At 58.9% G+C, this 42,711-nt stretch carries 41 protein-coding genes and 2 pseudogenes; 21 read left to right on the forward strand and 22 right to left on the reverse strand.

Annotation, left to right across the window (positions count from 1 at the left end; all coding sequences use genetic code 11):
• From ACXMDM_RS14115 to ACXMDM_RS14130, 4 genes are all read left to right on the forward strand, one after another.
• Nucleotides 1-281, forward strand: a 281-nt coding sequence (locus tag ACXMDM_RS14115; RefSeq protein ID WP_499570486.1) for a galactose oxidase, incomplete at its 5' end; no start/stop codon positions are given.
• On the forward strand, nucleotides 278-535 hold the full coding sequence (locus tag ACXMDM_RS14120) for a DUF1651 domain-containing protein (protein ID WP_499570489.1): 258 nt from the start codon (nucleotides 278-280) through the stop codon (nucleotides 533-535). The genes ACXMDM_RS14115 and ACXMDM_RS14120, both read left to right, overlap by 4 nt.
• Nucleotides 536-587: 52 nt before the next feature.
• A complete protein-coding gene (locus ACXMDM_RS14125; protein ID WP_499570491.1) occupies nucleotides 588-833 on the forward strand; it encodes a hypothetical protein in 246 nt (81 codons plus the stop codon).
• Between the two features lie 11 nt (nucleotides 834-844).
• Nucleotides 845-1,111: a YrrC family ATP-dependent DNA helicase gene (locus tag ACXMDM_RS14130; protein ID WP_499570493.1), complete on the forward strand. Its 267-nt coding sequence runs from the start codon at nucleotides 845-847 to the stop codon at nucleotides 1,109-1,111.
• A 147-nt stretch (nucleotides 1,112-1,258) separates the two neighbouring features.
• Here the strand turns inward: ACXMDM_RS14130 and ACXMDM_RS14135 are convergent, their stop codons facing one another.
• Nucleotides 1,259-1,930 (reverse strand): methyltransferase family protein, encoded by a 672-nt coding sequence (locus ACXMDM_RS14135; RefSeq protein ID WP_499570495.1) that lies wholly within the window; start codon nucleotides 1,928-1,930, stop codon nucleotides 1,259-1,261.
• A 1,084-nt stretch (nucleotides 1,931-3,014) separates the two neighbouring features.
• Between ACXMDM_RS14135 and ACXMDM_RS14140 the strand changes: the two genes are divergently transcribed.
• Nucleotides 3,015-3,425 (forward strand): tellurite resistance TerB family protein, encoded by a 411-nt coding sequence (locus tag ACXMDM_RS14140; RefSeq protein WP_499570497.1) that lies wholly within the window; start codon nucleotides 3,015-3,017, stop codon nucleotides 3,423-3,425.
• Between the two features lie 129 nt (nucleotides 3,426-3,554).
• Here ACXMDM_RS14140 and ACXMDM_RS14145 read toward each other — a convergent pair whose 3' ends face one another.
• The 3 genes from ACXMDM_RS14145 to ACXMDM_RS14155 all read right to left on the reverse strand — a co-directional run bounded on the left by ACXMDM_RS14145 (nucleotide 3,555) and on the right by ACXMDM_RS14155 (nucleotide 7,060).
• On the reverse strand, nucleotides 3,555-3,794 hold the full coding sequence (locus ACXMDM_RS14145) for a hypothetical protein (RefSeq protein ID WP_499570499.1): 240 nt from the start codon (nucleotides 3,792-3,794) through the stop codon (nucleotides 3,555-3,557).
• Nucleotides 3,795-3,914: 120 nt separating this feature from the next.
• Entirely contained in the window at nucleotides 3,915-6,050 is a 2,136-nt protein-coding gene (locus ACXMDM_RS14150) for a PhoX family protein (RefSeq protein ID WP_499570501.1), read from the reverse strand.
• Nucleotides 6,047-7,060 carry an esterase-like activity of phytase family protein gene (locus tag ACXMDM_RS14155; protein WP_499570502.1) on the reverse strand — a complete coding sequence of 338 codons (1,014 nt, stop codon included), beginning with the start codon at nucleotides 7,058-7,060 and terminating at the stop codon, nucleotides 6,047-6,049. Before ACXMDM_RS14155 ends, ACXMDM_RS14150 begins: the two co-directional genes overlap by 4 nt.
• A gap of 288 nt (nucleotides 7,061-7,348) precedes the next feature.
• Between ACXMDM_RS14155 and ACXMDM_RS14160 the strand changes: the two are divergent.
• Both ACXMDM_RS14160 and ACXMDM_RS14165 read left to right on the forward strand, forming a co-directional pair.
• Nucleotides 7,349-7,591 (forward strand): annotated as a pseudogene (locus ACXMDM_RS14160) (hypothetical protein); the annotation flags it as partial.
• Nucleotides 7,586-7,726, forward strand: coding sequence for a DUF1651 domain-containing protein (locus ACXMDM_RS14165; RefSeq protein ID WP_499570561.1), 141 nt, complete (start codon nucleotides 7,586-7,588; stop codon nucleotides 7,724-7,726). The pseudogene ACXMDM_RS14160 and the gene ACXMDM_RS14165, both read left to right, overlap by 6 nt.
• Nucleotides 7,727-8,571: 845 nt before the next feature.
• Here the strand turns inward: ACXMDM_RS14165 and ACXMDM_RS14170 are convergent.
• A complete protein-coding gene (locus ACXMDM_RS14170) occupies nucleotides 8,572-8,772 on the reverse strand; it encodes a hypothetical protein (protein ID WP_499570504.1) in 201 nt (66 codons plus the stop codon).
• Nucleotides 8,773-8,961: 189 nt separating this feature from the next.
• A complete protein-coding gene (locus ACXMDM_RS14175; protein WP_499570506.1) occupies nucleotides 8,962-9,111 on the reverse strand; it encodes a hypothetical protein in 150 nt (49 codons plus the stop codon).
• An 830-nt stretch (nucleotides 9,112-9,941) separates the two neighbouring features.
• On the opposite strand from ACXMDM_RS14175, the gene ACXMDM_RS14180 reads away from it, so the two are divergent.
• The 4 genes and pseudogenes from ACXMDM_RS14180 to ACXMDM_RS14195 all read left to right on the forward strand — a co-directional run.
• Nucleotides 9,942-10,325, forward strand: a complete 384-nt coding sequence (locus ACXMDM_RS14180; protein ID WP_499570508.1) for a sll1863 family stress response protein — start codon at nucleotides 9,942-9,944, stop codon at nucleotides 10,323-10,325.
• Nucleotides 10,326-10,426: 101 nt separating this feature from the next.
• Entirely contained in the window at nucleotides 10,427-10,591 is a 165-nt protein-coding gene (locus ACXMDM_RS14185) for a DUF1328 family protein (protein ID WP_499570510.1), read from the forward strand.
• Nucleotides 10,592-10,659: 68 nt separating this feature from the next.
• Nucleotides 10,660-11,013 carry a CsbD family protein gene (locus ACXMDM_RS14190; RefSeq protein ID WP_499570511.1) on the forward strand — a complete coding sequence of 118 codons (354 nt, stop codon included), beginning with the start codon at nucleotides 10,660-10,662 and terminating at the stop codon, nucleotides 11,011-11,013.
• Nucleotides 11,014-11,320: 307 nt separating this feature from the next.
• Nucleotides 11,321-11,494 (forward strand): annotated as a pseudogene (locus ACXMDM_RS14195) (IS1595 family transposase); the annotation flags it as partial.
• A 28-nt stretch (nucleotides 11,495-11,522) separates the two neighbouring features.
• Here ACXMDM_RS14195 and ACXMDM_RS14200 read toward each other — a convergent pair.
• Nucleotides 11,523-12,554: a CHAD domain-containing protein gene (locus ACXMDM_RS14200; protein ID WP_499570513.1), complete on the reverse strand. Its 1,032-nt coding sequence runs from the start codon at nucleotides 12,552-12,554 to the stop codon at nucleotides 11,523-11,525.
• Between the two features lie 365 nt (nucleotides 12,555-12,919).
• On the opposite strand from ACXMDM_RS14200, the gene ACXMDM_RS14205 reads away from it, so the two are divergent.
• Entirely contained in the window at nucleotides 12,920-13,915 is a 996-nt protein-coding gene (locus ACXMDM_RS14205) for a PstS family phosphate ABC transporter substrate-binding protein (RefSeq protein ID WP_499570562.1), read from the forward strand.
• Here the strand turns inward: ACXMDM_RS14205 and ACXMDM_RS14210 are convergent.
• On the reverse strand, nucleotides 13,912-14,490 hold the full coding sequence (locus ACXMDM_RS14210; RefSeq protein WP_499570515.1) for an MFS transporter: 579 nt from the start codon (nucleotides 14,488-14,490) through the stop codon (nucleotides 13,912-13,914). The two genes, ACXMDM_RS14205 and ACXMDM_RS14210, sit on opposite strands and share 4 nt — an antisense overlap.
• Here ACXMDM_RS14210 and ACXMDM_RS14215 point away from each other — a divergent pair.
• Entirely contained in the window at nucleotides 14,489-14,875 is a 387-nt protein-coding gene (locus ACXMDM_RS14215) for a HEPN domain-containing protein (protein WP_499570517.1), read from the forward strand. The genes ACXMDM_RS14210 and ACXMDM_RS14215 overlap by 2 nt on opposite strands.
• Nucleotides 14,872-15,660: a hypothetical protein gene (locus ACXMDM_RS14220; protein WP_499570519.1), complete on the forward strand. Its 789-nt coding sequence runs from the start codon at nucleotides 14,872-14,874 to the stop codon at nucleotides 15,658-15,660. Before ACXMDM_RS14215 ends, ACXMDM_RS14220 begins: the two co-directional genes overlap by 4 nt.
• A gap of 469 nt (nucleotides 15,661-16,129) precedes the next feature.
• Here the strand turns inward: ACXMDM_RS14220 and ACXMDM_RS14225 are convergent, their stop codons facing one another.
• Nucleotides 16,130-16,801: a hypothetical protein gene (locus ACXMDM_RS14225; RefSeq protein WP_499570521.1), complete on the reverse strand. Its 672-nt coding sequence runs from the start codon at nucleotides 16,799-16,801 to the stop codon at nucleotides 16,130-16,132.
• 190 nt (nucleotides 16,802-16,991) lie between these two features.
• Between ACXMDM_RS14225 and arsB the strand changes: the two genes are divergently transcribed.
• The 5 genes from arsB to ACXMDM_RS14250 all read left to right on the forward strand — a co-directional run bounded on the left by arsB (nucleotide 16,992) and on the right by ACXMDM_RS14250 (nucleotide 20,386).
• Nucleotides 16,992-18,011 (forward strand): ACR3 family arsenite efflux transporter, encoded by a 1,020-nt coding sequence (arsB, locus tag ACXMDM_RS14230; protein ID WP_499570523.1) that lies wholly within the window; start codon nucleotides 16,992-16,994, stop codon nucleotides 18,009-18,011.
• Nucleotides 18,012-18,139: 128 nt separating this feature from the next.
• The gene (locus ACXMDM_RS14235) at nucleotides 18,140-18,376 is read left to right on the forward strand and encodes a hypothetical protein (RefSeq protein ID WP_499570525.1); all 237 of its coding nucleotides are present in this window, start codon (nucleotides 18,140-18,142) and stop codon (nucleotides 18,374-18,376) included.
• A gap of 14 nt (nucleotides 18,377-18,390) precedes the next feature.
• On the forward strand, nucleotides 18,391-18,639 hold the full coding sequence (locus tag ACXMDM_RS14240; RefSeq protein WP_499570527.1) for a thermonuclease family protein: 249 nt from the start codon (nucleotides 18,391-18,393) through the stop codon (nucleotides 18,637-18,639).
• A 623-nt stretch (nucleotides 18,640-19,262) separates the two neighbouring features.
• Nucleotides 19,263-19,634, forward strand: a complete 372-nt coding sequence (locus ACXMDM_RS14245; protein WP_499570529.1) for an AbrB family transcriptional regulator — start codon at nucleotides 19,263-19,265, stop codon at nucleotides 19,632-19,634.
• A gap of 101 nt (nucleotides 19,635-19,735) precedes the next feature.
• Nucleotides 19,736-20,386 carry a hypothetical protein gene (locus tag ACXMDM_RS14250; protein ID WP_499570531.1) on the forward strand — a complete coding sequence of 217 codons (651 nt, stop codon included), beginning with the start codon at nucleotides 19,736-19,738 and terminating at the stop codon, nucleotides 20,384-20,386.
• 38 nt (nucleotides 20,387-20,424) lie between these two features.
• Here the strand turns inward: ACXMDM_RS14250 and ACXMDM_RS14255 are convergent, their stop codons facing one another.
• Nucleotides 20,425-20,700: a hypothetical protein gene (locus ACXMDM_RS14255; protein ID WP_499570532.1), complete on the reverse strand. Its 276-nt coding sequence runs from the start codon at nucleotides 20,698-20,700 to the stop codon at nucleotides 20,425-20,427.
• Nucleotides 20,701-20,848: 148 nt separating this feature from the next.
• Entirely contained in the window at nucleotides 20,849-21,415 is a 567-nt protein-coding gene (locus ACXMDM_RS14260) for a DUF4236 domain-containing protein (RefSeq protein ID WP_499570534.1), read from the reverse strand.
• Between the two features lie 558 nt (nucleotides 21,416-21,973).
• On the opposite strand from ACXMDM_RS14260, the gene ACXMDM_RS14265 reads away from it, so the two are divergent.
• On the forward strand, nucleotides 21,974-22,240 hold the full coding sequence (locus tag ACXMDM_RS14265; protein ID WP_499570536.1) for a hypothetical protein: 267 nt from the start codon (nucleotides 21,974-21,976) through the stop codon (nucleotides 22,238-22,240).
• Nucleotides 22,241-22,280: 40 nt separating this feature from the next.
• Here the strand turns inward: ACXMDM_RS14265 and ACXMDM_RS14270 are convergent, their stop codons facing one another.
• The 6 genes from ACXMDM_RS14270 to ACXMDM_RS14295 all read right to left on the reverse strand — a co-directional run bounded on the left by ACXMDM_RS14270 (nucleotide 22,281) and on the right by ACXMDM_RS14295 (nucleotide 31,564).
• Nucleotides 22,281-23,582, reverse strand: coding sequence for a DNA cytosine methyltransferase (locus tag ACXMDM_RS14270; RefSeq protein ID WP_499570538.1), 1,302 nt, complete (start codon nucleotides 23,580-23,582; stop codon nucleotides 22,281-22,283).
• A gap of 2 nt (nucleotides 23,583-23,584) precedes the next feature.
• On the reverse strand, nucleotides 23,585-24,328 hold the full coding sequence (locus ACXMDM_RS14275) for a DUF6339 family protein (RefSeq protein WP_499570540.1): 744 nt from the start codon (nucleotides 24,326-24,328) through the stop codon (nucleotides 23,585-23,587).
• The gene (locus tag ACXMDM_RS14280; protein WP_499570542.1) at nucleotides 24,292-25,254 is read right to left on the reverse strand and encodes a hypothetical protein; all 963 of its coding nucleotides are present in this window, start codon (nucleotides 25,252-25,254) and stop codon (nucleotides 24,292-24,294) included. Before ACXMDM_RS14280 ends, ACXMDM_RS14275 begins: the two co-directional genes overlap by 37 nt.
• Nucleotides 25,251-27,218 (reverse strand): hypothetical protein, encoded by a 1,968-nt coding sequence (locus tag ACXMDM_RS14285; protein WP_499570544.1) that lies wholly within the window; start codon nucleotides 27,216-27,218, stop codon nucleotides 25,251-25,253. Before ACXMDM_RS14285 ends, ACXMDM_RS14280 begins: the two co-directional genes overlap by 4 nt.
• Before the next feature lie 146 nt (nucleotides 27,219-27,364).
• Nucleotides 27,365-30,655, reverse strand: a complete 3,291-nt coding sequence (locus ACXMDM_RS14290) for a hypothetical protein (protein ID WP_499570546.1) — start codon at nucleotides 30,653-30,655, stop codon at nucleotides 27,365-27,367.
• A 423-nt stretch (nucleotides 30,656-31,078) separates the two neighbouring features.
• Nucleotides 31,079-31,564 carry a hypothetical protein gene (locus tag ACXMDM_RS14295; RefSeq protein ID WP_499570548.1) on the reverse strand — a complete coding sequence of 162 codons (486 nt, stop codon included), beginning with the start codon at nucleotides 31,562-31,564 and terminating at the stop codon, nucleotides 31,079-31,081.
• 130 nt (nucleotides 31,565-31,694) lie between these two features.
• Here ACXMDM_RS14295 and ACXMDM_RS14300 point away from each other — a divergent pair, with 130 nt between their 5' ends.
• Nucleotides 31,695-32,441 carry an HNH endonuclease gene (locus ACXMDM_RS14300; RefSeq protein ID WP_499570550.1) on the forward strand — a complete coding sequence of 249 codons (747 nt, stop codon included), beginning with the start codon at nucleotides 31,695-31,697 and terminating at the stop codon, nucleotides 32,439-32,441.
• 482 nt (nucleotides 32,442-32,923) lie between these two features.
• On the opposite strand, the gene ACXMDM_RS14305 is transcribed toward ACXMDM_RS14300, so the two are convergent.
• The 5 genes from ACXMDM_RS14305 to ACXMDM_RS14325 all read right to left on the reverse strand — a co-directional run bounded on the left by ACXMDM_RS14305 (nucleotide 32,924) and on the right by ACXMDM_RS14325 (nucleotide 42,546).
• Complete coding sequence (locus tag ACXMDM_RS14305) at nucleotides 32,924-34,186, reverse strand: PD-(D/E)XK nuclease family protein (protein ID WP_499570552.1); 1,263 nt, start codon at nucleotides 34,184-34,186, stop codon at nucleotides 32,924-32,926.
• Nucleotides 34,126-40,632 carry a DEAD/DEAH box helicase gene (locus tag ACXMDM_RS14310; RefSeq protein ID WP_499570554.1) on the reverse strand — a complete coding sequence of 2,169 codons (6,507 nt, stop codon included), beginning with the start codon at nucleotides 40,630-40,632 and terminating at the stop codon, nucleotides 34,126-34,128. Before ACXMDM_RS14310 ends, ACXMDM_RS14305 begins: the two co-directional genes overlap by 61 nt.
• 306 nt (nucleotides 40,633-40,938) lie before the next feature.
• A complete protein-coding gene (locus tag ACXMDM_RS14315; protein ID WP_499570556.1) occupies nucleotides 40,939-41,889 on the reverse strand; it encodes an ArdC family protein in 951 nt (316 codons plus the stop codon).
• A 121-nt stretch (nucleotides 41,890-42,010) separates the two neighbouring features.
• Entirely contained in the window at nucleotides 42,011-42,328 is a 318-nt protein-coding gene (locus ACXMDM_RS14320) for a hypothetical protein (RefSeq protein ID WP_499570558.1), read from the reverse strand.
• Nucleotides 42,329-42,345: 17 nt separating this feature from the next.
• Nucleotides 42,346-42,546, reverse strand: a complete 201-nt coding sequence (locus ACXMDM_RS14325; protein ID WP_499570560.1) for a DUF4326 domain-containing protein — start codon at nucleotides 42,544-42,546, stop codon at nucleotides 42,346-42,348.
• Between the last annotated feature and the right edge of the window lie 165 nt (nucleotides 42,547-42,711).

Here is a 42,711-nt window from a genome sequence, read left to right on the forward strand (position 1 = left end):
GCTCCCGCGGTGCCAGGCCGGCGCCTAGCTCAGCCGCAGGCGATGACGGCTGCGAGCACTGGCCCTTTCTTGATGAAGCAGTCCTGCTGCCCACCCGTAGCCGCAAGGTCTGCATGACTTGTCATTGGTTTCGGCACCACGCCGGGGTCAACTGCATCCCCCTGCTCACCTGCCAGCTGCACCAGGGCCTGCTGGGGCAAGGGGAGCACCTCACCCACCGCTGCCATGGTTGGACTGAAGACTTCTCGCGCCAGCGGGGCTGGGCGCCGGAAGGGTCGTGACAGCTGCGGCCAGCAGGCCAATACCGCTCTCCCCCAAGGATGGCTGGCTGAGTGATGGCCGCCAGGTGCTGCGTTTTCGCCCGACCCGCTGGGAGCGTGATTACCACCGGCTGGAGATCACCACCGGCGAGTTGCTCCCCGATCAGGAGATCCCCTTGCTGAAATCACGCCGGGAGCTGGGCCGTGCAGAGGCCCTGACGCTCTGGGAGGAGAAACGCAAGGCGGGCTGGACGCCCTGCACCCCTCAGTGGTGATCACCACCACAGCACAAACCGATCGACCCCCACCAAGCTGAGCTCAGAACCGATGGCCACTTCATTGCCGATCAGCAGCAGCCACCAGCCACGGCGTTATCGCCTGGTGGATCACCACGGCCAACCCCACCTTGAGCTTGATGAGCACTTCGAGTCGATCGAGGAGGCCTGGGCCTTCGCCACCCACTGGTGGCAGCAGCGACAGCCCACCGGCGAACCGGCTGCTCAAGTTGGCCTTGGCCTGGAGGTGAGCACCGAGAGCGGCAGCTGGCGCGCCCTCCGCCCCCCGCAAGGCTGAACCCTGCAAAGGTGAACACACAGGTCACTCCCGCCCTGGCACGCCAGTCCCCGTCCGATCAGGCCAAGGCCAGCCCGCAGCCAACCGAGGAGTTGGCAGGCTCAATCGAGCGCGTCACCTTCCATAACGCCGACAACGGCTTCTGCTTGCTGCGGATCAAAGCCCGCGGCCACCGCGACCTGGTGACGGTGGTGGGCTATGCGCCGGTTGCATGGTCGGTGAATGGCTTTGTGGCCCAGGTATTTGATGGCATCACTTGCTGCAGCGCTGCACCTTGACGGGGAGCAACGAATTCCTTTTCATGGTTATGGATTGATCCATCAATTCTCGAGAAGGAGCGAATCTTGACAACGCTCCGCTGCTTGTTGCGAAATTGTCGTGGAATAACGCACCTGAAGTGACGGCTGAGTACGGCTGCGTGGGCCTCACCAGAGGCCTGGCAGAACCCGCGCGCTGCGCCGCTGCCAGGCGCTGAACTCCGGGTACTTCGCCGCCATCTGCACTTCCTTCTGGCCAATGCGCTGTAGGTAGATCAGCAGTACTAGCCCCGGCACCAGGTAGGCCCAGCCGTTGCCCGCCACCACCGCGAAGCTCAAGTAGCGCAGCAGATCGCCGAGATAGTTCACATGGCGCACGCGCCTCCAGATGCCGTCGCTCACCAAGCCAGCACCCATCGCCTTGGCAGTGGTCTTCTGTGCATCGGCGCTGGCGTTGATCAGGCTGCCGAAGCTGAACAGCCCCAGCGCCACGGCCACGGCGGCCTGGGAGATCGGCACGGGATTCAGAAAGGCCAGCAGCCCCGGCAGGCTGTAGAGAACCCCGATGAACAGCAAGGCGAAGCCAAACCCCACCACCCCCACACGCTCGCTGAACAGCTGGCGAGCTCGCTCGGGAAATAGCCACTGCTCCAGTAGCCACCAGAGGCAGTAGCTGATGTGCAAGCTGAGATAGACCACCTGGCGCATGTCCTGCACCCCGACCACGGCCGCCAGCACGAGCAGCAGCACGATTGTGATCCCCTTGGCGGTGTTGATCGCCGTGAGCTGTCGCCAGCCCGCCAGTGCAGCTTGGCCCTCGTCCCGCGCTGATTCAGCCATCTGAGCCCCTCGCTAGCGGCACCATATCGACCCTGGCAGGCGTTGCGATCGTGCTCAACAGCTATTTGATCCCCTGGGCCGGGGTTGGGGTTGTGGATCGACCATGTTGATCAGCACCTGCAACCCTTGATGTCTTTCATCCTGGTGCCTAAGCTTGATGTAAATACCGCAGAGCCATGGCCGTCGTTGATCGTGAATCAACGGGCTTGGTATGATTAATTTGAGCAAATTCACAAGCGTCTGGCAGCCACCGCCACGTTGCCGCCATGTTGAAGAGTGGGGGTAGGGCATTGATCATTGCGTTGCTTCAGGATTCCCTGCTCAATGGAGAGCTAACAACCGGGTTGCTCTTTGAGCCCCAATCCCTGTGATTGCTGAGGGAAACGGGAGTTGACAGGCTTAAAGTGCGCCCTGATGCCGATGCCCCCTGTGACTGCGTAAGGGCTCCATCGCCAAAGAACATCCAATCCTCGGCGAGGAAGGTTGCATAGGGAGAGGAAACAGGGGTCACAACAGTACGGCAAGTACGCCCGTACTAGTGCTTTTGCTTGCTGGTGTCAACAGGCGTGAAGCAGGAGGCCTGGGAGAAGGATGACCTGGATCAGACCTGTTGACAGTGTCTGCGTAGGCGCGACTGCCACATCTGGTGTTTCTGGCAATGCCCAAGAGCAGTAACCGCTATCTGTAGTTCATGGCAGGTGTAGCCCGTTTCCTGCCGAGATATCAAAGAGATGTTTGCGATCCCATCAAGGAGTCGACATGACCAACGGTGGAAGCATGGAGCCAATGGACTCAACGACACCCCAGGGCTTGGCAATGCTTAAGTATTTGTACTTACCGCGTTTAGAGCGTCTCGCTTGTTACTCCCATTCACTGGGCTGGGTTTCTAGAGATGAAAATGTTGGTCTGTCGGGAGCCTCTTTGCCGCAGGAAGGGCAAGGCCAACGGTTCTAAGTCGGGAGATGCCTTCCGCAATGAGCTTCTGCGGTCCCTCCGGAATCAAGTTCACCTAGTTCTTACCCCCATTCGCCTCATGACGCCCACGCTTCCTCCTGATGAAGATCCTGCGACTCCGCCTTCTCCGATGGATCCAACACGGGCCTTTATCGCCGTGGCGATTGCCGCTGTCTCCTGGGACGGAGTGCTTACACCCGCTGGATCACGCGCTCTGCGTCACGCCCTGGATTACAGAGCCCCTTTCTCCGACCTCACTGAAGTGGAGATGGTGCAATTGGTGGACTCCGTTCTCGCCGATCTTCGCACCGAAGGGCCGCAGCACCTGATGCTTGAGGCAGCCGGAGCACTTAGTCCGCGGCAATGCCATACCGCCTATGCGGTGGCTACTGAAATTATGCGATCGGATGGGCCTCTGGAGCCAGATGAACGCAACATCCTCACCAGCCTGGCCTACACATTCAAGCTGGAGGAGTTGGAGACGGCCATTGTTCACACAGCAATGGACGTGCTCCACGCGTCCCTGCTGGAGACGGAATAGTCAATGACTTTGGAAGCCTCCAGGTTGCTCCGGTTGTGAAAAGGAGCATGAGCGAAACGAGGTTTTGTTATGAACTAGAAGCCGACCGTTATCTGAGAGAATCCGAACCGGCAGCAGATGATCCCCTGCTCAGTAAACCAGCCGATCGCACGAGCCAAAAATCCAACGGTCGTCGCCTTTTGCTCGTCCGCGAGGACCTCGACGAATTGGCTTCAACGCACCTATCGGTGCGACGGCCAGGCGTGTGGCGTCATCGATTACGACATTCACCTTCTCCTTGCCAACGTTTCGGCAGGGGCTATGACGCTTGTCGCCGGTGATCTGATGGCCGACGCGCTCAAAGCGGGCCAGCTGTTTGGTGAACAACAACTAGTCAAGGTAAGAGGAAAGCTTCAGCGGCAGCGGCAGAGATCTCAAAGACTCTGACCCGGCCAACCCCATACCACCGATAGCGTCCCCAGTTTTCGGCACAGACTTGATGCCTTGTCCTCAGGCCAGCAAGGAACCTCCGGCCAGTCGTCGTATCGCCACGATGGATGGGCGGGGATGGGCCCCCGGTACACCGGAGGGCCAATTGGAGCCCAGCGGCACCCAGCGCAGCTGATCGAAGGAAGCACCATCCCGGTCCAAAAGCCTGTGGACCTGAGCTTCCTTTTCCCATCCCCTGCGAGTGCCGTTGCCCTCCCCTGGATGCTGCACGGAGAGAAACAGGGTTGTTTCACCATTGTCAAAGCAGGGCCCGGTGAGTTCGCACTCCATGGGCCCTGTGGCAAAGCAGAGTGCCTGCCCGGCGCCAGGACCCTGACGAGAGAGCAGCCAGCAGCTGTTGTTCCCGAACACATCCAGAGAGTTCGATTGAGTGGAACGGTCTGTCACCATCCAAATGTTGCCCGAGCGGTCCACCGCAAGGTTGTCGGGGTTGCTGAATCCCATGCCCCCCTGCCATGGGGTTCCTCCGGTGGCGACCATCCGCCAGCGGAAGCTGGCTCCACTGGTAGCGCTCCCATCGCCCAAACGCATCACCCAGCCGTATGGCCAGCTGGCCTGCCCCCCTGGACCCCCAAAGATGGCGGGATCGGCACTGCCGTCTTCACTAGATCCACCAGCTGTGAAGGCGACCAGCAGATCGCCTGTGGTGGGATCGATGACTGTGTCCTCTGGCCTGGCTGTGGCCGTTGCCCCAACCGCGTTGCCCGCCAGATGGGCATCAATGAGGATCGCCCCCATCTGTTCGTCATCACTGGTGGGGTAGAGGTCCGCCAGGTGGCGGAACCGCTTTCGATAGGCATTAACCGCCTCATCACTCTGAAGTGCCTCGGCGCCTGCTCTACTGCGATCGGAATGCGGTACCAGTGTGGGTTGCACCAGCTGGTGAGCATCGAAGTGGCTGGGGCGCTGGGGATCGATGGGAGTGCCTGGATCCAGAGGAATCCAGTAACCGCTGCCATCGGCCTCGAAGCGGGCGGCCTCAAGGCGACCTGACTCGAAAAGTATCGAATTTTCGGGATTGGTCGGATCGCCGATCAAAGCGTTGCTCACGAAACGGTAAAGATGGCCGCCATGGCGATCGTCGCCGGAGTACACGATCAGTGGCATTCCGGGTTTGGCAACGATCGCTACGGCCTCGTGACGGAAGCGTCCAAGCCAGCTGTGCTTGATCGGCACCTGCTCGGGCCGCCGTGGATCCAGCTCCACCATCCAGCCATATTTGTTGCCCGCCAAAGCGAAGGGATTTCCGAGGCCAGCCAAGCGTTCGCCGTCGTAAGTAAAGGGCCGCTGACCGGGAGAGGGAGACGACCCATCGGCGTACACCGCTTCCACCACCTGGCTCTGGTAGTTCTCCTCCGCACTGAGCACGGTTCCCCAGGGGGTCGTACCTCCCGCGCAGTTGGCGAAGGTGCCGATCACCCGATCCGCAAGGCCATCGTCGTAGCCCAGCCGCTTCTGGCTCCGAAACACGACAGCCGCCGGACCGCTCACCGCCAGTCTCTGCCCTGGGTCATCCAGGCCGGCCAGACCCGTGATGCGCCTGTCAAAGCGACCTGGGCGTCGCCGCCATGACCCCGCCGCTTCCCGCTGGATCTCCGCAACTCCGATGCCGAGATCGGCCATCGCGGCGCTGGCCACGTCCCTGCAGAAGTGTCGCAGGGACGCCTCTGGCGGCAGGGAGGTCACATCAACTTTGCCGCCGCGTTCCTTGAGTTGTTGGGCCAGCGTCTCGAGTGGCAGTTCCCTCCCCACCACTTCCTGGAAAGCCTCACCCCAAGTCTTGGGGCTGATGTACTCGAAATTCATCGTCAACAAGGCTCGACCATCACCGAGGTCACCAAACGCGAGGAAGTCGTTGTTGAAGCCGATGCGACCATCGGCTAGAGGATCTCCCCAACTAGCCAGCACTTCGGCCCGGAAGCCCTCAGGCACCACGAGCCGGTCCTCAAGGCTCAGAAGTCGATAGACGCTGCGTTGCTGGTCGGCACTGAGGCCATCCCCAGGAACAGGGAGAGGGGTCCTCACAGGTTGGAACGGGAGCCCTCCTTGCAGGTGGGATAGTCCCTTGGCAAGGGTGGGCATCGCTGCTACGGCACTGCCGATGCCAAACAAGTTGAGCAGATCTCGCCGCTTCATGGCCTGCAATCGGAAGTGCGGCGGGGCGCGAGCTGGGCCAGATGGTTATCCTGAAGGGGGCTGAAGTTGTCGTCACTTGCAAGCAACAAGCTGGAGCGCCCATCGGCAAGCGTGGGGCCCCATGTAAGGGCTTCCCAATTGTCCGGCGGTAGCCCAATGGCAGCTAGGTCCCACGACATCAGCGGGGACAACGCAGCTGAATTCGCTCCCGGTCTGATCGATTTGGGTAGAGGGTAGAGAACTAGGCGATTACTCCACTGGACCGGTGCTTGAAATCGCCGTTGCAACCCAAGCATGGATCGTTCTTGCACTGTCTCGGGGAGGGCCAAAAGGTCGGTGAGGCCCCAGCCATCACCCTGCGGGAGCCTGAGTGGCTCCCACGGTGTTGGGTCACTGGCGGGAGAGACAGCTCCGGTGGCTATAGGCCAGGCCAAAACGCGAACCTGGCCAGGAGGATCTTGAAGCAAGGCTGATTCGGCCGCCATCAGGAGCGCTGCTGGTTTGCCCCGCTGCAGCAGCAGGGTGAGGGACTCTGGCCCCTTATTGGAGGCAAGACCCTGTCCTGGAGAGGGCTGCCAATCGGATGGCAGGTGCATCACCTGATCCAGCGCGCCGCTGTGACGATCAAAGCGCAGTAATTGGGGAGGACGGTCAGAACTTCGACGCCCTTCGCTCGCCACCCAAGCGTGATCTCCGTGAAACACCAACCCTTCCCCGTCGATGGCTTCCGGGAGTGCCAGGCCCTCGCTCCCGCGCAGACGAACCACCCCGAGAGGCTTCAACGGCGTTCTGCCGAGACGACTTACTCCGCTCCATCCGACGAGCTGACCTTTGGGAGCATCACTGAGCATCCAGAGCTCATCCCGATCATTCAGGTAGGACGCGGCGGAAAATCCCCCTGAAGTTTCACCAGCTTGATTACGCCTTGGCAGTCCGGTCTTGGCTATCACATCCCATCCCGCCGTCAGCGGACAGGGCAAAAGGGGGGGCGGCGCAACTGGAATAACCACTGCTTGAACAATCCTTCAACCAACTTCTCACGAAAGTATCCAAAGAGGTGGCATCGAGGAACACATATGCCTCGATAAAGTTCTGATCTATCAAGACATCAACCGAGGACCAACCTGATTGCGTTCCTGGCACAGGCCATGATCGGCTTGAAGCGCCAGCGACCTTGCTACTGAATCGATGTGATGTGGTCTGGGTTTTCTGGGCAGGACCCGTCGTTAAGGAGACAATGGAAAAGCAAGCCAACTCGCGAGATAATGGTCCAGTGATCACCGTTCAATGTTGAGTTGATGGGCGGCAAGCAGCTCGGCTTCACGGATTACGAGCAGACGATGGCCAAGAAGCGCGCTCCTACCGAGGCCAAAGGCCGAGCGTGGCGGAGCCATTAGCAAGAGAAGTTCCTGCCTGAGATGGAAGAGGTGGTCCCATGGCAAGCATTGATTGACATGATTGAGCCCAGCTACCCCAAGACGAGCAAGAAGGGCGGCCTCGATGCCCACCCACTGGTGAGCACCTCCCAACTGCTGGTGCTCACCAGTGGCGAACTGCTCCCCGGTGAGCAAGTGCCCTTGCTCAAGAACCAACGGGAGATCAGCCGGGACGAGGCCCTCAAGCTGTGGGCCAGCAAGCGTCAGGAGGACTGGAGCCCCTGTAAGCGCCAGTGGTGATGGGGTGTGACCCAGACAGACGTGAGGTTGGCCGTTATGACATCAAGGCCACGGGATGCAGTCATGAAGTAGAGGCCTCGACCACAGCCAGGTGAACTTGGGCCGGGTTTCCCGTGGTTCCAGTCGACACAACAAAGCCCGGCGATAAGGCCACCGGGCTCTGAAGATCTGAGTTTGTTGTGGGCGGAGCTGCTGACGCTGGCACCTGGGGCCAGTTGGCAAGTGGGACCTCCCTTTGGGTCCGGGGCACCTGAGGCGGGGCCGTTAACGGTGCAATGGACGGCGTTGCAGAAAATCAAACAGCCGCGTCACACGCCAGGGAAGTCAGTGATCCGTCGAAAATGTTGGAGCAGGGACCGGATCGTCAGCGCGCTCCTGGCACCTGACCCGGGGGAGTGTCATCCATCGTTGGGCCTCCGAAACCGATAGGCGAACAATCGGACGGATGGCTGTTGGAGGCAATAGGGGTTTATGCCTGAGAGCGGGTCGGGGCGAAGCGATCGAAGGCCCGGCCGCAAGGCTGAATCCTGCTGTCGCTGTCAAAATCAGTGGCACAGCGACCATTTCGTCACCATGCCGCGCCAGCGCTACCGGTAGAACCCACTGCCGCTCGGACAAGATGCTCCGCCCGTCGAGCTGTTCGGACCGGAGCAGCCCACCCATCCGGGCTCCAGATAGCGGAACAGGGCCAGCTGGAAGTTGTGCCGCTGGGCCCGCTGTTCGAGGGGGGTGGCGTGGGAAAGGGCAGCAAGGCGGCCTGATCAGAGGAACGCAACCGCTGGCTACCCCGCTATCTAGGATTTAAAACGTCAGAAGGTGCCGAATGGCTCTCGGTGGCCTCACGCCTAAGCAGTGACTCCAGCTGTTCCTAGTTGCTGAATGACCTCGTGAGACAGCACAACTAGGCAGGGAAAGCGCTCCGATGGGTCACCTGGCACAGTGGTGAGTGGCTTCTGATAGTTGGCCCGTAAACCCATGCGCCGCATGAGGTTTCGCACGCGGTCACGGCTGATCGGGGTCTCTTCTCTGGCCAAATACTGAACCATCCGACGGCTTCCAAGGTTGGATCCTCCAAATACAGCGCATCGATCCTGGCCATGATCCGCAGCGTCGATTCACGCATCGGTGTGGGCCGGTAGTAGAGCGTGGATCGTGGCAGCCCCAGCAGCTCACACTGCCGGGTGATGCTGAGCTCAGGGTGATCGTGCTCAACCAGCTTGCGCAGTTCACGGGCATCAGAGCAGCTGAGACTTTTTTTTAAGCCACTCCAGCTCGATCTGGAGGCGACCGATCTGCTGGAACAGTTCGCCTTCCTTGGCCTGGCTCTCGTCTTTGCTTGGGTTCTTTTTGCCCTTGGCGAAAAGCTCGCTGGCGCCTTCCAGCATCTGCTTCTTTCACTGACTGACCTGTGGAATGGGTGGATTCCGTGATCAGCGGCGATCTCTTGGAGCGTCTTGCGGCCACTGATCGCTTCCATGGCGACCTACCGCAAGCGGAAGCCTTCGGCTAGGGATTTGAATTCTGGGCTGTGGGTACGGCGTTTGCTCAACTCCTTCGGAGAAGGCTTCGCCAACGGTGGGAGCCCCTTTCAGGGGCGGTGCCCCGCCTCAGAGGTTAGCGATGAGGCTTGTCCAGAAAAGCCAGACCACCTCATGCTTTTGCCTCCGTAATTTCGGGAGAAATGCCTGTGGGCATTGGCGTCGATCATGCAGTTTTGATGACGCACGCGCGGCTCTAGATCAAGTCAATGGTTGCGTAGAGGTGACGGGATCATTCTCTAGCTGACGACCTTGAATTATCTGTTTTCATCGAGCGTCCACCACTCGGCTTGGTTGTGACGATACGACTAGGGGGTTGCGCAATGAGATCCGTGATGTTAAACTGGATTTAGAAAGCGTTGATTCTCGGCTAATAGCAAGTTTAATTGCAAGCCCAAATCGACGCAGAGTTTGAAACGCATTCTTCCATAACTTAATTGCGTTTCTCTTGGCTCTGCTGCCTTAATAATCTTGGCATTAGGTCTGAAATTGACCAGATTTTGAGATCTTGAGTGAAGCCTGCTGTGCCACGACTCTTTGTTGGCACAGCAACCGGTAGGCACGAAAGACAAGCTTGCCATAAATAATTCTGCGTCAGATTGATGTGGATCAATGGCACCTTTAAGACCATTGATCAATGGCTCAGCGTTTGCTCATAACAACCTAAGGAAAACTCCATGAACACGACTCCCAATACCCTGCTAACGATGCCAACTCCCTCCCCGGCCAGCGAGGGTCGAGCTGCGGGGGATGAACGGCTCAATCAGTCGATGCTCGACAGGCGCCAGGTTGATATAGAGGGTTGGGACCTCCAGATCGAACAATTTCGCAGCAATATCAACGGTCTTGCGGGCGATGTTCAGAAAGTGGCCCAAGACCGCCTTGACGATCTAGTGAAGGCCCGTGACCAAGGTGTTGAACAACTCGACCAATTGCGCGAAGCCACCCAGGACAATGTGGACGATCTGTTAGAGCAGACGGAAAGTTTGCTCGAGCAGATGGGAACTGGCTTCCACAAGTTGGCCGATGAGCTCAAGAGCCTAGTTGAACCCAGCAGCTGAGGCGGCCGGGCATAGCAGCCACCAAGGACACTTTTGAACATTCTTTTCCACTGCAAACTCGATGGCCACAGTCAAAAATCAACGGTGTTGAGGAGGTATCGATGAATCAAGCAGCATCTATCTGCTTGATTATTGCGATTACTTCTGCGCTGTTTGGATTCAGTGGATTTGCTGGTACAGCCGTTGGGCTAACCAAACTTGTTTTTATTGTCTTCCTTGCGCTTGCTGTTGCACTCTTTGTCCTCGGCAAGCGCAGGGTGATCTGAATAATTCTCAAGCCTTACTATTCTTTTTCAGAAAAGATGCTGTGATACTTGTTCGCGGCATTTATCCCATGCATACATTCGCTTTCTCTATTATGAATAACCTTTTGATGATGGCTCGCACTCTGATCGCCGGCTTCCTCCTTCTTTCTTTGAGCGCCTTGATCATATTTGTTTCTCCTGCCCAAAGCAAAGCAGCCACACCCCACCTGAGCCGCTCCAGCCATTTTTCCGCACCGCTTCCTGTCGCCACAATCCAAGGGCGCGCCAAGGCCGTCTTGAAAGATCTGGAAGGTCAAACCCAGGAATCGCTTGGCGAGATCACGGGCGATCAAGCTGATCGCGCCATCGGCGTTGGCAAGCAAATTGAAGCCAAGCTTCGTAATACGCTTGAAGATGTCAAAGACAGCACTGGCCTCGGCTGAGCCCCTGTATTAGGTGTGTTTTCTCTCCAGGCTATTCAGCGATCAGCAGCCGATTCAGGCACTGCTGAGGCGTGAGGACGCCGAGAGCCATGTGGCACCTGCTGCCGCTACAGATCCGAAGATTCAGGGTAACCAGCGGTGGCGTTCCTGTGATATTTGACTGGCGATGTTGGAGGCATATTTCGCCAGGATGGTTTGGATGCACACGAAGCCGTCCGGAGGTCATCTGGAAACTGTTCCTTGAGGAGGGAGCTGTGCTGGGCTTCTGCAGGAAAGCCGGGCGCATCCCTCTGCGTTGCTGCGGGTCGGGACCTCCCATGCCCTTCGCTTTGAGAAGTACGCCAACTGTTACCTGCGCGCTTTCAGCTACCGCTTCAATCGGCGGTTCCATCTGGCAGCAATGACCGAGCGGGTGGTTCATACCATCTGCATCTGTCAAGCACGGCCAGAACGACTCCTGAGGTGTGCGGAGTTTGCTACCTCATCAAGGGATCTCTTGCGTGAGCGCGCTATGCCTCAATCTGCCGAAGTGGCCGGAGTTCGCCAAGCAGGCTGGCGTAGAGTTCGTGACGGAGGTCGTCGGTGCGCATACGCACGGCGTGGTCCTGCCAGAGGCGCCAGCAATTCTCCTGCTGTCGTGTAATGGCCTCGTTCAGTACCGGAACTGCGACGCTCAGATCGTGCTCGAGCTTATCGCCGAGGATTTCGACGAGCACCTGAAGGTCATGAAGCTCACCAAGGCAATCCTGGGCGTGTTTCAGCAGGGAAATCCAATCCCTCAGGGTTTCTCCACCGAACGGTTCAAGATTTTCGAGGGCGTAGCGCACCTCCTTGATGCGCTTGCGCAGGTCGTGGAGTTCAGGGTCGTGGGGATCCATTACGAACCACCCGCGATGGAGGAACAGCCCGGCTGACACATGGGCCTGACATTCGAACATCCAGGGGCGCAGAGGCAGTTCGCCCAGGGGAGAGAAGCGTGGATTGAGCTGCCATTTGTGCAGCCGGGCCAGCAGCTTTAGGTAGGGGCCACCACGCAGAGCTTCCTCCAGGCCTTCGAAGGACTGGCGCCGGTCACGGGAGAGCTGCTTCAGCACCGGTTTCATGGCCTTCCGCTCCTCTTCTGGGAGGGGCGGCAGCAGCTGGTGTTCCAAGCGCTCCTTCAGCACGTCGAGGTCACGGCATAGGCCGGTTCGCCTGGCCACCTTGGCGATGCGCCGATCGCTCACCGCCTCGGTTATCAGCACAGCTGGGGCAAATTGGGTCAAAGCGGTGCGCAGCCTCCGCAGGCTGACGCGCAACTGATGCAGCGGCTCTGGATCCTCATCAGCGAGCACCTCGGGCTGAAGCTTCCCAAGCCGGCGCGTCTGACGCTGGATCAACCCGGCGGCATAGAGACCCATTGCAATGGAAGGATCTTGGACGTCTCCGTTCTCTGTGGTCGGGTGGACGTCGGCCAGGTCGTTGTTGTCAGGGAGGTTGGCGGCCGGCTCTTGATCGGCGTGGTTCGTCTTGATGGTAGTGATGTCGATTCGTACGTTCATTGTGTGCCAGGCCTGGAGATCCGGCAGGGGTCAGGGCCCAGTACCGACGCCGTGATCAGTTCAGGTGGAGGAAATGGTGCCGAGGGTCAGTGGGTCTTCGAGTGATTGCCAGCACGTTGCGTTGTTAACTGTTGTCGCTTTTCAATGTGGTCAGACCGTGCGGACTTCTTTCCTGACGCAGGGGGCGGGGTCCCAACCAAGAGATCTTTTGCCGTACCACCTTCTCTTAACCAACGAGTCTTCTTGATGGGTCAAGATTGGGCTTCCTCGGCCTCTTGCTTGATCCGATGGCCGCCAAGTTTTCTGGTTTGTCGTTGCAGCGGTCCCGGACGCGGACCTCTGCATTAGCGGCTGCACTGTTGCCGATGCTCGCCGCCGGTCTGAGTGCCTGCGGAGCGGGCACCAAGGAGGCCGCCACCATCCGCATCAGTGGCTCCAGCACGGTGTTCCCGGTGATCGAGAAGGCCATCAAGGCCTACGGCAACACTGATCGCGGCCGCAATGTCACCTTGAAGCTCTCCTCGGTGGGAACCACCGGCGGCCTGCGCGAGTTCTGCCAGGGCACCATCACTATTGCCAATGCCTCCAGGCCGATCAGCAGCGCCGAACTCAAGACCTGCGGCGCAAACGGGATCACCTTCATCGAGCTACCCCTGGCCTTTGATGCCCTCACCGTGGTGGTGAATAGCAGCAATGACTGGGTCTCCACCATCAGCACCAAGGAACTCTCCCGCACCTGGTCGAAGGAGGCCGAGGGCAAGGTGAAGAACTGGAACCAGATCAACATCGACTGGCCCGAACGCCCTCTCCGCCTCTGCGGCCCTGGCACTGACTCCGGCACCTCTGACTACTTCAACGAGGCTATCAATGGCAACAAAACCAACTCGCGCCGCGACTACGAGGCCAGTGAGGACGACAATGTGATCGTGAAGTGTGTCGCCAGTGATCCCAACGCGATGGCCTATTTCGGCTTCGCTTACTACCAGTCCAACCGGGATAGACTGAAAGCCCTGTCCATCGCCAGCCCCGGGGGCATCGCCGTGGCTCCTTCAGTGAAAACGGGCCAGGACGGCAGCTATAAGCCCCTGTCCAGGCCGCTGTTCGTGTATGTGAACGACAAGCAGATGCTGGAAGACGACAATATCCGCAGTTTCGTTAGCTTCACCGTAGGCAACGGCCTACGATTCGTAGAGGAGGCCGGCTATATCCCCCTGCCGCCTGACACCTATCGGATCGTCGAATCCAAACTCTATCGCCATATCCTCGGAACCTCCTTCGGTGGCGATCTGCCGGTGGGCCTGGGCATTGGCGAAGCCCTCAGCCGCAGCTTTGACGACACCCGCAAGCCTGAATTTCGTTAGATCGGCGACTGCCGAGGGGGAATGGGCAAGCGGGTGCCCATCAGCCAGGCCAGTGCCACCAGCAGCGCCGAGCACCACAGGCAGGCCTGAAGGCCCCCGACAGGAACAGGCTCCGGAGAGCAGAGTGCCGACCAGCCGCCATTGGCCATGTAATAGAAGCCAACATTCAGGCTCACCGAGTCGGAATCGGTGTAAGACAGCACCATGTAGCTGTGGATCGATGAATTCATGGTGAACCCCACGCCGAAGGCCGCCAGTCCCACCACAGCAGTGAAGCCGGGCTGGCCCACCTGGCGCCAGAGGGTAATGGGCATCTGGGCCGGTATGGCCGTGAGCACCGCACTCCAGAACTGCACCGCAGAAGGCCCAGGCGGACTGGTGCTGATCCAACTGCGCCGCAGGGCCGGAGCTGAGCCCTGCACGAACCCATAGCCAATCACCCGCAGCCCCATGAAGCCGCCCACCACCCCATCCCCGTGGATCTTTTGCTCTACTCCCAGAGCCAGGTGGAGGAACGGCGTCAGTGGCGAAGCCTTGGCATCTCCAGGGCTTACTGCGCAGGACGAGTGCTGCATGACCAGGCCCGAGGCCCTCGCCCTGGTGAGAATCGCCCGCCGTGATCTTCAGGCCACTTTTCTGCTTCAGGAACCTGGAGCTGATGAAGCCAAATGGGGATTCCAGATTCAGCAAGCGGTGGAGAAGGCCCTCAAGGCCTGGCTATTGAGCCAGGGCGACGATCCACCCTTCATCCACAACCTGACCGCTCATTATTCGCGGATCGCAGATCGAGGCGGCAATGCTGCCCCCTTCCTGCAGGCAGAGGCTTTCACGACCTTTGCGGTGCAAATTCGCTACGACGCCGAATCCGAGCCGATGGGCCTGGATCGCAAACACTGGCAACAACAGCAGGCCAAAGCCCTGGTGGACCACGTGGAAGAGATCTGCGCGTCAGCTTCATGACCCGGCTGCGCGACCACGCCTGGCAGTACAGCTTCACCAGCTCCCAGGACAACCTGCTGGAGCGCTTCTACCGGCCGGCCCTGCAGGAGGCCATCCGCTACTGGCGCATCACGGGCTACTTCTCCAGCCGTTCTTTGCTACAGGTGCTCGATGGCATCGAGCAGATGGTGCTCGCCTCTCCAGAGGGACAAGGCCATGGCCAGATGCGCCTGATCACCGGCTTCTTCATGAGCCAGGCCGATCTTCAGGCCCTCGCCACTGATGTCACGCCTGAGCAGCTTCTCGAACGCCAGCTGGTCGCCCAGTTCCCTTTCCGCGACGTTCAGCCCGGAGACGGCAGCTCCGCTGATCTGGCTTCCGAGCTGCTGGCCTGGTTGGTGCAGCAGGGCTACATGGAGATCCGCGTGGGGCTGCCTCTGCGCGATGGGCAGATCTGCAGCGACGGTGGCATCTTCCACGCCAAGGAAGGCGTGATCGAGGACCGCCATGGCGATCGCCTGGCCTTCCGAGGCAGCATCAACGAAACCCCTAATGACTGGACCACCAACTACGAGGTTTTCGATTTGTTCTGCAGCTGGCGCTGGGAGGAGCACCGCGTCGACGACAAGGAACACCACTTCCTGCGGCTCTGGCAGAACGACGACCCTGGCGTTCGCATCTTCTCCCTGCCCGAGGCCTTCCACCGAGAACTGGCGATCTACGCCCCCGCGGAGGGGATGCTGCCTCGCCGGCTCCCAGAAGCCGTGCGGGATCGCCTGCTCCAGAACGCCGCTGCAGCGCCTTGAACGATGAGCAGGTCAGGATCCAGGGTTGGCGCCAGAAGGCTCATGAACCAGGGGTTTGGGCAACCACCACCGCTGAGCCCAAGGGAAGGATGGCTGAGTGATGGCCGTCAGGTGCTGCGTTTCCGGCCTGTCCGCTATGGCCGTTTCTCCCAGGCGCTGAAGCTCACCGTCGGGGTACTGATCCATGGCCAGGCACCGCTGCTCAAGCAGCGCAAGGAACCCAACTGGGAGCCCGAGATCCTGGAGCTTGTCAAGGTGGATGACATCCACCGGTGCACGGCCCATGTGTTCCGGGCGGAGCTGTCAATGTCGCTGGAGCAGCTGCAGTTGCTGGAGGGTCAGAACATGGCCCTTGGTCAGCGCTGGGGAATTGCTGGCGGGATCGATCTGAAGATTCCGGCTGGGCGTTCATCGCCCTCTTGTGGACGATCTTCTGGAGATGGTGCAACAGGAGCTGCTGGTGCCGGTCTCATCCGACGCGCTTGTGCAGGCGCCGGAACACGCGGTAGCTGCGGCGTACCCCATCCAGCAATGTGCCCGGCAACCGCAGCCCCAGTGGAGCGAGCAGGGGGTAGTAAATCGTGTGATAAGCCCAACGCAGGTCCCGCCAGGCCCGGCATGGTTCTGGGTTGAGGAAGTCGGAGATGTCCACGATCAGTCCCCGGCCCTGGTGGAGCATCACGTTGCGCCCATGCACGTCATGGCCATGCAAGCCGCGGGCTACGGCATAAGCCAGCGCCGCATCCACGTCATCAACAGCCCGGGGCGGAATGGGGATGCCCTGGCGCAGGCAGTCGTAGAGGGTGGTGCCGTGCAGGCGCTGCAGTACCAGATACCCCGTGCCCACGTGAAGGCACTGGGAGAAAGCGCGATGGGATCCGATTCGGCGGTACACCTCAGCCTCCTGCTCGAGTCCTGGGCGACCTGGGCCGTAGACCTTCACCACCAGGGACGGGAGGTGGGGAAGATGCAGCACCGCGGCGTAGATGCCGCAGCCCAGGACGTGCCAGGGCCTCGGAAGGCTCACAACCCTGACCGGATCATGGGGATCTGGGCAGTGGATCCGGATCTCAGGCAACAGCTGGTCGTGAATGTGTTCCAGCAGCTCAGGCAGGCCAGGAACCGCAGAGGTATCGGTCATCGACCTCAGGAGGAGGCATAACGGATGGTTGTCCAGGACATTTCACAAGGGCCTACCGCGGGGGGAACGGACTCTGGCCTCACCACACAGCCTTCCGATGAACTTCTCATACCAGTCTTCCAGAGATGGATTCCTTTGGGCATGCTGCTGACAGGCCACTACCCGGCTCTGCCACCCCTTCTCTAAATCAATGGGCCCCTTTGAGCGCTGGCTGAGTGGGTGGGTGGCACTGGCCATCACCGCAGGGATTGTGCTTGGGCAGCTGTTTCCAGGGGTCTTTGCCGCCCTGGCCGTTGTCGAGGTGGCCCGCATCAACCTCGTGATCGCGGTGCTGATCTGGCTGATGATCTTTCCGATGATGCTGGCGGTGGATTTCTCTGCCGTCGGCCGCATTCGCGGCGAACCCCAGGCACTGATCGTCACCCTGGCGATGAATTGGTTGGTGAAGCCGTTCAGCATGGCGCTGCTGGCCTGGTGGTTCATTCGCGTCCTCTACGCCGCCTGGATTCCCGTTGCCCTGGGAGATCAGCTGGTGGCCGGCATGATCCTGCTCGGCGTGGCGCCGTGCACGGCGATGGTGTTCGTCTGGAGCCAGCTCTGCCGTGGCAACGCCACTTACACCGTTGTGCAGGTGGCGGCCAATGATCTGGTGATGGTGCTGGCCTATGCCCCGATCGCCGCGCTGCTGCTGGGGGTCAGCCAGGTAGCAGTTCCCTGGGGCACGCTGCAGCTGTCGGTGGCGCTGTTCATCGTGATTCCGCTGATAGCCGCCTGGCTCACCCGGCGCTGGATTAACAGCCAGCGGGCGATCAAGCGGATCGAGGCGCGGCTGAAGCCCTTGTCGATCGTGGGGCTGCTGGCCACGGTGGCGCTGCTGTTCGGTTTCCAGGCCACAACGATCCTGGCCAATCCGGCGCTGATCGTGCTGGTGGCCATCCCGCTGATCCTCCAGACGGTACTGATCTTCGCCCTCACCGCCCTGTGGATGCGCCAGTGGCGCCAGCCCCACGATCTGGCCGCTCCCGGTGCGCTGATCGGTGCCTCCAACTTCTTCGAGCTGGCTGTGGCGGTAGCGATCAGCCTGTTCGGGGTGCGCTCCGGTGCAGCCCTCGCCACCGTGGTGGGTGTGCTGGTGGAGGTGCCGGTGATGCTGGCGCTGGTGGCGGTCGCCAACCGCAGCCGCTGGCTGTTTCCATACCGAACCGCCTGATGCGTAGACCCGTCAAGCCAGCAGCGCACTGCCGCCCAGAACGATACCGATCTGGCGCAGGCGGGCACTAATGAAGATGACCTTTCCGACCTGGACCAGGTGGCGATGAGGAGCAAGCGATCGCCGTCTTGCTAAACGATGCGATCGAAGACGCTGGCCAACACGAGGCCTCGATCGCCGGCCTCTACGGGGAGCGATTCAAGACCGGCCTCGATGGCACCACCTGGCACCTGCTGCGGCTCCACCAGACCCTGAGCCACCGGCTGCCGGGCAACTGCTCCAACGGATTGCTGGGAGAAGCCGTGAGCGAGGAGATCCTTCCTGCGCAGCCCCTCCTACGCGCAACTATCTGCAGAGCCGGTTGAAGATCGGCAGCAAGGTGCACCTCCTTTCTCAGACCGTGGATCGCTACGGCCGCACCGTGGCCGAAGTGACCGGGGAGATCAACGTGAACCTGGAGATGGTGGAAGACGGGATGGCCTTTGCGTATCGGCAATACCTCGGCCAATCCGACGAGAAGGCCTATCTCGAGGCCGAATTCAGGGCAAGTCTGCGCCGCTACGGGGTTTGGCAGGTGCCTGGCGCAATCACCAGGCCCTGGGACTTTCGGCGGGTTCGGCTGGTCTGAAGGTTGGTGGAAGCTTCATGCCTCTGCGAATGAACACCCAGAGCCATGGAGTTCGGCCATGGCCCCTGTTATGAGGAAGGGACTCCATTGATCCCTGGGTCATGCGAAACCTCCATGCACGCGCAGTTTTGGTGTTGTCTGGTGTGGCCTTGTCCCTTGCCTCTGGTGCCGTCTCTCTGGCACGTCCTAACCCTGGGGGAATCGGTGGGTCGGCACCTGGAGCGGGTGTGGCTCCTGGGGCAGGGTTCGGTGCTCCTGGACCTGGCCTTCATCGAGGACCAGGGATAGGAGCTGGTGGTGTCGGCGGCCCTGCCTCCGGTGCAGGGGTCTTGCCAGGTGTCGGTGTGGGTGAACCTGGCCTCGGAGTGGAAACAAGGCCCATGGGGAATCCAGGTGGTGTCGGTGGGCCTGCCTCCGGAGCCGGGGTTAGTCCTGGAGCGGGCCTCGGGGCACCAGGCGCTGGGATGTACCGGCGCTGATGTAACCGGGCGTAAGGATCTGGACCGCAACGGTTACAGGACAGCCTGCAGAAGCTTCTGCTGAAGGGACGGACACCCGCATCTTTATGCTCTGGCCACCAACAGCCTGATCGATATCCTCTAGCTGATTGATGCATCAACAGCATGGTCCTCACCGGATCTCACCTGCTCGCCAAAGTCCAGGAGCTCGGTGATGTTTCCAAGTCTGATCTGGTACGAGCCGCCGGCTACCTCAGCACCAAGAAGGACGGCAGTGAACGACTGAACTTCACAGCCTTCCATGAGGCCCTGCTAGAGGCCAAGGGCGTCAGCCTCGGAGATGGCGGTGGCAGCTGCAAAGGAAAGGCCTGCCGCAGCTTGAGCTATGCGGCCAAGGTGCAGTTCGACGGCAACCTGCTGGCGCGCAAGGCCTACACCGGCCTGCTCGACCTCAAGCCTGGAGATGAGATTGAGATCAAGCTGGGTAAGAAGCAGATCCGCCTGATTCCTGCTGGTGTGGTCGACGACGAGGAATGAGGCGAGCGTGCAGCTCTGTTACGGCTGACGTCAAGGCCTCAACTGCGGTTGGTGCGACGAACAACTTTCCCTAGCGTGATTGCAACTGGTGCAGGGTCACGGTGCAGGAAAACCAGCTCGTCAAAAACTGCCTGCGACGGCACGGTGGCGCCTTGTTGTTCGTGGCACCGGAGTGGAGCGAGGCTCAGCGATCTGTGCAATGCCAGATCGTCGATGTCTTTGCGCTGAAAGTGGTGACCGGTTTCACCTGTGATCCCCACGGCAGGTTGCTGCTGGAGGCCGATCCCACGGTGGCGGCTGGCCGGAGCTGGTCGCTGACCAAGGCCTGCCAGCTGGCGCGTAACGACGCCAGACCAAAGCGTTGGGTGGTGCTGCAACGCAACACCAGAGCCTGGGGGCTGTTCTGGGCAGGCGGCGGGCTGCATCGCTGCCGGCAGGAACTGGTGCAGACCACGCCATCGCCAACACTGAGTTCCGCCATCGTCCCGGTGACGCCGGAAGCGGTGCTGAAGCTCGTCCTCAATCTGCAAGTGGAGGACACGCCCGCAGAGAAGGCAACCCAAACGGTTATTGCTCCTGCTCCTGCTGCAGTGGCTGGCTCTGGAGTTCTGCGGGCTGTTCTGTGGACCTCCCTGGCCTGGCTGGCCGTGCTGGGAGTGACCGCTGCAAATTTCCTGGGAGTGCTGCAGGAACAGGACCGCAAGCTGGAGCTGCTGCTCGAGCGGCTGCCAGCAGCGGCTGCCAATCGCTGATCAACAACCCGTAGGCCCAATGGGCAGGGGGCTACGGCTCAGCTGCCGCTGGAGGGCCCGGCCTCCTCACGCGGAGCTGCCGCATAGCGCTCCCACTGTTGCTTTTCCTGCTCGCTGCGGATCTGCTGGATGCGGCTGAGGAATTGCTCGATCACCGGCAGCGCCACCTGCCGCAGGAAGTGCCGTTCAGTGGCAGAGAACGGCGCTCCGTGGGCCCGTGTGGCCTCGGCAGCTGAGAGAACGGCTCGGATGGCCTCTCGGCAGCTTTGCAGCAGCAGCACGGGATCGGTGCCGCTGGTGATGGGACGGGGCATGGCAGCAAACGCCAGTTGGCGCGCAGGCGGGACGCCCTTACCGCCGCACCGCATGGCAAGGGTCGGCCGCCAGGCCGACTTGCACCGCCCTTGCCGCGGGGCGGACGATGGGAAGGCCCGCCGCTAACACCCTTGTGACACAGGGTGCTCAGGGCTGCAGCCAACCCCGCTCCCCTGCCAGCCGCATGGCTTCTTCTGTGGCTTGGATGCAGCGTCTGGCACGGCGTTTGAGATCGTCCTGGCCCTGGGCCCGCAGCAGGTAGGCCTCCATCGCTTCTGGGGTTTCGATCACCGCCAGCAGACCGCTGGTGCGCGGACCGAGCGCAGCCTCAGCCAGCAGGCGACTCACCAAGCTCAGCTCCCAGAGCTGCTCCGTGCTGCTGCCTGGTTGGAACAATTGCTGGCGCAGCATGGTCAGGCAGGCCTGCTTAAGCGCATCGAGCTGATCGGGCCTGAGGCGACGACTGTTGGGCAGACCTGCGGCATGTGCAGCTTGGATGGCTGCTGGACGTCGGTTTGGCCCACCGCTGGGCTCGATGCTCCAGCTCAGGCCGGTGCCCGGCAACCCCACCGTGGTCCGGGCGCTGCCCGATCTGCCAACCGGGATGTTGAAGGACGCCCCACGGCCACCGACCGAGATCGAGCTCAAGCCGCTCTTGGCGAAGTTGAAGCGCAGCGGACCCAGGCGAGCGCTGCGGCGGTAGCGGAAGGTCATGGCGATCAGTGGTTCTGGACGCTGTTTCTGTCGTAGCCGAACAAACTCAGGCTATGCACGAAAAAAATCCACAGCATGGCGTCTCAAACTCAAGGTGCAGGACTTTGGGAGGGAACCGCATTAGGTCGTTACCCATACCGACTTTGACAAAAACTTGGATTCTTCTGCCTGCCCCCGTGATTGAATTTAAGCGAGAGAAGAATCTCCAATGAAAAAATCTTTCTCCTTCCCGTTCAATGTGACCCCATCAGCAAAAGTTAAGCCTATACAGTGACCTGTGGCGCTACATCTAATGAAATACAGAGAATGCATGGGGGATCGGATAACCTCGTAATCCAAGTTCTGCCAGTGCACTCTCAGCCCTTCATCTACAGCCCTGCGTATTTCGGCAAGCTTCATTGCAGTGCAAGCCTAAACTCTGAAGCAGGGCATGATGTCAGCATTCTTGGGCGAAGGCCATCCCATGTGAAGGATAGGAGCAACATTCCTGTACCAAGCACCTCCGAGCTATCATAAATGGATGACTAATATGTTTGTAGTGCAGACGGAGATGGTCTGATGGCGGCGGTTACGCTCAGTGAGTTTCGTGCGACGCTCAGGCTCACCCAGGTAGATGACGAGGGACGCGGAGAGAAGGTATTTAGCTATTGGAACAACGAGTCTGTGACGAGCAAATTGTGCCCTAGAGAGGACGTTCTGCATCTCATTCGCCGCGCTAATGGCTCGTTCTATCTTGAGATCGCGAATATCGTTCAGGAAGGCTCACTGGAGGAGCTTGAGGAGGCTTTATATGAGTGGGCCAGTGACGAAGGGTGGTTGAACTGAGGCAGCGAAAAATCAATTTTGTTTTCATCGGAGCCTTGGCTTAAACGAAGGCTAAGGCAGTGATCATGCCGAACAGCGGCGGAACAGCATCACCGATTAGCTTGGCGATGGAATTCCGGCCTATACTCTCGCCATTGAAAAGGAAAGTATCAGGAAAGCCTTGGATTCTTGCGGCTTCATGCGGTGTTATAGTTCGTCTTTGTGTGGGATGGATGTATCTACCACGGCCAGGTGAATTCAGGCCGGTCGTTATTGTTCCGGCTGGTTGATCGGGATGCAGGCGGCCATAGACAGAAGGATAACTATGCCCATCCTTGTGACAATCTGGGCGTTGGTCGTTCGCAAGATTGTAGGCGTTGTTTTCAAACAACCAGTCGATGCGCTCCATATTTGTTCTAGAGAGTTTTGGTGCGCTGTCGAAGATTGAGGGGCTAGATTGCCCTTCGAGATCGCCGATCGCATCCATTACTGTGCGGACTTTTGCCACTTCAAACTGACGTTGCACTAGCAATGATCGGGGGGCATCGCCAAGCGAAGCCATCAGGAAGAAGCGCTTGCGCGTCTGGGGCAAACCAGTGGCGGGCCCGTCAAGCACGATTGAGTCCACTTGATAACCACTTGACTCCAGGAGTTCATGGGCGCGCTGGACGACCATGAAGTGGTCGTTTTGGACGTCGAGTACGTTTTCGATTAAAATGTTTCTTGCTCTGAGGGAAACGGCCAAGGCGACCGTCGTCAGATAGAGCAGGTTGCGTGGATCCTTGCGGCGAGTGTGGTTATTCAGGTTCGAATGACCTTGGCATGGGGGCCCGGCAATCACGAAGTCGGTGCGACCGACTTCTGCAAGCAAGGTCTCGGCACCGGCAAGGATCTCTGGTGGATAGGCAAATCGTGCCCTGCCGTTTAGTAGACGCATGCCGTAATCCACTTGCATCGCCACGCTGTCCTTCGATGTGACCTGTGGAGAGAAATTGGTGGAATAGACCTCTAGGGCCTTCTCGTCAACGTCGAAGGCATGTGTGACAACCGGTCGGATTCCTTGATAGAGCAAGGCATTGCGCATTCCCCAAGCGAATCCTCCGCAGCCGCAGAAGAGATCGACGATTCTCGCGGTGCCAGTTGGCTTCGGGTAACGGATTGGTGTCCCCCGCAGTTCGCCAATGTCCCAGGCCATACGTGCATCGTCGAGATGCTGCAAGTCCTGCGGAATCTCCATGCTGGCAACAAAACGTTCTCCGGCTCGTTCGACAATCCGTTCGATGCGCGGCCGATCAACGGGACCAACGAAGTGGTGCAGCAATCGAAGGCACGCCCCCGCGCCAAGGGAAGCTGTTGTGGACATGGTCATTGATCCAGGCCCTCCGCGAGAGTCTCAAGTTCTAGCCTGCAATCCTCTTCATTCAGCAACTCAAAGGCAACCACGGCATGCCGGAGTTTGATGCGCTTGGCCATTGCTCGCATTCCGCCCTCACTGCTCCCCGATGGCTTCAGCCGCGGTTTACCTTCGTTCTCCGCTGGGAACTGGAACCGGAGCAATGCTCGTAAGAGTTGGCGGCAAGCAGAGTAATCAGCTCTTAGCACGTGGCTTCTCCAGAAGTCGAGATCGCCGAGTCCTGAGAGGGCGTAGGGGTCCTCGTCGTCGTGGTCTACCGACAAGTCGGCCCGGAACCAAAGCCGGCTCAACAGCGCATCCCAGGGGCTGCCTAGTCCCACGTGTTCTGGTCGTAGAGACACATGTCGAAGCTCAATGACGGGTAGCAAGGGCCCAAGGGACAACCATCGCCAGAAGCCAGGATCGGCAACTGCATCTGCTGTCGGAGCCAGGTTGCTATGGAGCACTACGCAGGCTCGTGATTCGAAAGTGGCATTGGCCTGAAGCCCATAGGCAGCGTGCAGGTCGATTAACTCTCCTAATAGATCATCCAGCTCGATCTTCGGATCCCAGTTAGGGGACTGTATTTGCACGACGGCTGATTCTATGAGGACCTGTTCGCCACTTCGAAGGGCATCAAAAGCTGCAGCTGCATTCAATGCCGGAAGAGATGGATGGCTCATGCCGCCGATTCTCTCCGCCGGATTGTCCGCCACTCGTCGGTAGCGGCAACGAGCTGCTGAGCCTCCGCCCGAATGCGCCCAGGTTCCTGCCGGTGCCACCGCCGAATATCCTCAAGCACCTCCATCGGATCCTGAGCGGGGCGTCCGAAGGCCTTGGCCAGATGGCCAAGCAGCCCGTGGGGATCCTCTGGAAAAGGCGTATCGTCCTGAAGCTCCATAACCACACGCACCAGCTCAACGAGGATGTCAGAAGCCACGTAGTCGGCATAGGAACGGGCAATCGGGTTGCCGCGTTCCAGGCCGTTCATCACGCTGCGAAGGTCTTCCGACAACGTGACTCGTATGGCGGCGGCAGGATCCGTCTCCGGAGTCGCCCCCTCCACCAACTCCAGCCACCAGAGGGTTCCCTTGGGCAAGCCGCGATTCAAGAACCAGGCGGTTCCGGAGTAGTTGATAGGAAAGGGAGCCTCCTTTTCGGTGCAACGAAATTCGACCACACTGCGGGCTACAACAGTTCCTTTGGCCTGCGGTCGACCTGATATCGAAGGCAATGACTCCGCCAGGGCGATCAGCAGTTCAAGGCGGAGTCCCCTTGCTCCCAACAAATCGCAACTGCCGTAGGGATCAAGCAGCGTCGTGATCGTTCCGCCATTTGGTTCGAAACGAGCCTCTTCCATAACGGCAAGCCGGCGAAGTTGGGGATCCTTCGCCACGAGAGCCCACTTGAGCTGATGTGGTTCCAGGTCAAGGCGCTCAGTCGCTTCGTCTAAGTCGAACTTGAAGCGAAGACAAGTTCGGCATTCCGCTATGCGCTGATAACCGAGATTCACAGCACCACTTCCATCTAGGGCGGGGATCTCGCCGCCGAGATCTGGATCGATGCTCAACAGCAATAAGTCATCGCATCCCTGAAAAGGTAGGGCATCATGGAATGTGCGGAAGATCATTTGAGAAGTCATGCCGCTATCTCCTCGCCTCCTGTAAATAGGCGCAATCGCACACCATCGGGATGAGGGCCGATGCGGACGGGTATCGACTGGGCGTGGCCAGCGCATAGCGTTATGTCAAGTACTGAAGTCCACGATGTAGTTGGAGTTTCGGAGCATTCATCTCCCAAAACTGTAACGGCGATACTATCCATACGGACCAGACGATCGTTGCCGATACTGGCCGCCTGCAGCGTGAGCCGCACGTCCTTTCTCGCGCCGGCAGTTCCCATCCAGTCAATCAAGAGCTCACCGTCGGTCACGAAGCTGCCATCTGTCAGGGCAATTGGGTTGTTCGGCTGGAATCGGATGTGGATCGGTTGCCCTTTGGTTGCCTTTCCGCTCGCCCTTGCCTGAGAGGGCAAAGCATCAATGCAGCTCCCACCGCCACCCAACAGAAATCCGAGGGAGCGCTCCAGCGCGATGGCGCGCTCAGGTGCATTCTCCATGGATGGAAGAACAGATGTCTGATAGCGACGCACATGACGATCCAATCGCTTCAGCAGGGAGGAAACCGATTCCCGCCCAGCATCCGATAGACGGGCAGAAGATGGATGCCAATCATGGTGAGTAATTGGCTCGGACAGCATCAGGGTGTGATCAAGGGCCTCGCTGGCGACGTAAGTGGCAGCTACCGGAAGTCCCCGCGAACCAAAACGGCGATAGGCAACAACCATGCGGCTCCCACGTATCAGGGCCATTGCATCAATGAAACGAGTACACCGTGCATCCTCGTCACGAATATTCGGCGGCAGTTGAGTCATGGCAAGGCGGCCGGCGGGTACGGTGCTGGTGTTCCTACTTGAGCTTTTATCCAGCTCCGGCTTGGGGTGGATGATTGGCTTGAGCTCAGGTGAACTCAATTCCTTGGAGTTTCGGAAGAAGTCACCACTGGCCGCGTCGAAGCATCGAATAAAAGGAACAATCTCTGCACGTCGAAGTGGCCTTGGGTGGGTAATGAGGCTTTCGTCGACGTCCTCGTCGATCAGCTCTACTTCCAGGGTGTGCTGAAACAGGCGGGGCCACCACCAGTCCTCTACCGCACGCTGCAGCTCGCTTGACGATGCGGTGCATCCGAGGATCGCGATAGTGGTTCCACGGTCGACGTCTTTCCTGGCCGGAAAGGCGAAACGCTCGGCCATTGACTGCGCCGCCTCGTTGGCAAGAGGATCCGCCCGATCGGTGAGCGCATGCCCGAAGAAACCACGACCAGTCCAGAGACGACCGTCGGTCTCGTGGAGAGGAAAATGACAGACACCCTGGAATCGAGACCACTGGTTTTCGCCGATGTGGCCCTCAAGTGGCAGTTCCCCCTGCCGCTCAAAAGGTTGAATCACGGTATGGATGAAAAAACAACGCAATAGGGAGGCCCTGGCGTGAGCGCCTTTGCCCAGCCCGTAGGATCCGCCCCCGGTCTCCTTGGCGCGTGCCTTTCCTTGAAAGCCGAAGTCGTAAACGAACTTGGCGAAGTCGGAGTCTTCGTCAGGACGATCAAGCCGACCACCAAGTCCAGTAGTGCCGTAGTCCTCAATGAAGAGGACCGGGAGCTCACGTAGATCGTCGAGCCAACGGTCGTAGTCCTCCGAGAGGGCTCCGTCAATGCTCCATGCGCGCCGTTGGAGCTCGTCCAGCTGCAGGCCTTCCACCAGCCGATCCAGGGCGGCTGCCCGGAGCGTACGCTTGCGGAAGACGACCCGAACCTCCTCCCGCTCCCCTCCGGTACCAGCCACAGGAACCGCAGCGTCGCACGAGTTCTGGATTGCCTCTCGTACCAACAAATCCTCCAGGCCCAGACCTGAAGCGGCGACGGCATTCGGCACGGTTTCGCCGGAGGCTCCTCCTAATCGTCCCCTTTTCTCGAAGAACCAACGCGGGGCTTCTTCCGATCCACCGTTCGGATGCGGCGCACGATCGCTCGCTGATGGGGAGGAAGGCAATGCGGAGCTTCGACGGGATTCCATTTTTGCAGAGGCGACCTGGAGCGACGCCTTATCTGGTGTCGATGGCGTAGGAGTCCGGATTGGCACACCATCGCTGGCGGATGTTGTGGTGTTTAGTCCTTGGCGAGATCGCTCCATTGCGCTCATGGCCTCCAGGGAGCTAATGGCACTAGTTCCTCTTGGCGCAGTGCGGCGACGGTTGGCGGATCCAGAACATAGCGATGGGTGTGACTGGATGGATCGACCAGGTTCGGGCCAGGCATCTCGTTACCTAGCAATGCCGCTGCCCTCCCGATTGGTAGCGGTAGGTAGGCATCGCAGTCGAAGAGCCGTTCAATCCTGGTGTGCTCCACGAAGCCGAAGGGCCAAAGGCCGTTCCCGGCTTCGGCTGCGGCCGCGAGGCAGACGCGGTTCCGAATAGTGGAGACGAACGCCTGCCGCCCTTCAGTGCGCCAACGGCGGCGACCGAAGCCCTGCTCCTCGCAAACGATCGCCGTGGAGTTGTTCGGGCGTTGGCCGGGTGCGACGTCGCGGGCGATATGCACACCGTGTCGGGAACCGCAGATTGCTTGGAGCTGGGTCTTCGGATCGTGGGGAGACGGTGGCCACTCGGGCCCATCGCAATCCAATGGTTCCACCTTCCAAGGAGCGGAGGTCACATCGGCGACCCAATCTGCAGCCTCGACAAGGGCAAGGCCGGTGCTACTCGCCAACGTCTCGAGATCACCGGCAAACTCCCAACCCCGCGGCAGACGCGGATTTGCCGGCCTGATCGCTCGCGGCGGCTCCGCACCCAAGGCCATCGCCCAGGCCACGACGCCGATCAGATCGGAGCTGGAGGTCAGACCCACCAGACGGGCCTTACCGTCCGGTCGGCGGACGAGGCGTGGATCGATTGGGTGGATCCGCCAGAGGAAGCGGCGTTCCTCAAGGCCCTCCTCCAACCAGCCACCCTCACACCAGGCACGCAGGAAGCCCTCCATCAACAGTGGCCATTCCCTCCGCAACCCTGTGTTCGGGTCTAGAAGTCGGTAAAGACCGTAAAACTCGTGGCGTGAGATCCAGCTGCGCTTTGCGAAGCGAGCGCAGAGGGCGTCCAGCAATTCGCGCTCTAGGGAGGGATTGGCCCGATCCTCACGTGCAACCAGGGTTTTCGCTCTGTGGAGGGCTTCGACGGGTGGGATAAGAGGGGGGGTCGCTTCACAGATCAACGGCCCAAGATGCCGACCCCAGTCCTCCCGAAACGCCAGTCGTTGCTTACGCAGGAAACGTGCCCGACCGGAGAGGGCTCGGATCGTCAGACGCCGTCGGAGCAGCTGTTCGACGCCCGGAAAGTCGGCTTCGAAACTTGCCGCACCATCAATGAGTCGAGTGATGGGGGCGCGGTCTCGCGAGGTTTTCCAGAGATCTTCCTCGCCGATCGCCCGGGATCGGTCGTATGCAACCTGGTTACCGGCCTCATCCCTGAGCAACACATTTTCGGGCGCTGCGGACCCGCGGACCCGAATCCAGGGGAGGCCCAACTGCGTGGGCAACCAACCGTTGAGATAGGGAATTCCTCCAATCGGTACCAGCGCAGCCCCCCGCTCCACCTGAAGCGGTTCCCCGCGGCGGAAGGCGGAGAGATCGGTCGCATCGGCATCAAAGCCTCGAATACAGGTCCATCCCTCCTCGATGCAACCTTCGTTACTGCCACCGAACGCATCAAGAAAGTCATCGGCCTTCCTCTCGTTGACGAGGACATGGCTGGCCTCTGCCCCATTCGGAGTTAACAGCAAGCGGGGCAAACCATCTCTAGGGTCGGCCGCAAAGATTAAGAGACCATCATCTAAGAACCGACTGGCATCTGGTAGGTCAAGACCGTCTCGATCAAGTACGAACCCACCGACATCAAAGGCAGCCCAACTATCCTCTGCTGCCTGAGTATCGACGAGAACATTCCATCCCGGGGCACTGAAGGCCTCGCCATCCACAACGACAAAGTCTGGATCCTTTAGAGACGCTTGTTCCAAGACGAGAACCCCGTAGCCCACTCCAGGGATGCGACGAAGCAGCAGGGAACCGAAGACTTCGCCTTGGACCCCAGCGCTGTCTGAGAATGGTGCCAACCAGGCTGTGATTTCCCGACGAAGGATGCCAGTGAACCAATCCTCCGGAGACTCACCGGCGCGGACCTTCGACAGATGGTCCTCAAGCTCGGTGGCGAATGTTCGTGCGAACCCACCAAAGGAATGGAGGAACTCGACAAGATCAATGGAGCAGGGATCAAGGTTCCCTTCACATGCATAGCGATGGAATCCTTCCTGAAGACGCTTGCGGTCGCTCCGCCTCGGGAACGAAAGCTTCCATGAGTGGGAAATAAGACGCCGCCCCGGATCGACCGGCGGCAACTCCAGCCTGCGGTGGGCAGTCCCCAGGGCCGCATCGTCCAAGGCGAGCCAGAGGGCGAGTTCCTCCCACGCCAAGGGAAGCAATCGGAGCTGTTGGTTCTCCCGCCTGCCGAAGACACGTTCGTATCGTGCATGAAATTCACCCTCTTCATGCGGGTCGGGATAGCCCTGGGCTATCAGGCAAGTAAGCCAGAGAAAGGAGAAATACTGCGGGCCACAATCAACGGTATGGCGATAGCCCCTTACCTGATGTTGAAAGAAATCGCCGGTGGTAAAGGACCGTCCGTCGGGATGCTTCCGTGCAGCTGCCTGAATCTCCAAAGACTTAACAAGTCGTTGTGCCATCTCCATCGGGTTCCCGTCCTCATCACCAGTAAGGGTCCGGAGCTCCTCTTCCGTCGCCGGGATGCCGGCCCACGCCGGTTCGTCGGCGTTGCGAAAGAAGCAATAGTCGAGAAGATGCGCGTTCCAGGTTGGTGCATCCCAAGAACGCCAATCGCGCGAGATCGTGGTCTCTAGTGCGCGAACGAAGTCGACGGGCGGTTCCGGCGCGTGCACCTCAACGGAAACCTCTTGGACGGTAGGTTCGCCGATGACGGGGAGGTGGAGATTTGATGAGTCCTCTCGCCCCAGCAGACGAACGGCCTTTGCCTTGACCTCCCGTAGGCGGAGCATGATCGGAACGAGTCGAGCTACACGGATCACCCAGCTGGTGATACCCGTATCACCTTTTTCTTCGACAATGGATGCGATCTCATCGTTTCCAGTCTCCATGATCTTTAGGATCTCAGCGATCCTGGCGTTGAGCTCATGGATTCGAGTCTTAGTGACAGCCTCCCCGCGCAGAGTTGCCTCCAGCTCCTCAAGCTGTGCCTGAAGATCGAGAATTACGCTACGTCGACGATCGTCGTGACCCTTAAGAGCGCTACGTGACCTATTGGCCCTGACGAGCTTCATGCGGCATACTTTGTAGGCCTCAAGGAGTTCATTGGTGTCCGGATGTACCGGAAGTATGCTTAGGTCATCTGGATCATTATTCATCATCGCTGATTAATACGTTGAACAGCTTCCTCCAGAAGAGCGATTAGTTCGATTTTCGTGAGGGCATCCAGGGGTACCGTCGGCGCAGGCACTCCACCCTCCTTCAGACGAGAAATCATAGTTTCTTTCGTCATGCGCGAGTATCCACGGATCCCATTGGTCCTGCAGAGGCTCTCTAGAGACTTGCGAGTCTGTCTTTCATAACTTGGCTTCCCCAGAAGCATGTCTTGAGGTGAATCCGCTAGAAGTGGTATATCAAGATCGGCTTCAGCCCGGTTCAAGATTTCCCTGGTCCTCGCGAGATGACGATCCACGGATCGATAGATCCTTGCATCGCTTCGGGCGAGATCTCGACTCGCCTCAAGAAACAGGTCGGCGATTGAAGTCGTCTCGCGAAGACGGTCATCGGATTGATTGACCAAGGCTTCAACCATCGCTGCCACCATCATTTCCGAGGGTGCCGGCAGGCGCGATTGTCCTCTGCTGGCGGACTTTCGAGTCCCGCCAGCGCCTTACAAGTAATTTCAGCTTCGCAATTAAACTCCCCATGCCAGTTCGTGAGACGCTCTGTGCTTCGTCGACAATTTGGGAGAACTCGTCGGTCGTCTGTTGGATTTCCCGCAAGGCATCAACCAGCATCTCGTTCATTGCGTGAAGACGCATACGGGTATCAGCCTCAAGTGCTAGATCAAGCTCCAATCGCTCGACTTCCTGTCGAATTTCCGCGATCATCTCCCGTTTCTTGTCCATCCTCACTCTCAGAATCCGCCGTGCATTATTTGCCTCAATTAGTGCCTGGAAGCATTCGGGATAGAGGGCCGGAACTCTGTCGAGCTTGGGAGAGATGGGGAACTCCTTGGAGGAACGAAAAGGCGGGAGAGCCTCCCCTTCCTCGGCAGGCGGGTTCGTCATCGGTACCGAACACACACTAAACTATGATCACTCTAGTTCAAGATGCCGTGGCCGGCACAGCATCGGGTTGGGCTTGCTTCGTGACCACTAGACCTCAGTCCGATTCAAGCCAAAGAGCCGGAGCGTTTTCATGAGTAATCCAGATTGGTCTCGTGATGAGTTGATACTTGCGCTCGATCTCTACTTTCGAATACCTTCGGCTCGAGGAAGCAAGACCAACCCAGAAGTACAAGAACTTAGCAAAGTCCTGAATCTCCTTTCGATCCACCGCGGACAAGACCTTGATGAAGATTTCCGGAATCCAAATGGAGTCGGAATGAAGCTAAGTAACTTTCTAAGGTTTGATCAGAGCTATGAAGGGAAAGGCCTGAAGCGAGGTTCTCGGCTTGAGGAAGAGGTATGGGCTACTTTTTCATGCGATCTTCAACGGCTGAGCTCAGTATCTACTGCGATCAGGGAAGCAGTCGCGACCCGTGATGCGTGCCTTGAGAGCAATATGGATGAAGCTGAGCAGGAGGCGCCTGAGGGGAAAGTGTTGACGCGGCTGCACTTGTTCCGTGAACGCAGTAAAAGCCTTGCTGCCGCGAAGAAAAAAGAGGCCATGAGACTGACAGGAATACTTGAGTGCGAGGTCTGCAGATTTGACTTCACCAGAACCTATGGTAAGCATGGCAGCGGTTTTGCAGAATGCCACCATATAAAGCCAATCAGCACTCTTATGCCTGGCGAAAGAACACGCGCCAGCGACTTGGCAATTGTTTGTGCCAACTGTCATAGAATGCTGCATCGTGGCAAAAACTGGCCTTCAGTTACTGAGCTAAGGCATATCGTAAAAAGTCATGCTGGCAACGCCAGTTTCCAGTGCGGTCCTCATTAGTATTCAAATTAAGGGCGCATTGTCATCGAGTCCAAGTATTGGCGATCGCTGAACGGTGAACTCTTTCGTATGGATTGTCTTAGTACTCTTCAACACCGTCGGCTGATGGCCGCCGTTCGTAGCAAGGCCACCATGCCGGAGCTTGTTTTCTTCCGAACCGCGTAACGTCATTGTTACCGCTTCAGACTGCACCGCAAAGGCCTCCCCTGCACTCCGGATCTGATCTTTCCTGTCGTAGCGTGGAGACCTTCGTACAAGGCTGTTTTGGTAGCTTGAACAGCGCTGTGCAGAGACAACGTCGACAAGAACGCGAGCCGATTTCTAACAGTCCAAAATCAGTCCGAATTTCGCACTTGATCGTCGCGTCATGGATGCTCTGGAGACGCTTTGGTGGAGGTTCACCGTGATCTTGGACTATCAGACAAAGGATGTTCTCATCCAGAAGCAGCACCTGCGACTGCTCCTGGATGAGGAAAGGCCTATCAACTCTTCCTAACGAATAATCGAACTCCTGCCACTTCGCGACCAAGTCTACGAACCCACCAATTGATTGGATGGTGAATGGCACGACCTCCCGCAGGTTGACCTTGCGTCTCGCACCCAAAGATCCCGATGACTCTTCCGGGTATCAGTTCATTGATCTCCTCTGGTAGTAATCCGAACACCTTGGCCTTCTGTCCACCGGGGATCTCGATCAAGATCGCGCCGAAGTGGTCGTCTCGTTCCAAGAAATGACCCCAGACGTCATTCGTCGAGATCCTTTCCCTGCGCGGCATTGTTCGGGCCCACTCCCCGGCAGACCCCTTGAGATAGGTCAAGCAGATAGGCCGCAGTCGGCAGTACCTACAAGCCGGTCCGGTCTTGGCGGTTTGCTCCGAGCTCAGTTCTCTGCCGCTGGGGAACCTAGCCTCCAGTTCAATCAGCAGTTCCTCAACCCTTCTTAGTGATTCCGCGGTGATGGGTACATCCACATCCACCTGACCAAGCACTCTCAGGCTTATCTCATGGCCAGGCCAGCGTTCTGCTGCCATAAGCATGTAGGCGTGCATCTGGAGCACGATTGTGTCAAGGATGTCGCCCTCCTCACCGACGATACGTCCGGACTTGAAGTCGACAATCTCGACTCTGTCAGTCTCGACTCGGATCAGATCAGCGCGACCCTCTAGCCGCCAGCGATTAGAGCGCAGGGGTTCCTCAATCAAACGAGAAGACTCCAGCTGTCTAGGCCATTGGGATGATTGTCGGTTTCCTGCCTTGAACGAGCTGGAACGTTTAGGAATATCTCTCCGTACTTCCGATCCATCGTTCATTGAGGCAATTGACCAGAAAGATGCGGCAGCCAGGGAACGAGCCGCCATGTCTCGATACTTCCCTTCTAACGGCAAAACTCCTCGGCGTTGCGCAGGGGGCAGTCGCTCCAGATTATCCTTCATGACAGCTTCCAATGACTTGATTCCTTCCCGAAGTCGTTCGGGATAAGTCAGATTTCCACGCTCCACCAGGGTATGAATGGCGGACCCGATCAGGGACGGGATTCCTGGTCCTATCGCTGCATGAAGTTCGCCTGCCCTTGCGAAGCTACGAATTGGGCAACGGAAGGGGCTACCTAACGAGGATGCACTGAAACGGTAGGGCACGCTGACGTATTGCAGCGGTTCCGGCCACTCCTCCCAGATACTTGAATTCAAGGCGAACGGCGCCGCCTGGTGGAACGCGGCCTGCGTGGAGACATCGATATGATCCATTGTTTTGTCATGCCCCGTCGCCTTCTCAGGTTGAAGTCATCCCAGCAGATTGAGGAATGCCCTTCGCCTAAGAGGTCGTCCCTGAAGTCTCCTAGTGGACCATCAACTGAAGCACCACAATTCCATAACGGATGTCGCATGATGATCCAGGGGCTAAGCCATGCTTGTGAGCCAGCACCGAGAGGGATGCGGAAAGCCGTCAGCTCATGGGTCCAACCGGTTGGAACGAAGGCCCTGATCATGTCTGCGCCTAGCGTACCTCCCCATAGCGTGACTGTAGACTCGGCTAACGCTCGGGCCTTTTGTGGCCAGTGTTCAAGTGGTTTCCAGGAGAAATCACCGTCAAGGCCGCATGCCCAGATGGGGTCCGCGAAGGCGCGCAGGTAACAAAGACCAAGCCTCCAATCCAATAGCCCGTGAAGGCTTTGGTTGTCGTAGCTTTTGAGGCACCGGTAGCATGCCTCACCGCAGTCGTCGGCATGGTCGTCTCGGAACCAGCCATTCTCCGCTTCCTGCGATTCGAGCAGTTCATGCACGATGTCAACGATAGGAGGCACGCCCGTATCCCCCTTGCCAAGCCAGGCACTGAAACCTGCTCCGTTGACATGAGCATCGACAATCTGGAAGAGGGGAAGGAGGCGTTCGGGTTCTCCGAATAGGCGCGGCTCTAGCACTTCCAGTGCAGCACGATCAATGTCGAGTTTCAGGCTGGCTCGCCCAGCTAGAACTTCCAGAGCGGAAACTGCAGCGGCGCGCACTCCCTGCCAATAGGACTCTCCGGTTCCCTGGTTTAGGCCACTGCCACCTTGTAAATCGAACGGAAGCTGTAGGTTGCGGCCCAAGCGATCCAATGCTAAGAGTGAGTTTAGGCCGGTTGGCTGAAGGTAAAGGCCATCGGTGACGCGCTGGGCCGCTAAATAGACGGGCTGATCCTCGAAATCAAGGGGTGCTGGTGCATCGCCGAGTAGAGCTCTTGAGAGATTTCCTTGTAAGCATCGCTCATCTATCGCTTGGGATCCCAGAGGGCCAGGAGTTGCCTTCCTATAGTTGGATTGAAGTATTCCAACCTTGCCATTAAACTTGAATCCGCTTTCACCGTTTGCCTGCTCAGGGCCGCGGTTGATGCGATAGACGGTTGATTCTGAGGAGACATTCCATCGTATGTCGACAGCGAATGTGTCACCAGGTCGAGACTCGCTCTCTCGCCATTGATCTTCTGCAGGTGGCTGCGAGTCTGCGCACAGAGAACGACCACGACCGCCTGGAAGGCGACTTGTTTCTTCCGAACGTGGGGTAAAGTCGGTACGGAAAGCGGCTGGTTCTAGGCAGAGATTGACAGTAGTTTCGGAGCCGATCAACGCACCGCAACTAGGGCATGTTGAATCGGCTGAAATGTCCTCATTCGACTTATGGCTTGATCCGCAGACGGTGCAGTTGACTAGGCGGAAAAACCTGTCAGCGACAGGCCCTCTAGTGACGAATTTGGTACCTGCTCTATTGATTCGAGGTGTGAGACCAATGCAGAGGTGCTCCTTCTTATCGTGGACAAGCACGTTTCCCGGCGCGAACTCGTAAATTGCGATTTCCAGATCTCGATCGATTGTCTCGACCTGATCACCGTAGCCATCGTTGCGGCTTCGGCCGATCACCAGTTCCCTGACGCGGGTGGGGAGGCCGTACATGGGTAGCAAACCGCTATCAGCGAGATGTGCAGCTAGACCTGGTGTATTAGATGCGGCTGTCGAATTTGTGGTGAAGATCTCATCAATCAGCTGTCGTGCGCTCTCAAGTCGCAGACCCTCATAATCACGGCTGCCCTCGCGCCTGCCACGCTGAAACAGAGTTACGATCGCTTCGGTTCGATCTTGACCTCTTTCAAGTGCTTGAAGCAGGCGGTTTTGCCAAAACTGTCGAACATCCTCCGTGGCTTCGAGGATAGCGGATGTGGGGATAAAATCCCCATGAACGTCTACCGGGCGCACCACATCACCGGCCCATAGGCGCAAACCAGTTCGACGATCTTCGATTCGAATCAAGTCGAAGGCACGCACAAGGCGGTCCTTCCGGACAAGGCGTTCGGCGATACGCGACAAGCGCTTTACAAGGAATGGCGGAGGTGGCGCGTCCCCCGTTATGGACTCTGGTCTCTTGAAGTAGTGGAGGTCGTGACTCTTGGAGCGGCAGAGCGTGACCACGAACGAAAAGGCCTGGCCACGACGACCGGTTCGTCCCACCCGCTGCTGGTAGTTGAATCGTTGCGGAGGCATGTTCGCCTGCAGCACCGTCTGCAAGGGTCCAATGTCGATGCCAACTTCCATGGTGGTTGTGACCATGAGCATCTCAATGCCATGCGGAGCAATCTGATCTCCACGTTCAGAATGCAATCGGATGCCCTTGAACTCGCGCTGGCGTTGGGCGGGATCAATTGTCTGCGCAGTTAGTTCCTCGCAACGCAGTCGGAACACATCGCCCCGATTGCCGTTGTTTTCAAGGGAACGTGCGAGACGACGCCCCAGGAAGTTGCCATGGATCAACTTGCCAACCGACTCCGCTGCATCAGGCGGGGAGAAGCTGCCCCCGCAACGGGTGCATACGCCTATGCCTTGGTGAAGGTGGACACGACGGCAATTGCTGCACCGAAGAACTGGATCGGAGTCGGAAGCTATCCGAAAACCAATCCGAGCGAGACGAACGTAGTCTCCGGAAGCGTCGGAATATTTCGCTTCCGCCATGAGAGCCTGTGCGCTATGGAAGAAATCGACCGGATCGACACCCCCCCTGGCCTCCGCGATCCTTCTGACGGTCTTGGCAAGTCCCGAAGTCCTAGTCATTGAGGAGGGATCTAGGCCATCACACCTTTGGTAGTCCGAAGGTGCGAAACGATAGTGGTCGGCGTAGATTCGCATCCACGCCGCAGCTTGTTGCATCCTTCTGAGGTCAAATGTGCCATCGTCTCTGAGTAGGCTTAATCCAAGTGGAACCGGATAGGCAAAGCCGGTGGACTCTAGAGCAAAATAGTTTTTCTTAAAGATGACATCTCCGATTGTGTCGAGGACCTTTTCCGCGAGAAAGACATTTGCAATTCTCGTGAAGTCGCTTTCATCTAAGTTATACCCCTCTGGAATCCGCCAGCAGTAGCCTTTGCCATCAGGTGCTTTTTGAAAAAGCCGCCACCACTCAATCCATGAACTACTAGCGCCGACTATCTCAACTTTCTTTATGCCTCGCTCATCGTAAGGATGGATGCCAAGCTCCAGCAACCTGGTCAGAAAGGGAAGCACTTTGGCTTCTGGCCTGGGAGCAGTGACTTCCACTATCTCTGTCAAAGGAACAATTCCCGCCCTGGCTTGGACAATCTTTCTCTCCAGCTTTTGAACTTCAGCTTTTTCATTCTCAATATCCTCTAGGAGATCCTGAGGGGGGGTGCCATTACCAACGGCCATTTCCTCAAGAAACCCCTTTAGAGTTCTCTTCCGTCGCTCCAATCGACGTTCTTCATCAGGTAGACCATTCTGGATGTCATATCCGGCTGATCGCAATTCGCCGAACAGCACTTCCCTAATCACATCCTGGTGACGGAATCGTTCCACATCCAGCGCCGAACGGGCTGCGTCTTGACGACTATCGGAGAAGCTCACGAGTTTGGCCTTGGATGGGTCCCCTCCCCGTGCCATCACGTCGTAGGCCTCTGTCGCCAACAGCTGGGTAGATTTTGCGAAACCTGCCCTGAAGTTACGCAGTGGCGAAACCTGTTGTCCACTGCGAGCCTTTCCCCGTCGAGGGCCGTAGTCGGTGTCGCAACGAGGGCAGCTGCAAGGCGTATGACTCCCTGGCTGGTCGTCAGCGAATGGTCCATTCATCCCTCGATTGACGTTTCGCCTAAAGACGTAGACGGGTTGCAGCAGACCTTCGCCATTACCTTGAATGCGTTTGACGATTCCTGTGCCGACATCAAGGAATCCGCAAATCCAGGTTTCTTCCCGGTGGTCCGGAGCGGGTAACGGATGTTCAGCATCGTTCTTAGGCCAGATGACTACATACTGATCGTGGGTCAGTTCCTCGAATCGATCGGCAACTGGTAGATCCGGCAACCGCTCGATCCGCCCCTCGTCGGGAAGGATTTCCACGAGGACGTCGGGATCGTCCTCGTCAGTTCCGCTGCGCATACCGCCCAGGAATGTTTCTCCACAGGCCTCGCAATAGAGGAGTTCGAACTGACGCACCTCAGTTTCTTTCCTAGTAGTTGAATAGGTAGTGCCTTTGCGGTCGAGCGAAAGCCTCCCTTGCCATCGCTCGGGTGAATCCGCTGATCTCCATGCCGGCGGCACCACGTCAACAAAAAGCCCCTCCGGACTTTTAAAGAAGGTGTGGACCCGAAATCGCGTAGCCTCAAGCTTGAGCCTAGCGGCAGTGCGTTTCAGCTTGTCTGAGAATTGCCCTTCACTGTCAATGGCACCTATGAAGGCAGTGAGCACTCGCAGATTGCGCTCGATACGTTGATTGCGTACCTCTGGATCTCCGTAATCAGCCCATGCCGTCTCGCCCCATATGTGGTCGGCAAGGTGAGTCAGAGTCGTGGCCATCGGTGCTGCACCCACATGCTTGCTATTTTTCTCTAGCAAGACACCAACTCCATAGGCAAAGCGAACCCAGCGCTCCAGTATTTCCCCTTCCTCCACACCCATTGTATCGAAAAACTTTTTAAAGGCCTCACCATCGTCTGCGAGATCTGCTTGGCTGAATAGCTCGTCGGGTTGCATGCCCCTCCGGCCCCATTCGCTTTCAAGAAGATTGTCGATGGCCTCATCCAGGAAGGTCGCTTCGGTTAGGCCCGAAGGCAATGGCTGCTCCTCGGGTATGGGTACGGGGAACCCCGGGACGATTGCCTGCCTCCAGTCATTGCGATTGGAGCCGTAGGGCAATCCGAAATCGGCGAAGGCGTCGTACAGGTAGTCGAGACTGCTCTCGGCTTGCTCTCCTTCCACCGGCAGTGATGCGCTAGAGCCAAGAATCCGCAACTGGTTGTGACGCTGCGGATCGTCGAAGCCAAGGCGGGCGATCAGCAACCGCAGCAGATAGATGAACTCGGTCCCTTCGCTGCCCCTCTGCAGGTGAAGCTCGTCGATTACCAGGGTGAAGCGGTTGGCGGGGTCGGACTCCAGCCACTCCCTCGTGGCCTCCAGCATCCCCGCTTCTGTGCGGCGGCTCAGCATGGCGTTCAGCATGCTGATGTTGGTCACCAGGATGTCCGGTGGAGTGTCCTGCATGTCCCAGCGGGTCAGCAGTTCACCGCCGTCCACGGAAGGGAAGGCGAAGGCACGATCCAGATGAACAGGGAGGGCATCCAGCCCCATCTGTTGGTCTTCTGCAAGACCGGCTGCTCGGCGGATCTCCCGCTGCAGGTCATCTGCCTGGGACAGCTCGACGATCACTTCTTCGATGCGACGCTTGCGGGAGCCTGCGACACGGTTCTTCCAGTCCCTCAGCACGGTGTCGTCTTGTGGCAAGCCTGGGATGCCATTCGCCACTGTTTTCCGAAGATCCTGAGAGTCAAGATTGCCGAGGATCTCCTCATGTGGCATACAAAAAGCTGGGCCGCCTTTGGTCTTCCCGGTGTAGCGGCCAAAGAAGATGCGGTTGCCGTTCAGATGTCGGTCCTGACACTCGCGCGCTTCCCGTGAATCAAGGGCCAATCGCAACCGGCACATCTGGTCTTCCACCAAGGCGTTCATCGGGTAGAGGATCAATGCCCGGATCGCCGGCTTTCGTTTCTCGCCAATGCGTTTTCTATTACCACTATATTCATCCCAACGAAGTGCTTGGCCGTCGGTGAAATGTGCCTCACTGCGGATCTCGTACTTCCCATGCTGGTTCCGTTCGGCAATCGGCAGCCCGTCGTGCATACGCCACCAGAACCGTTGGAGGTAATCGGGTTCCGGACGGGCCCACTCCTTCCCTTCTCGGGTGGCCTCCTCCACAATCGTGGCCAGGATCGGCAACAGGAAGGCTTCGGTCTTGCCAGAACCAGTACCTGACGTCACGACACCTGCCTGTGCGTCGCGGCAGCCTCGGGCCAGCATCTCGGCCTGGTGCCTATATGGAGGGAAAGGTTTGCGAGCATTCCCTGCGCCGATGGAGGGCATGAGGCCGCAAGCGATGAGGTCAATGAAGGCTTCACGAGCCTTCTGGGTTAGATGTGCCAGCGCCGGCTCCATGGGCTCGCCGAAACCTGTGTCCTCTGCATTCCTGATCTGATCAAAGTCGAATTTGTAAGAGGCCCAGCGGGGTTGGGCCTCCAGCAATGGAGAAGTGCATAGCTGACCTGGCTGGCGTAGCAGAGTCCGCCGTTCCTCCCGAAGGGTTGGATCCTCAATCCGAAAGGCAGTGTCGAGATAGCTGAGATATAGCTCTCGGATGCGCTGGAAGGCGCCGATTGGGTCGTGCATGAATTCAGAAGCTGTGTTAGAGGAAGAGAACCTTCAGCACTGGAGCCTGGCCAGAGATACCTCTAGATCGCCGAAGAAATGCATCTCTTTTGTCAGAATCTAACCACTTCGAACGAGTGGAGTCCTCAAAAGCCTGTGTTGACGGGAACATGATGAGATATCCATCAGATGTTGCTCAGCAAGAAATAGATATCAAAAAGCAACATAACGCCCTTTCGCTGTTCGATGTCCCTCATCCCATCCCTCGCAAAGTGCCAGAGTTTTGCTGAGGCCGCAACGTAGCAATTTGGACGAGGACCCTCCGCATCAGGTGGAGATGGCCTCGATCGGCACCACGTCTGATGACTCCGCGCAGATCAACTCCGCCGCCTGCCGAGCCTCGCTGAGCACCTGGAACAGCACCTTGGGCGATTCCTTGAGAAGCTCGATCCAGTGACTGAGATAGGCGGCATGGCTCTCGATCTCACTGCCGATCTCCAGCCGATCACCCAGCAGCACAGCGCCGAGCTCAGCCACCAGCTCCTCGCGTGAATAGCGAGCCTTCCCGAAGACACCCCCAAGATCCCGCTTGAGCCGCGATTCGTGGCCGGTGGAGTGGACGGCTTCATGGGCCCAGGTGGCACAGAACGCCGCTGGTGAGTGGAAGCTGGCGCGATCGGGTAGCTGGATCCGATCGATCGCCGGCAGGTAGCAGGCCCGATCACCCCCAAAGCTGACCGGCACCGGCCAAGCGCCCAGCACGGCCTCGGCAGCTTCCAGGCGCTCAGGCTCCGGCTTGGGCTCCACGCCTTCCGCTGCCTTGCGGGCTTCGATAAATCCAGGCAGCGCGGCTCCCTCGAGATCGGCGGTATTGAACACCGCCACCGGCCGGTAGGTGGCCCAGCTACGCACATTGACTTCACCGGCTTCGCCTGCCTCCTCGCGGCTGTGGAGCTGGGGCCGCAGGATGTGAAACGCCTTGCTGCCCTTGCGGGGGAAGATTCCAAGCTTTTTGGCCTCAGCAAAGCCGCACCAGAACGGCAGGGCCGATCCCCGGATGTGCAGGCCGAGCGTGAGCAGGATCGGATTGGCGCCGCGGTAGCGATGACCCGAGATCAAGTTGACGTGATGGCCACCGCCGCTGCCATCCCATGGCCGGCGCCAGGGCGCGACGCCTTTCTCCATGAGGGCGACGATGGAGGCGACCAGCTTTTCTTCTGGTGAAGGCCCATCGAACTTCTTGGCTTTGGACCGGGGCCTTCTTGATGTGGTGGCCATGGGTGCGAACGAGCGCAGGACCGCGATGGCAACTGCGGCGAGGGCAAGGGCGGCGAAGCCGCTTGCGTAGCCCTTGCGCCGCCGCAGACCATGAGGAAGCCCGCGCGACCCACCCCCACCGTCAGATCCGTTTCTTGATCTTCTCAAGCGCCTGCATTTCCTCGGTGGCGATCTTGACCACCACCTTCAGCCGCGTGGGCTGGGCGCGGATCTCCTCGGCGCGGCGCAGGGTGCGCAGGTCGTCTTCTGCCTGCCAGCGCTGCTGCTCGGCGCTCTGCTGACGGCTGAGGGTGCTCTGGCTGGGAACCGCGACCTCGGGGCCGCTGCTGCTGCTCACCGGCTTGGCCTTGGTTTTGGGCATTACCTTGGCCGTTGCCTTGCTCGGTGACTTGCGCGCTGCCTTGCTGGTGCTGGACCTGGTGCGTCTGGGGGTGGCCATGCCAATAGGTGCGGTGCTCACTGGCTTTTGCCATTGCCCTGCTGGTGCAGCCACAGCAGGGCTGAGCTGATCACATCCGCATGGCAAGCCAAGGGAGCGCACCAGCAGACCAGCTCCAGCCGGACCGCCTGCATCTGCGCCCAGAGCCAGCGCCTGTAGGCCGCGACCACCTCGGTGCGGGAGCCATCGCGCCCCAGCGCGAATGGATTCCCGAGCACCGATGGGCTGCCTTCTGGTTGCGCTTGGCCTTCACCACCACGATTTCCACGGGGCCTCCTGGGCTGCTGCCGAGCGATACCGCCACAGCAGCGTGGCGAGACTGAGCAAGGCGGCCCCCGGTGGCCCACTTCTGGTGCGTGAGCCAAGGGCCGCCAGGCCATCTG

Source organism: Synechococcus sp. CS-603, from assembly GCF_977929215.1.

Bases quoted from the DNA above. Each gene is read 5' to 3' on its own strand.
- ACXMDM_RS14125 (WP_499570491.1), top strand. From the start codon at position 588: ATGGCCACTTCATTGCCGATCAGCAGCAGCCACCAGCCACGGCGTTAT.
- ACXMDM_RS14135 (WP_499570495.1), bottom strand. From the start codon at position 1,930: ATGGCTGAATCAGCGCGGGACGAGGGCCAAGCTGCACTGGCGGGCTGG.
- ACXMDM_RS14140 (WP_499570497.1), top strand. From the start codon at position 3,015: ATGGATCCAACACGGGCCTTTATCGCCGTGGCGATTGCCGCTGTCTCC.
- ACXMDM_RS14150 (WP_499570501.1), bottom strand. From the start codon at position 6,050: ATGAAGCGGCGAGATCTGCTCAACTTGTTTGGCATCGGCAGTGCCGTA.
- ACXMDM_RS14170 (WP_499570504.1), bottom strand. From the start codon at position 8,772: ATGGTTCAGTATTTGGCCAGAGAAGAGACCCCGATCAGCCGTGACCGC.
- ACXMDM_RS14175 (WP_499570506.1), bottom strand. From the start codon at position 9,111: ATGCTGGAAGGCGCCAGCGAGCTTTTCGCCAAGGGCAAAAAGAACCCA.
- ACXMDM_RS14180 (WP_499570508.1), top strand. From the start codon at position 9,942: ATGAACACGACTCCCAATACCCTGCTAACGATGCCAACTCCCTCCCCG.
- ACXMDM_RS14185 (WP_499570510.1), top strand. From the start codon at position 10,427: ATGAATCAAGCAGCATCTATCTGCTTGATTATTGCGATTACTTCTGCG.
- ACXMDM_RS14190 (WP_499570511.1), top strand. From the start codon at position 10,660: ATGCATACATTCGCTTTCTCTATTATGAATAACCTTTTGATGATGGCT.
- ACXMDM_RS14200 (WP_499570513.1), bottom strand. From the start codon at position 12,554: ATGAACGTACGAATCGACATCACTACCATCAAGACGAACCACGCCGAT.
- ACXMDM_RS14205 (WP_499570562.1), top strand. From the start codon at position 12,920: ATGCTCGCCGCCGGTCTGAGTGCCTGCGGAGCGGGCACCAAGGAGGCC.
- ACXMDM_RS14215 (WP_499570517.1), top strand. From the start codon at position 14,489: ATGACCAGGCCCGAGGCCCTCGCCCTGGTGAGAATCGCCCGCCGTGAT.
- ACXMDM_RS14210 (WP_499570515.1), bottom strand. From the start codon at position 14,490: ATGCAGCACTCGTCCTGCGCAGTAAGCCCTGGAGATGCCAAGGCTTCG.
- ACXMDM_RS14220 (WP_499570519.1), top strand. From the start codon at position 14,872: ATGACCCGGCTGCGCGACCACGCCTGGCAGTACAGCTTCACCAGCTCC.
- ACXMDM_RS14225 (WP_499570521.1), bottom strand. From the start codon at position 16,801: ATGACCGATACCTCTGCGGTTCCTGGCCTGCCTGAGCTGCTGGAACAC.
- arsB (WP_499570523.1), top strand. From the start codon at position 16,992: ATGGGCCCCTTTGAGCGCTGGCTGAGTGGGTGGGTGGCACTGGCCATC.
- ACXMDM_RS14245 (WP_499570529.1), top strand. From the start codon at position 19,263: ATGGTCCTCACCGGATCTCACCTGCTCGCCAAAGTCCAGGAGCTCGGT.
- ACXMDM_RS14255 (WP_499570532.1), bottom strand. From the start codon at position 20,700: ATGCCCCGTCCCATCACCAGCGGCACCGATCCCGTGCTGCTGCTGCAA.
- ACXMDM_RS14260 (WP_499570534.1), bottom strand. From the start codon at position 21,415: ATGACCTTCCGCTACCGCCGCAGCGCTCGCCTGGGTCCGCTGCGCTTC.
- ACXMDM_RS14265 (WP_499570536.1), top strand. From the start codon at position 21,974: ATGGCGGCGGTTACGCTCAGTGAGTTTCGTGCGACGCTCAGGCTCACC.
- ACXMDM_RS14270 (WP_499570538.1), bottom strand. From the start codon at position 23,582: ATGTCCACAACAGCTTCCCTTGGCGCGGGGGCGTGCCTTCGATTGCTG.
- ACXMDM_RS14280 (WP_499570542.1), bottom strand. From the start codon at position 25,254: ATGACTTCTCAAATGATCTTCCGCACATTCCATGATGCCCTACCTTTT.
- ACXMDM_RS14290 (WP_499570546.1), bottom strand. From the start codon at position 30,655: ATGATGAATAATGATCCAGATGACCTAAGCATACTTCCGGTACATCCG.
- ACXMDM_RS14295 (WP_499570548.1), bottom strand. From the start codon at position 31,564: ATGACGAACCCGCCTGCCGAGGAAGGGGAGGCTCTCCCGCCTTTTCGT.
- ACXMDM_RS14300 (WP_499570550.1), top strand. From the start codon at position 31,695: ATGAGTAATCCAGATTGGTCTCGTGATGAGTTGATACTTGCGCTCGAT.
- ACXMDM_RS14305 (WP_499570552.1), bottom strand. From the start codon at position 34,186: ATGGATCATATCGATGTCTCCACGCAGGCCGCGTTCCACCAGGCGGCG.
- ACXMDM_RS14310 (WP_499570554.1), bottom strand. From the start codon at position 40,632: ATGCACGACCCAATCGGCGCCTTCCAGCGCATCCGAGAGCTATATCTC.
- ACXMDM_RS14315 (WP_499570556.1), bottom strand. From the start codon at position 41,889: ATGGCCACCACATCAAGAAGGCCCCGGTCCAAAGCCAAGAAGTTCGAT.
- ACXMDM_RS14320 (WP_499570558.1), bottom strand. From the start codon at position 42,328: ATGGCCACCCCCAGACGCACCAGGTCCAGCACCAGCAAGGCAGCGCGC.